Below are 57,671 nucleotides of genomic sequence, written 5' to 3' on the forward strand. Positions count from 1 at the left end.
TTCAGCAGGTAACAGTGTAGGGTTTACGTTGGATAATTATGTACATGCCTATGATGCTCGGAATCACAGGTGGGTAGAGGGCTTTCAGAAGGAGCTTCAAGGACAGACAACGATCTCGTTGCTTAATGACCCGGAAGCTTTTGAGCAAGTACGGCGTTCCACTATTGTCCACAGCATTCAGGAGGATCTGGGCCGACTCATTAATCTCCATAACGAAAAGGCAGCACATAATGGTGTATCCTATACATTCACGCTACCGCTCATCTCACAAGAGGAATGGTATAACACGGTAGATGATGTGGGACTGATGGCGTTTATCCAGGGAATCCCGGTTGGAGACAGGTACTATAATAACTATGGGTTTGGCGGCGGAAGAGTCGTCAGGAAACAAGCCATGATCGGCGGCGTAGAGCCGAATACGGGAATTAAATATTTTTACAGAGATTCCTGCCCGGCCCCATTTAAAGCGACAGAGCGTTTTACGGATGAAAAATCTGCGGCGGCCGCAGGGTATTTTGAATATAAATGTTATAATGATTATAAATAAATCTTGAAACCATCTTTAAATAAATCACTCCCATGAGTGGTTTTTCTTTTTTTATAAGCAGACAATATCAAAATCCTTCAAATTCCCCCATTTTCAATATTCCGATAAGGCTGCTGAATGTGCTACAATAAGGCTTTGAAAGAAATGTATATGAAATAAGAACAGTCGGCATCGCCGATGACAATAAGGAGCCAAAAGCAGCTTATGAGTTTATTGACTGTAGAAAATGTATCCCATAACTTTGGGGACCGCGCATTGTTTAAAAATGTATCCTTTCGATTGCTCGGAGGGGAACGTGTAGGTTTGGTGGGAGCCAATGGTGTTGGTAAATCGACACTGATGAACATCTTGACCGGAAAATTGCTTAAGGATGAAGGCAAAGTAGAATGGACTCCACGTGTACGTTATGGGTATTTGGATCAGCACACCAAGCTGACACCTGGCAAAACAGTACGGGATGTACTGAAGGACGCCTTTCTCCCTTTGTTGGAATTGGAAAAGGAAATGATGCAGATCACTGACAAGATGGGGGAAGCTTCTCCCGAAGAACTGGAAGTGCTGCTGGAAGAGATGGGTGAAATTCAGGAACAACTGGATATGGGGGATTTTTACCTCATCGATGTGAAGGTTGAAGAAATGGCGAATGGACTGGGCCTGGCGGCGATAGGGCTGGATCGGGATGTATCCGCACTTAGCGGTGGACAACGGACGAAGGTGCTTCTTGCCAAGCTGCTGCTGGAAAAGCCGAATGTGTTGCTGTTGGATGAGCCTACCAACTATTTGGATGTAGAGCATATTGAATGGCTTACACGGTATCTGAAGGATTATCCATATGCGTTTATTCTTATTTCTCATGATACTGAGTTTATGAATCAGGTTGTGAATGTTATCTATCATCTTGAATTTGCCAAAATGACCCGTTATTCAGCCAACTATGAAAAGTTCCTTGAAATGGCGGACCTGAACAAAAACCAGCATATTGAAGCTTATGAGAAGCAGCAGGATTTTATTAAGAAACAGGAAGATTTCATTCAACGTAATAAGGCGCGCGCCTCTACGTCAGGTCGGGCGAAGAGCCGTGAGAAGCAACTTGATCGAATCGAGCGCATTGATAAACCGGAAGAAGCGGCTAAGCCAACATTCCAATTTAAAGAAGCACGTGCGAGTGGGAAAACGGTATTTGAGGGTATTGATTTTGAAATTGGCTACACTCATGCTCTGTTGCCTAAAATGTCCATGACGATTGAACGTGGCGATAAAATTGCGATTGTGGGCTACAATGGTGTTGGTAAATCGACATTGCTCAAAACCATTCTGGGAAAAATTCCGCCGATCAGCGGCAAGACTTATCAAGGGGATTTCTTGCAGCCAGCTTATTTTGAGCAAGAAGTACGAGCAGAGAAAGTTACACCGATTGAGGATGTGTGGAATGAATTCTCGCACTTGAACCAGCATGAAGTAAGAGCGCATTTGGCGCGTTGCGGTTTGAAAAATGAGCATATCACCCGTCCGCTATCCGCCCTCAGTGGTGGTGAGCAGGCCAAAGTCCGCTTATGCAAACTACTAATGCGGGAAAGCAACTGGGTGTTGTTCGATGAGCCTACCAATCACTTGGATATCAAAGCGAAGGATGAGCTGAAACGTGCCTTGAAGGAATACAAAGGAACGGTACTGCTCGTATCTCACGAACCGGACTTTTATGAGGATTGGGTAACCAAAACGTGGAATGTGGAAGAATGGTCAAGTAAAGTCAACTAAATATCCAGTTCTGTACCAAGATTCACAAGAATCGGGGTTTGCAGGATTAGGAAAATATGCTATGCTATCTTTAGCTGATACAATAAAATAGTTACACTAGGGGAGCCGCCAATGCGGCTGAGACGGAATAAACGGATTTCGGACCCTTTGCACCTGATCTGGGTTATGCCAGCGTAGGGAAGTGAGCGTCGTACAAACGAGGTTGCGAAATTATTACTTTGTTTGTACGTGGGACGATATACGTATACGGATATAATGATCCGTTCGGTTATTGGACGTACGTTAAACCACTTCCCTTGGGAAGTGGTTTTTTTGCGTTTTCGTTCGTGTTCATATGTTCGTATTCATATCTCGTACCCCTTCATTTTTTTGCTGGTAAACGTGGCTAGTCCATACCGTATAGCACGATATGAGACTGTAAAGATACAGGGTCAGCTTACAACCATTTAGTCCATTGTGAGGTGAGAGTGAAATCGAATTGCACGTAATTACGATGGAAGGCGATTCCGATGCACATGCACATACTGCCCAAGTGGCTGCTGCTATTCATCCGTATGTTCATTATGTACACGTGCGCTTGAAGCAGAAGGGCGCATCTGAACTCCTTGCATTGACCCGCAGTATGGCGAATCTGGGAGTTCCTTTACAGCAAATTGCAGTAAATGACCGAATGGATGTTGCTTTGCTTACCTCCGTTGGGGCTATCCAGCTACCAGCTAACGGATTACCTGCTGGGGATGTCAAAAGTTTACTTCCAGAGGGTACGCGCTGCGGGGTGTCGGTGCATTCTTTGGAGGAAGCACAGGCTGCCGAACGGGCAGGAGCGGATTATGTACTCTATGGTCATGTGTATGAGACTCACTGCAAGCCTGGTATTACTCCACGAGGTATAGCACAGCTTGAGCGCATAAGCAGGTTGTTGAGCATCCCTGTGATTGCTCTAGGCGGCATACAACCACGCCATATTCAGGAGCTGTATACTGCCGGTGCAAGCGGAGTTGCCGTAATGTCCGGCATCTGGGAGGCTGAGTCCCCCGTTGCGGCTGCAAGGGCGTACAGGCAAATGGTGGATCGGGTAGTTCACAGCCTGTAGTAGTGAAACGGAAGTAGGAGATCGCTGCAAGCAGAATCGTTAGTGGAGAGGAGAGATTTGAACATATGCCAGAGATAAAAACAGAGGCACAAGCTATTGGACACGCTGAATGCTTGGTGATTGGTGGAGGTGTCATCGGTAGCTCCATTGCTTATCATGTGGCCAAGGAGGGTCGCAGTACGATATTGGTGGAACGATTCATTCCGGGCGAGGGAGCCTCAGGGGCTGCGGTTGGGATGCTGGCAGCAGAGATTGAAGAATTCACCGACCCGGAGTTGGCACAGTTCGCTCGCACAAGCCGGGATGCATTTCCCGAACTGGTTCGTGATCTGGAGCGTTTGTCCGGTGTTGCGATGGAATTCCGGACAGAAGGATTTGTGACTCCCTTCCGTTCGGAAGCAGAGGGGCAAAAACGCTGGAATGCGGCTATTGCGCGAGAGGGTGATCATCCTGTGTGGTGGGATGCCAGAGAATTGGCCCGCCGAATTCCAGGTTTGGATGGTCAAGTGATCGGGGCTATATACCGATCAAAGGAGACACAGATTTCTCCTGTCCAGCTTTGTCGTGCTTATACGAGGGCAGCTGTCGTACTGGGAGCAACAATATGCTCTGGTACACAGGCGGAGCAACTCGTAGTACAGAATGGGCGAGTTTGTGGCGTACAAACAGACAGTGGTTTTTTTTCCTGCGAACAGGTCATTATTGCTGGCGGATTGGATAGTATGAGACTGCTGGAGCAGGTTGGTTTTAAATATCCGCTTAATCCGGTCAAGGGTGAGGCTGTTGCAGTCTCCTTGAAGGATCATCCATTGGAATATACCATGTACGCCGATGATATTTACCTGGTGCCCAAGCGGAATAACGAGCTTTGGATTGGGGCGACGAGTCTGCCACATCAGTATGACAAAGAGGTCACTATTGGAAGCCTGGAGGGGCTGCTGGCCCGTGCTTCTGCCTGGCTGCCTCGCGTCCGTGAAGCTTCTTTTATACGCACTTGGGCGGGCTTGCGTCCGCAGGCAGCGGCGGGGCGCCCTTGTATTGGATCTGTTCCCGGCGTGGAAGGAGTATATACTGCGGTCGGACACTACCGGAACGGTGTGTTGCTGAGCGAAGCTACCGGGCGTGCGATTGCAGCGCTGTTAAAAGGGGCTGATGTGACTGAGCTTGGAATAAGCAGTTTTTCTCCTGAACGTATAAAGGTGGCGAGCAAATGAAGCTGACGATTAACGGTCAGAACATGACCTTTTCTAATCCGATCATTCATGTGGATCAACTGCTGAAAGAGCTGGATTTGAAAGTGAAAACTGTAGTGGTGGAGCTGAATCGTCACATATTGACTCGTGAAGATCATGATGAAGCGGTACTGAAGGATGGAGATAGCTTGGAAATTGTACATTTTGTGGGAGGTGGTTAATTATGTTAACGATTGGAAAAGCATCTTTTACGTCAAGGCTGTTATTGGGTACAGGAAAATTCCCTGATATGGATATTCAATCCAAAGCTGTGGAGGCTGCGGAGACCGAAATATTGACGTTTGCCGTGCGAAGATTAAATTTGGAGGAACGGGATAAGCAACATTTTCTGGATACACTGGACTTGAGTCGTTATACGTTGCTACCTAATACGGCAGGAGCGACGACTGCGGATGAGGCAGTGCGCATCGCTAAGCTGGCGAAAGCTTCAGGTCTGTGCGATATGATTAAGGTGGAGGTCATTGGGGATAGCAAGACATTGCTGCCTGATCCTTTTGAAACGCTCAAGGCCAGCGAAAAACTACTGGAGGAAGGTTTTATCGTGCTGCCTTACATATCGGATGATGTGATTCTTGCCAAAAGGCTGCAAAAGCTGGGTGTACATGCTGTTATGCCTGGAGCTTCACCCATTGGTACCGGACGCGGCTTGCTAAACCCGTTCTCATTGGAGCTCATTATTGAACAAGCGGAGGTTCCAGTTATCGTCGATGCCGGTATTCGCTCACCTGGAGATGCGGCAATGGCGATGCAACTTGGGGCAGATGCCGTGCTGTTGAATACAGCTGTATCAGGAGCTCAGGACCCCGTAAAAATGGCTGAGGCGATGAAGCTGGCTGTTCGCGCGGGTAGATACGGTTTTGAGGCGGGCATGATTCCTGTAAAACGTTATGCCTCTGCAAGCAGCCCGACAGAAGGCTTGGTTCAGGCATGAAGGCGACTGAAAAAGCTGGTGTACAAGTACAACCAAGTGATCGTTATTCCAGACAGGAAAGATTCGCCCCTTTCGGGCCGGCAGGACAACGCCGTCTGGCTTCATCCCACGTACTGATTATAGGTGCTGGAGCGCTGGGTACCGGGATTGCGGAAACGCTCGTTCGCGGAGGCGTGGGCACTGTGACCATCGCAGACCGGGATTATGTGGAATGGAGTAACTTGCAGCGCCAGCAGCTTTTTCAGGAGAGTGACGCCGCAGAGAGGTGTCCCAAAGCAATAGCTGCCCAGCGAAGACTAAAGGAAATCAATTCGGAAACGATCATACATGCACATGTACTGGATGTTGGGGCAGAGGAATTGGAGGAACTGATTCAGGGAGTGGACCTCATTATGGATGCCACCGACAACTTTGATACCCGGCTACTTATGAACGATATGGCACAAAAGCATCGCATTCCTTGGGTTTATGGGGGATGTGTTGGCAGCTATGGTGTAACCTATACCATTTTACCAGGGAAAACGCCTTGTCTTCATTGTCTGCTTGGAACTGTACCGTTCGGCAGAGAAACCTGTGATACCGCGGGGATTATACCACAGGCGGTGCAGATGGTCACGGCTAACCAGACCACGGAAGCCTTCAAGCTACTTGGTGGATACCCGGACGATCTTAGGGGGAAGCTGCTTTCGTTTGATCTGTGGAAAAATGAGTATGTAGCGATAGCAGTAGACAGTGTCAAAAAAGCGGATTGTCCTTCTTGTGGCACACATCCGACCTACCCTTATTTGTCGACAGCCCATCGCCAGAAAACAGATGTACTGTGCGGCCGGGATACCGTTCAAATTAGACCAGCAGAGCCGATACAGGTGAATCTTAAAGAAACAGCGGACAGACTGGCTTCTTTGGGAGAGGGAAGAGTGGAGCGAAATCCGTTTCTGGTTTCTTTCAGTGAGGGAGCGCACCGTTTAGTTATTTTTTCAGATGGGAGAGCATTGATACACGGAACGAAGGATGTAACAGAAGCAAGGAACATCTATCACCGCTATTTAGGCTAAACCGTAAAAAGCAGGAAGTCTTCCCTTCGGGGAATGATTTCTCTGCTTTTTTGTTACAATATAATATGCTTGAATCGTTTGTATCAAATACGTCTGTATTCATATCGTAGTCCTATGTCTAAACACAGGTGGGTGAGAAGAATGAACCTGTTCATTTTACTCGTGGATGGGAATGAAGCATCTGCTATTACGTACGTGCGTCAGTTGGAGCAGGAAGGCTATCAGGTGGTTTATGCCCACAATATAGCGGAGGGAAAGTCTTATTTAGACGAGAATTCTGTGAATTTGCTGCTTCTGAATATGGATAATGAGCAGGCTGATACACACGGCATGATCCGTACTATGCAGCAAAATGATCCCACTGTTCCCATATTCGTAATGACCTCATCGGACGATGAGAATCATATTGTTTCCTGTTTTGAGCAAGGAGCACACGATGTGATTGTCCAACCCTTTTCCCCCAGAGTGTTTCAAGCCAGAGTGGCTAATTTATTGCGGATTTTTGGTACTGCACGTGATGTGAAAAGGCCGATACAGGCAGGTGATTTACATATTAATAGTGGGAGCAGAATGGTAAGCAGAGGCGGACAGAAGCTGGAACTAACTCTAAAAGAATTCGATCTTTTGTTTCATCTGGCTATTCATCTTAATCAGGTTTGCAGCAGGCAGCAAATTTTGAAGGATGTTTGGAAGCATGATTATATTGCAGATACGAACGTAGTGGACGTGTATATCAGGCATTTGAGAGTCAAGGTAGACAAAGGACAAAGATTCAAAATGATTCGCACGGAACGAGGCATCGGCTATTCACTCAGAACACCCCCGGAAGCAGAGTAGTATAGTAATGGAAAATATAAAGAAGCCGAGACCCTGAGTCCCGGCTTAAATACGTTAATTGAAATGAATGCTACAGCACGCGGCGTGCTTTAATGTATGTTCTTTTCCAGTTGCCGGAGTTCAAATTGGAGAAAGTAACCCCAGGTCCACCGTATGTGTGTAAAATTTTACCTCCGCCCACATAAACCGCTACATGTGTAATGTTGTGACCTGTAGCGCGGCTACCGCTCGAAAAGAACACGAGGTCACCCTTTTTCAGATTGGACTTGGATACGGCATGTCCAACTTTCGATTGTGCAACAGAAGTACGAGGCAGGTCGACGCCGTATTTCTGAAATATGTGCTTCATAAAGGAAGAGCAATCAAAATCGCGTGTAGTGCTTGTGGAAGCTCCAAATTTATAAGGAGTCCCCATATAGTTTTCACCGTAGTTAATTATTTTTTGACCCACAGAAGCAGTAGCGGTAGCAGCTTGAGCCGTATTTATTCCCTCTAATGCAAATGTTCCAAAGCCAATGGTCGCTGCCATGCCTGTGATAATTGCCTTTTTTATGATACTATGCATGTTCATGTTGTAAGTACCTCCAGAAATTGATTTATGCAACATTTAGCTGAGTTGCTAACTAACTGACAGCGTTGAGTATAACAGCTTTGAAGCCGCCTAATAGTTGGAAAAACACGCTCAAATGCTTGAGGGACAAGGCTTACACGCCAATTATTAAAAAATGATTAAAAATTACAATTTGTAAAAAATATCGAATTTCACAAATCGGGATAAATGATAAAACTCTTGATTAGCAAGGGTTTCAAGCAGAAAAAAACCTTTATAAAGTTTACAATAATGTCATAACTAATCTTTGCTTTGGATCACAAGCAGCAGTCCACTTTCGATGGAAATCGTCCCTTTTGGAGCGATCAGCTTGTTGCTGACACCGCGTGATTGTCCCATTTTAAGTGTGGCATTATGCAGTGGGTACATAAATCCATCCAGCTCTATACCGGTTACTTCGGCACTCATAGGAATCAGCGATGTATATGTATAACCCATAGGCTCAATCTCCAGCGTTGATCCAGTGAGTTCAATATAGTTATGGGCGTCCATAATGGCACAACCTATATGATGTTGCATCGCACGTACCAATATTTGAACATTAGCCAGAGTATGATCCATCCGTGTACCCGTAACGCCAAGCATGAGCACATGCTCTGCCTGTTCATCCATGGCAATTTCCAGAGCAAGCTCTGTATCTGTCAGGTCCTTGAGCACCGGATCACACGAAAGCATACGTTTACTTGCGGATTCAACCCGTGACTTTTCCTCAGGTGTTACTGAATCAAAGTCTCCTACAGAAACGTCTGGCGTAATACCGTGTTCAATCAGGAAAAGGGCACCTTTATCTGCACCAATAATATAATCGCCTGGTTGTATTTGTTGTAGATCTTCCTCGCCAAGACGGCCGCCGGAAAATACAATCGCACGCTTCTTCGTCATATTTAACATCCTTTCTGTCTGTCATACGCCTACATAGCTCATCAGCTTTTAAGTATAACGCGTTAAATATGGCTTGCGCAATTTTGGAGGGCATAGCTACAATGGAACAGAAAAAAGAAAATGTAACGTGCATTAGGAAGGAGAGCGAAATGATTAACGTTTTGTTTGTGTGTTGGTAATATTATTCCCCGATGGGAGAGGCGATACTGAGACATAAAGCGTAGGAACGGGGGCTGGGCGCGAAAATTCGGACAGACTCGGCAGGTACAGGAGACTGGCATATCGGAAATCCCCCGCATGAGGGAACGCTAAACCAGCTCAAGCTGCACGGAATTAGTGAACAAGGCTTACAGGCGCGGCAAATGAAAAACCATGATTTTGAAGCGTTTGATTATAACGTGTGTATGGATGATTCCAATGAGCGAAACATGCGCAAACTCGCAGGCGGAGCGGAGGCTGACATTATAAAATTCATGGACCTGCTGCCACAAGAAAAGCTGAGAGAGGTGCCGGACCCGTATTTTACTGGGAACTTTGAAGAGACATACCGATTCATGCACGCGGGGTGCAATGCCTTGCTGGACAAAATCATAGAAGAAAAGCTATAATGTGAACGACAGAAGACGGCAAAAACTTACGTTTTTCGTCATCCAATTTTTGAAAGCGTATCCACTACACAGAGAAAAAAGAGGAAAGAGCATAACGACCCACTCTGGTCGACAAATGCCCAATCCCCGGTAGTCTCTGTACTTTGGAAAAGCTTCACTCAGGCGCGATCTAAAAAATACATTAGCGCGTCGGGCAGCTCATTTTGCCAAAAGCCCCACAAATGCTTGCCGTCCTTTTCTCGATAGGAAACCTCGGCGTTCCGCTCGCGCAGCAAATCTGCGCATTGGCGGTTAAGCTCTACAAAATTGTAAATGCCGGTGTCGCTCTCAAAGGCATCTTCTTGAAGACCAACTGTCATCCACACTCGCAGATGGGACAGATCACTTTCACGAGTGATAATTTCTTGTGAAGCTTCATAGTAAGCACCGGACAGGCTGATAATACGATTGAACAATTGGGGATACAACAAGGCCAAATGCAAAGACACACTGCCTCCCAGTGAATCTCCAGCCAGAATTCGGGACGATGCATCTTTTCTTATAGGATACTTCTGTTCCACATAGGGAATAATCTCTTCTGCAAAACAGGCGGTGTACGCCTCAAAGCGATTGCCAAAGGGAGCATACTCCTGAGTTCTGATTTTCGTGTTGACTTCGACGCCGACGATGATGAAAGGCTCAACGCCTTCGTCCAGAATGAGACGATTTGCCTGTGTTGCAATACGGCCAAAATTGAAAAATTCCTCCCCGTCCTGACAATACACGACCGGGTAGCTCAAAATTTCATTATAGCCGGGCGGCAAATAAATACGGAGTGTTCTAGTCTCGCTAAGAAAACGGCTTTCTATTTCGTCTTTTAGGATGGTTCGTTTCAAATACCGGGAATCCGTCATTTTTCGTCACCTTTCTGGGTAGAATTTTGCATTCGGGATCACAATAAGTTAAGATTGTCCTGATTGCAATAGATGTTTAAAATTTCAATCATGTACTAAGCTGTTATAGTAAAAAACATTACCTGTTACACGCACAAAATTGTGGCGAACTCAAAAAAAATAACTAAATCTTTGACACAAGCGGTATAACAGGTATATTATAATCCTATAACAGCGGAACTTGATATTCAAATTTTTTTGTTGAGGTGAAGAAAATGAGCAAGGTTCCTTATGAAGTGTACACAGAGGAAGTTGAGGCTCTGTCCGTGCTTTCTCCGGATGGTGAAATTGTCAATACAGATAAATTGCCTGAACTTACAGATGATCAGTTGAAAGAAATTATGTATCGCATGGTATTTACACGTACTTGGGATGATCGTGCCGTTAACTTGGGTCGTCAAGGACGTCTCGGCTTCTACGCTCCGGTATCCGGACAAGAAGCAACAATGATTGGTAGTGAATATGCACTCCAAAAAGAAGACTTTATTGCCCCAGGCTACCGCGATATTCCGCAAATCGTTTGGCATGGCCTGCCATTATATCAAGCATTCCTGTATTCCCGTGGTCATCAACACGGCGGCCAAGTGCCGGACGGTGTTCATGTATTGATGCCGCAAATCATCATCGGCGCGCAAATTTTGCACGCTATGGGTATTGCAATGGGATACAAACTGAAAAAACAAAAACAAGTCGCCATTACATATACAGGTGACGGCGGTTCTTCCGAAGGTGACTTCTACGAAGGTCTTAACTATGCTGGTGTATACAAACTGCCAGTTATTTTCTTTGTGCAAAACAATGGTTACGCAATCACAACTCCATTTGCGAAGCAAACGGCCGCTCTTTCGATCGCTCACAAAGCGGTTGCTGCTGGTATCAAAGGCGTGAAAATCGACGGAATGGACGTACTCGCAGTTATCAAGGCTGTTCAAGAAGCTGCTGAACGCGGACGTAACGGCGAAGGCGCGACATTGATCGAAGCTGTAACTTACCGTTTCCGTCCACATTCCCTGTCTGACGATGCAAGTAAGTATCGTTCGAAAGAAGAAGAAGTCGAATGGAATGCGAAAGATCCGATTGCCCGTTTTGCGAAATATCTTGAGAAAAAAGGTCTTTGGACTGAAGAAGATACAGCTCGCGTAAAAGAAGAAGCTAAAGCGAAAGTGAACGAAGAGATCAAAAAAGCCGAGAAAACGGAAAAAATGACCATTTCCGGTCTGATCGACAGCATGTTCGAATCTACGCCTAAGCATCTGGAAGAACAAAAAGCTGATTTTAAATAATTGAGCTTGAAATAAATCAGAGAGACCGGGTGGCATCCCGATCCGGTCTGTTTTTCAATTGAACCTGAACTGAAACTGATCTGTCAATGTTTAAGGAGGAAATGAAGCAAATGGCACAAATGAACATGAAAGAAGCGATTCGTGACGCACTGCGTGTAGAGTTGAAACGCGACCCTAACGTCCTGCTTTTCGGTGAAGACGTAGGTCATGTAGGCGGTGTATTCCGCGCAACAGAAGGTCTGCAAAAAGAATTTGGCGAAGAACGTGTATTTGATACTCCGTTGGCGGAATCCGCAATAGGGGGTCTTGCTGTGGGTCTGGGTATCCAAGGATTCCGCCCTGTAGCTGAAATCCAGTTCGTAGGCTTTATCTTTGAAGCACTCGACCAAATGGCAATTCAAGCATCCCGTATGCGCTACCGTTCCGGTGGGCGTTACAACTCTCCAATCGTATTCCGTACTCCATTTGGCGGCGGAGTTAAAGCAGCTGAGCTGCATACAGATTCCTTAGAAGGACTTCTGGCTCAAACACCTGGTATCAAGGTTGTTGTTCCTTCCAATCCTTACGATGCCAAAGGTCTGATGATCGCGGCTATTCGCGATAACGATCCAGTATTTTTCATGGAGCATTTGAACTTGTACCATGCATTCCGCGCTGAGGTTCCTGAGGATGATTACACGGTTGAGCTGGGTAAAGCGAACGTAGTTCGTGAAGGTTCCGATGTTACAATCATCACTTATGGTTTGATGGTACACACTTCTGTCAAAGCTGCTGATGAATTGGAAAAAACAAAAGGTATTAAAGTCGAAATTATTGACCTGCGTACCGTTAGCCCAATTGACATTGATACCATCGTGGCTTCCATTCAAAAAACAAATCGTGCCATCGTTGTTCAAGAAGCGCAAAAGAGCTCCGGCGTAGCCGCAGAAGTCATCGCGCAAATCAACGAAAAAGCGATTCTGCACTTGGAAGCACCAGTTCTGCGTGTAGCAGGTCCGGATACTGTATATCCTTTTGCACAAATTGAAGATGCATGGCTTCCAACGCCAACACGTATCATTGATGCGGTTAATAAAGTATTGGAATTTTAATTAAAGCACACCGTAAATTTGGGAGGTTTTAAACGTGGCTAAATTTGAATACAAATTTCCGGAGCTGGGTGAAGGTCTTCACGAAGGCGAAATCATTAAAATGCACATCAAGCCCGGCGACAAAGTAACAGACGATGACATCATCATGGAAGTGCAAAACGACAAGGCTGTTGTAGAAGTTCCTTGTCCGGTAAATGGCACAATCCAAGAAGTATTTGCAAAAGACGGCGACATTTTTAATGTAGGCCAAGTTGTTGCTATTATTGATGCAGAAGGCGAGCTTCCTGAGCAAGAGGATGCACCTGCTGGCGAGCAAACAGAGCAAGAGCATGGTTCCGCAAAAGGTGGAGCAGACACAACTACTTCCCCGGCTGCAAGCAGCCCGTCCGACGCTAAAGAAGGCGGTCAAGGCGCAACTCCTGCCGCACCGAACAAAGATGTACTCGCTACACCTAGTGTACGCAAATTTGCTCGTGAGCAAGGCGTGGATATCGCTCAAGTGAACGGTTCCGGCAACAATGGTAAAGTAACCAAAGAAGACGTGGAAGCTTTCAAAAACGGTGGAGGTCAAACATCCGCACCAGTAGCACAAGCTTCTGCCAAAACAGAAGAAAAAGCAGTAGCGGCTCCAGCGGCATCCGCATCTGCATCAGACCAACGTGTCGAAGAAGATCGCGTACCATTTAAAGGTATCCGTAAAGCGATTTCCAACGCTATGGTTAAATCTGCTTACACAGCTCCACACGTTACAATTATGGACGAAGTGGACGTAACCGAGCTGGTTGCTTTCCGTACTCGTTTGAAACCAATCGCTGAGAAGAAAGGCACGAAAGTAACATACCTGCCATTCATTGTAAAAGCATTGGTTGCAGCTTCCCGTCAATTCCCGGCTCTGAATGCCTCGATCGACGAAGAAGCAAACGAAATCGTCTACAAAAAATACTACAACATCGGTATCGCTACAGATACAGACAGTGGTTTGATCGTTCCTGTAATTAAAGATGCTGATCGTAAGAGCATCTGGATGATCGCTGATTCCATCCGTGATCTGGCTGTACGTGGTCGTGATGGTAAACTGGCTGCCAATGAGATGAGAGGAAGCACAATTTCTATCTCTAACATCGGTTCCGCAGGCGGTATGTTCTTTACTCCAATCATCAACTTCCCTGAAGTTGCGATTTTGGGAACAGGCCGTATCAGTGAAAAAGCAGTCGTGAAAAACGGTGAAATTGTTGCCGCTCCTGTAATGGCTCTTTCCCTGAGCTTTGACCACCGTATTATTGACGGTGCAACTGCTCAAAACTTTATGAACTATATCAAACAGCTGCTCGCTAACCCTGAGTTGCTTGTTATGGAGGTGTAATTAATGGTAGTAGGAGACGCTTCTCTGGATATTGATACATTGGTTATTGGTGCGGGTCCTGGCGGCTATGTAGCTGCCATCCGTGCCGCACAATTGGGACAAAGCGTATTGATCGTTGACAAATCGGAGCTGGGCGGTGTCTGTCTGAACCGTGGATGTATTCCTTCCAAAGCTTTGATCTCTGCAGCTCATCAATACGAAGCTGCCCAACACGGCGAGTCTTTCGGTATTACGGCTGAGAACGTAAAAGTAGACTTTGCTAAAACACAAGAATTCAAAAACGGTGTTGTTAAAAAAATGACAGGCGGCGTAAGCGGTCTGCTCAAAGGCAACAAAGTTGAAGTTTTCAGTGGTGAGTGCATGTTCATCAACGAAAATGAAGCGCGTGTATTCAACGAGCATGAATCACCACGCTACCGTTTTAAAAATGCGATTATCGCAACAGGTTCACGTCCAATCGAATTGAAACCATTCCCATTTGGCGGACGTATTCTGTCTTCTACAGAAGCGTTGAACCTGCCTGAAATTCCAAAAAGCCTGATCGTAATCGGCGGTGGATATATTGGTGCAGAGCTTGGACAAATGTACTCCAAATTCGGTTCTAAAGTAACAATCATTGAAGGTATGGATACCGTTCTTCCTGGCTTTGACAAGGATATGACTTCGATCGTTGCGAAGAGCATGAAGAAAACCGGTATTGAAATCTTTACTGGTGCTAAAGCGGAAAGTGCAGAACAAACAGATAAAGACGTAACGGTGAAATTCTCCGTTAACGGCGAAAGCAAAGAAGTAACTGCTGATTACCTGCTTGTAACCGTCGGACGTCGTCCCAACACAGACGGCGAACTGGGTCTGGATCTGATCGGTTTAGAAATGGATGAGCGCGGAATGGTGAAAGTTGATCACCAAGGACGCACCAGCATTCCTCACATCTTTGCAATCGGCGATATCGTAGCTGGTCTTGCTCTGGCTCACAAAGCTTCTTACGAAGGTAAAGTGGCTGCTGAAGCGATTGCAGGCGAACCGTCTGTAGTAGACTACAAATGTATGCCGGCTGTTGTTTTCACAGATCCAGAATGCTCCAGCGTAGGCTACACGGAGACACAAGCCAAAGAAAAAGGCCACAATGTCAAAGTTGGCAAGTTCTCTTATGGAGCAAACGGCCGTGCCGTTTCCCTGAACGCTGCTGAAGGCTTTGTTAAAATCGTAGCTGATGCAGACACAGGTCTGGTACTGGGTACGCAAATCGTAGGTCTGGAAGCTTCCAACCTTATTGCTGAGCTGGGTCTGGCGATTGAAATGGGTGCTACACTCGAAGATATCTCCTTGACTATTCATGCTCACCCTACACTGGGCGAAATCGTGATGGAAGCAGCGGAAGTCGTGCTGGGTCATCCGATCCATGCATTGGCACCACGTCGCTAATCCCACTTCATTATCTCGTTTTTGGTTTTCATACATGGAAAGAGAGGCAAGGAGCGCTATATCTGCGTTCTTTGCCTCTTTTTTTCATATTTTAGGATTTTCAGGACGACGATGAAAATTCACACAGTAGATAGTCAATAATGAGTAGTCCATGATAAACTAAATATAGTTGTGGGCGCAGAATAGCAGGTCTTTTCTAGATTAGAATTTGATGCTGCGGGCTTTGAAATACTGGATGCTGTATGTGATACGGTTTTAACGTTCAGATACGTCCATATTTTATGAATGTCGGTGTTTATTCATACTTAAAGGAGAGAAAATAAAGTGCGCAATTACTTGGAACTGTTGGAGGATATATTGGAGAATGGAGTGAAAAAAGAGGACCGTACAGGGACGGGAACACTTTCTGTCTTCGGAAGACAGCTCCGCTTTGATCTGGCCAAGGGTTTTCCCTTGATGACAACTAAAAGAGTACATTTAAAATCCGTCATCCATGAGTTGTTGTGGTTTTTACGGGGAGATACCAACATTTCTTACCTCAAAGAGAACGGGGTTACCATATGGGACGAATGGGCAGACGAGCAGGGGAATCTGGGACCTGTGTATGGCTCACAATGGCGTGCGTGGGAAACAACAGACGGACAACATATCGATCAGATTGCGAATGTCATTGAAGCGATTAAAAATAACCCGGATTCCCGCCGACATATCGTCAGTGCCTGGAATGTGGCTGAAATCGATTCAATGAAGCTTCCACCATGCCATTTTGTATTTCAGTTTTATGTGGCTGGAGGGAAGCTTTCCTGCATGCTGACCATGCGTTCAGTTGATACTTTCCTTGGCCTTCCTTTCAATATCGCCAGTTATGCATTGCTAACGCATATGGTTGCACAGCAGTGTGGTTTGGAGCCGGGCGAATTCATTTGGTCAGGCGGCGATGTGCATATTTATTCAAATCATATGCAACAAGTGCATACGCAACTGGAGCGTGCCCCTTATCCATTGCCTCAGCTCAAAATCCTTCGTAAACCGGATTCGATATTTGATTATACGTACGAGGACTTTGCTTTTGAGAACTACGAATATCATCCGGGTATCAAGGCGCCAGTCGCTATCTGATTTGGGGGAGCTGTGAGTTATGAGCATTTCGATGATATGGGCTATGGCACAAAACGGCATCATTGGCCGGGATAACAACCTTCCTTGGCGCCTGCCGAGAGATATGGCATTTTTCAAGGAGCAGACGATCGGTAAAACCGTACTCATGGGGCGCAAGACATGGGAATCCTTTGGCGGAAAAAGCCTGCCAAAACGGCGTAACATTATTTTGACCCGTGACCAGAGCTATCTGGCGGAAGGCGCAGAAGTGATCCATTCTTTGGAAGAAGGACTCCAATTGGCGGCGCAGGAAGAACTGATGATCATCGGCGGCTCGGAGATTTATTCGCTGTTCTGGACACATGCTGATCGGCTAATTGTCACCAGAATTGAAGAGAACTTCGAGGGGGATACGACTTTTCCCGAGCTGGATTGGAACGGCTGGAATGTAGTCAGTGAGACTCCCGGTGTCAAGGATGAAAGAAATCCGTACGACTACCGTTTTGTCGTTTACGAGAAGGCGAAGTAAGATTGGGATACATTTGACCTCGCTCATTTGAAAAATTAATGAATCATATAAAAAATCCTTTTGGCTGTTGATGCAGAAAGTTGCATAAGTTTTCATTACTTTTTCGCTGTATTGTGATACAATAAATCAAATTCAACGAGAGTAGACCCTTTCATGATACTAACAGACAAATTCGAATTTGACTCAAATTCCGAATGGATGAACGGGGTTCATAAGCGAAGAGATGGGGGAACGTAACATGTCTACACCAACTGGATTTATGGAATACACACGACAGCTTCCTATAGACCGGGATCCGGTAGAGCGTATCAAGGATTGGGAAGAATTCCATAAGCATATGTCCGAAGAAGAGCTGCGTACCCAAGGGGCACGTTGTATGGACTGCGGAACTCCTTATTGTCATACGGGAATGGACATCATGGGGGCAACTTTGGGCTGTCCGGTTCATAATCTTATTCCAGAATGGAACAATCTCGTATATCGCGGTTTGTGGAAGGAAGCACTGGATCGGCTGCACAAAACGAATAACTTTCCAGAATTTACTGGGCGTGTCTGTCCTGCGCCATGTGAAGGTTCCTGTACGGTCGGTCTGATCGGGCAATCTGTTACGATTAAGACGATTGAGGAAGCTATTATCGAAAAAGGCTTTGAGGAAGGCTGGGTTGTCCCTAATCCGCCGGAGAAGCGTACAGGCAGACGGGTGGCTATTGTCGGCTCGGGTCCGGCTGGACTGGCTGCTGCTGCGCAGCTTAACAAAGCAGGGCATAGCGTAACTGTTTACGAGCGTGCGGATCGTGTTGGCGGGCTGCTGATGTATGGTATTCCTTCCATGAAGCTGGACAAAAAGGTTGTTCAACGTCGTGTGGATTTGCTGGAGGCGGAAGGCATTCAGTTCATTACGAATACAGAGATTGGAAAGGATATTCCTACCGATCAGCTGATTGCTGAGTATGATGCGGTTGTACTGTGCGGTGGTTCTACGAAGCCGAGAGAATTCAATATTGAAGGTAGCGATTTGAATGGTGTTCATTATGCGATGGATTATTTGAACGGTACCATCAAGAGTTACATGGATTCCAATCTGGAAGATGGCAACTATTTGTCCTCCCAGGGTAAGGATGTTATTGTGATCGGTGGCGGTGATACAGGTTCGGACTGTGTAGCTACTTCATTGCGCCATGGATGTCGAAGCGTCACTCAATTTGGTACACATGCTAAAGCTCCTGTAGAACGTGACCCAATTGCTAATCCTTGGCCACAATTTCCAAATGTGTACACTCTCGATTATGCACAGCAGGAAGCGAAGGCGATATTCGGGGAAGATCCGCGTGAGTTCTCCATCATGACAACAAAGTTTGTAGGTGATGAGAACGATAATTTGAAAGAACTGCACACGATTCAAATTCAGCGTATTGTCGATGAAACGGGCCGGAAGATCTATCAGCCAATTCCGGGTACGGAGCGCGTATTCCCGGCACAGATTGCTCTTATTGCCATTGGATTCGACGGCCCTGAGCAAACGATTGTGGAGCAAATGGGTGTGGAAACCGATCGTCGTTCTAACGTTAAAGCACGTTACGGGAAATATGTTACGAATGTAGATAAGGTTTTTGCTGCTGGTGATATGCGTCGCGGGCAAAGCCTTGTTGTGTGGGCCATTAATGAAGGTCGGGAAGCCGCACGTGAGGTCGATAAATACCTGATGGGCGCTACCGTTTTGGTGTAAATATTGTTCTGTATTAGTTACCAGTCAAAGCTCCATCCTCGGATGGGGCTTTGTTGCGTTTAAAGGGCTAGCGTGCTCAGGTTTGTAAAATGCGAATGGATAACTATTGTGTTACAAATTTTTTTGAAACAGAATTTGTTATCATTGTAAGTAAAGGAACATGAATTGGATGTTATATAATATGACTTATGAAATATTTTCAAAATATATAAGTTTGTTTTCTACAGCGATCAGAGCATAAAACCAGAAGTGAAGTGTAACTTTTTTATTGAAAAGCGAAATTATTTTACGTGAATAATCAAAATTTTTTATGTGTAATATAAAACAACATTTATATTACTTTAAAAGTCAAGTGTGTTTTGATTTTAGGTTGAGCTTCATTTAATCATCCTTTATAGCTCTTTTACATTGGCCTTATAGATAATGAAAGTGACTACTATCGTTTCATGGCTTCGTAAATCATCACCTGAGAGAATGATGATATCTATGGTATAATACGCGTATATTGTTGAAGCGCTAGACCAAGTGAATGGACAAAGGAGCTTTCGCCGGGAGAAGGCTCCTTTTGCATGAGGCTGTGCGGCCTGTGTTTCATTTATATCCCATGTATTACGTATGAGTCAGGGAAGGAAACAGAAGGCTGTCAGGAAGGAATGGAATACGAATGAAGACGTTGATTGTTGCTGAAAAACCGGATATGGGGCGCACCATTGCAGCTGTTATGGAGCCGAGGGCCAAAAATAACCGTACCTATCTGGAGGGGGAGAAATACATTGTAACTTGGGCGATCGGCCATTTGCTGGGTCTTGCTGAGCCGGATGCATACGATGCCAAGTACAAACGCTGGAATATTAAAGATCTTCCGATTATCCCCGAGCAGTTTAAAATTGTGCCGAATCCGAAAACAAAAGATCAGCTGAAAATAATTGGTGAGTTGGCCAAACGCTGCAATGCCATCGTGAATGCTTGTGATGCGGGGCGCGAGGGGCAATATATTTTTGCGTTAATTCAACAGCAGTTGAAGTTGCGCCAGCCAGTCAAGCGGCTGTGGATCTCAGATTTAACGGCGGAGAGTATTGCGGCAGGCTTCGAGCGTTTGCGAGATGCTTCGGAGTTTGAATTTCTAACTCAGGCTGCGCGGGCACGAAGTGAAGCAGACTGGTTGATTGGTATGAATGCCTCCAGAGCCTTTACAACACGGCATAACGCGTTGCTGTCGGTCGGACGGGTGCAAACTCCTGTACTGGCATTGATTCATGACCGGGAAAAGGAAATTGAGGCGTTTCAGTCTCAAACCTTTTATGACGTATGGGCAGAGTTTAAGCAAGACCAGATCAAGTACAAAGGGGCGTGGCAGGGAGAACGGCTGACCAAGCCAGAAGAAGCTGAGGCGATAGCAGCGGCAGTTCGCGGAAAAACAGGTAAAATCACAAAATATGATACGAAGCAGACGAAGGAATATCCGTTCAAGCTGTATGATTTGACGCTGCTTCAACGTGAGGCGAATGCCAAATATAGTTATTCAGCCAAAAAAACGCTGGATGTGGCACAAGCGCTCTATGAGCGGCATAAGGTCATTTCCTATCCGCGTACCAATTCCAACTATGTAACGGAGCAAAATATTGACGGCATGCACAAGACGCTTCGTATGCTAGGCACAGGTCCTTATGCAGATCTGGTACAGCAAGCGAACCCCAATTTGGTCCATAAACAGAATAAAGCTGTCTGCAATCCATCCCGTGTTGAGGATCACCATGCTATATTGCCGACGCTTAAAAGACCAGGAACGCTCAGCAAGGAGGAGCAAAATGTATATGACCTGATTATTCGCAGGTTTTTGTCACATTTCTTCCCGCCTGCCGAATATAAAATGCATACCGTGATGACCCAGGTGGACAAGCATCTGTTCAAAACAAGCATCAAGGAGCTTCTGTCCTTGGGCTGGAAAGTAGTTTTGAGCAAGGCTGACCAGGATAAAGGAAAAAAGAGCAAATCACCCAAGAAAGAAGAAGAAGAGGAAACAGACGAATGGACGGACAAGAAGTTTGAGATTGATGCAGGCCGTCCTGTGGATTGTATTCGTGCCGAGATGAAAGAGAAGGCGACACAGCCGCCTAAAAGCTACACTGAGGGCACGCTGCTTAAAGCCATGGAAAGCGCAGGCAAGCAGATGGAGAATGAGGAACTGCGCGAAGTGATGAAGGATGCGGGACTGGGTACGCCAGCGACACGTGCTGCCACGATTGAACGGTTGAAGAAGGTTGGCTACATTGAAATGAAGGGTAAAAAGATCCTCATTACGGATAAGGGGAAAATGGCTATTGATCTGATTCGTCATGCGGGGGTTGACCTGCTTGCCTCGCCAGAAATGACAGGCCAATGGGAACGCCGTCTGCATCAAATTTCCAAGGGAGAAGCTGCCCAGGAAAAGTTTATGGATAACGTTAAAAAGTTTACGTTATCCATCATTGACAAGGTAAGGCAGCAACCACCGGCACCAGCAAACGCTTTTGGCGAGGAAGCAAGAGGCAAACGCTCGGGTAGTAAGGGAGCCACCCGTAGTGGAGGAGCAAGCGAAAGTACCACCACCCAAGGGGCTGCACGCGCTCCGTCACGGCGTACTGCGGCTGCATCGGGTTCAGTTGGAAGCAGCTCTGGCGTGAGGGCAGTGCGAGCTTCGTCCGTCGAGCCGTCGGGCACTTCGCCGGGCCAAAGACAGGCTTTAGGCAGCTGCCCGCGGTCGAATTGCGGCGGGAGCATTATCGAAGGCCGCAAAGGGTATGGATGCAGCCACTACAAGCAGGGCTGTGGCTTCGTCGTCTGGAAGGAATATGCTGGCAAGCAGATTACGGAGACAATGCTCAATTCCCTGCTGACAAAGGGACAAACGCAGTTGTTGTCTTTTAAGCGCAAAGATGGAACCACTGTCAAAGCGCGAATTGCTCTGAATGAACCGGGTACAGGACAGCTAAGTGTACGCGAGGAAACCTGACATGGAGAAATCTAAACTGAAAAAAGGACCCTATCCAAGGGTCCTTTTTTGTTGATGTAATTGTATGCTTTCATGGATGACTCGCGGTACTTCCGTTAGCTTCTGTATAGTATACATCACGGAGTTAACGTTTTTTTGCAACTCAACCATATTGTAAATCCATTCCTTGGGCTGCTTGAGATACACGGCATGAATGCCTGCCGCAAGGGCGGGAGATACATCGGTGCGCAGGGAGTTTCCAATCATCCAGGTGATGCTTCGTTCAAAGCGGTTCATCTGGATAATTTCCTCCAGTGCCTCGACATTTTTATGCTGGCGAATATAGATGCGATCATCAAAATAGTTAGCCAGCTTCATTTGTTCAATCTTCTTTTCCTGAATGACCTGCTCACCGCCGGTGTAGAGATGCAGGGAATGTCCGGCTTTTTGGAGCGAGTTTAACGTTTCGACCATCCCGGGATACGGCTCGATTTCCTGCTCGTACACACTTCGGCCAAGCGAGCGAAGCTCCTGCTCTTCCCGAGGCTCTGTACGGCGTCCGAATTGCTCCGAGAAAAAGTGGTACGTATCAATTAAGGATTGTGGAAAATGCTCGCTGGCAAAGCCCACCTGATGAACCCCAGCCACATCAATTTCGATTTGTTTTTCACGAATTGTATTTTTCGTCAGGTTATGGGCTGCAAACCATTCCTGAAGCAAATCGAAAAAGTGGTTGAGAATAAGGTTGAAATACTTGTTGCAGTGGACCAAAGTGTCATCAAGATCAAATAAAATGTGCTGCTTCGGATACGACATGTTACATACTCCTTCCAAGCCAACGCTTTAACGATGTTCGGTTATAACTGAGGGTACATTTCAAATTACAGTCCGATATAGGATTCCAAAAATACCTGTAAATCAGCCGCTCCGTCGGGGCGAATGCTGAATTTTTCCTTGTGATAACGTCCAATGTGGATACGGAGCAGGCCAGCTACTCGCAAAATCATCATATCAGACATGAGCGTGTCTTCCAATCGGCTCAAATCATGACGCATATCTTCGAGAGATTTAGGGCCTTGAGCCACGTAACGCAGAATCCGCAGACGTTGCGGGTCATTTACTGCCCGGGTCAGCCGAAGCAGAAGTGTAGGCGGTTCTTCCTCGCTTTTTTCGGGAACGTCTACCGGATACTGGATCAGCAGCATACGGGTATAAAAACAATACGAATTGATCGGGCGGTTGTGGACGACTGGAAACAGAACAACTGTATCCAAATCTTCCATATGAGGCACGATCAGTCCGGCTGTGGCGTATTCAACCAGTGCTTCCGGCTCCATTTTGCTCAGAAGCATGCATTTTTCTGCAGCGTCTTCCTCTGCCAGCACACGCAGTTCGCTTTCCATTGCCCGGAAATAGTCACGATCCCATAATTTGAGGAGAGGGGTATACACCTTGCGGATGCGCAAAGATTCTTCAAAGGTAAAAAAAGGAATATGCGGAACAATCAGCTCGAACATATCTTCATCCGGTCCGTGGTCCAAATAAGCGATATAATCGGATATTTCATCCGATTCCGGTCGAAGCAAAGCCCAAACATAAAGCGCGTCATAATCGCTAAAAGGGCAATCCTGTGCCGTAGCAAGCTCGGTGCGAACTTCGTTTTGTAGCCGTGCATCCACCTTGTCGATCCACTCATGGCCCAAGTCCATGTCGTGTACCCACTTTTTGGTTACATAGGCCATAAAGCTGCCGAGTAATTCGTAAATTGGAGAAGTGTCTATTTTAATTTGATAACTCATGGAATCAAATGCCTCCTATTCTGTCTTCGAGCCCAGCGGTAAACGTAATTAAGTCCGTCCATAAGCACAACATGAGCATTTTGAAATTGCTCACTTATTTATTATGGCTTGTTCTGCTGGACATTGTCCACTATAATATAAAATAGCGCGCTGTGACGTGATTGGGTTCGGATTGAACATACAAGGCTTCCTAAATGATGCGGAGTCGAATACATATCAGAAAGGCTTTCCGTAAAATCGTCAACTCAGATGGCGATTTTACGGAAAGCCTTTCTTTTATACACTAAAAATATGAGAATTTGCAGTCTGGGAAGTGTGATTGGACCTAACATTAGCGGGCGCTACTGGACTATGGAACCCAAGGCAGCATGTTTCTAGTTCTCGGGGGCAGCTACGTCGTTTTTTTGGGGTGTTGGGATTGTTATTCCGAAAAAGAATCTCGACGACATAAAACTACGGTTTGCATGGTATTTGTTTCACATTTACTATAAACTATAGACAGTATTCATGGCGGATAAAGGGGAATCACAAAGATGATCAGAATACAGAAACTGACCAAGCAAGTGGGGCCTGAACGGACTCCGTTACTCCGGGGAATTGATGCTGAAATTCATCCGGGCGAACTGATTGCCGTAGTGGGACCGAGCGGAAGCGGCAAAACGACGCTGCTGCGCTGTCTTGCTTTGCAGGAGTCATGGGAGAAAGGCAGTCTGATGGTGGACGGCCATGATGTGCTGAAATCCGGATGGATGGGCAAAATGAAAATAAAGCGGGAATGGGCATATCTGGAGCAAAATCCGCATTTAAATATGAATCGGACCGCTCTCAAAAATGTGCTGATCGGCAGATCGGATCAGACTCCGTTATGGAGAATGGTGACCGGGATGGTGCGTTCTGACGATTATATGGGAGCAATGGACGTATTGGAGGAACTGGGCTTGCTGGATAAGGCGCATGACAAATGCGACAAGCTTAGCGGCGGTGAGCGGCAACGGGTAGCGACTGCGCGTGCGCTTGTTCACGGAGCCAAGGTCATTTTGGCTGATGAGCCTGTAAATGGACTTGACCCGACTTCAGCAGCTCACGTGATGGATACCTTTCGCAAGCTTTGCTCTGACGAACGGGTGACGGTAATCACCGTACTGCCGCTGGAGATGGCTGAACGCTTTGCTTCCCGTATATGGGGATTGAACGGCGGCGAACTCGTATTTGATATTCAGGGCAGACGACTGACACAGGTGGAAAAGAACAAATTGTGAAGGGGACGACAAGAGAAGTGAAAATGATGTTGTTGAGAATGTTAACTGGCTGCTTCGCATCACTGCTTCTTGTTGGATTTTTAAGTGGCTGTAATGTCATTAGCGATCCGATTTCGCTTATGCAGGCACCGATGATGTCTGACGAGAAACAGCAGTTGAATGGTGCAGTGGTTACGCAGCTTGGAATGGTACAGCCTCTGCGGCCAAATGATCCTGATGACCCGACGCCGATTCGGACGGGGGATCTGAACAATGATGGTACAGACGAAGCGGTACTTTTTTATGAAACGCCAGACGAAAGTGTAAAAATACATGGAGCCTTGTTCGAGGATCAGAACGGAACGTGGGTAAAGAAGCTGACGTTTGACGGAGAAGGTACTGTGCTGGAATCGTTCAAGCTGGTCGATGTAACGAATGATGGCACGCTCGATATTGTAGCAGGCTTTTCCAGCGGGGATAGCGGTGATGGAAACGATCAGAAGGGACTCATCGTGTATTCTTATACCGGAGGAACTCTGGAGAAAATATATGCTACAGGTTATACGGACTTCGTCGTAGACGATTTTAATCATAACAAGATGGACCTGAACGGGGACAATTTGAATGACTTGACGATTATCACGCTGCGCCGTAATGAATTTTTCACGGTCAAAACATTTCAATTCAGCGGGGGAACCTTTAAGGAAATCGGATCGCTGGATTTGGACAGTCAGGCTATTAGTATCTACAATGTCGTCGCTGGTAAGTTAGCCGAGGGCAGGCAGGGGGTCATTATAGATACCAAGATCGCCCAGACAACTACGGTGTCCAACGTCATTGTGATGGACCATAGCAAGCTCAAAAAACTTGATCTCATGGATGTTACCTTTAAGGATGCTACCATTACTAGCGGTGATGTGGATGGTGATGGCATTCTGGAATTTGGAAATCTGGAGAAGCCGAAAGGCTGGTCCAACAGGCCGCTGGATGAAGTACCGTATTTTGTATCGTTCTACCAGTGGGATGGGGCAAAGGGAACGATTTTCAAGCAGCAACAGTATCGCGACTCCAATGATCAGATCTATTTCAGACTGCCAAAGGAACTGCACGGCAAGGTGACCATTGATCCGAAAGTATCAAAGAAGGACAGCTATTTGCGGTTCATTCTGGACAATACAGACAAAACGATTGCAGAAATTAAATATTTCTCGTTGTCGCAATGGGAGCGAAATAATGAAGGATATAGCCAGTTATGGCGAACCAATGCGCAGGTGATTGGTATCAAGAGATCCAGTGAGCTGGAACCGCGTAAAACCATTAAAAACAAGTTGGAGGAAAGGCAGGTAGAATAGAGTGAGTAAAGTTTTAATCATGGAAGACGAGGAATCTATTCGCAGCTTTATCGTCATAAATTTGAAACGAAACGGTTTTGAGGTGTTGGAGGCGTCGGATGGGCATGAGGCTCTTAATATCTTGAACACGGTGCGGGATATTGATATCGCGTTGCTTGACGTAATGGTGCCCGGTATGGACGGTTTCGAGGTCTGTCGAAGAATTAGAGAAACGAATGAGCGAATTGGTATTATTTTCCTAACAGCGAAGGTTCAGGAGCAAGATAAAGTATATGCTCTGTCGGTAGGGGCTGATGATCATGTGAGCAAGCCCTTCAGCCCGACGGAGCTCATTGCCCGTATTCAATCGCTGCTGCGCAGGGTAAATGTACACCGCGAGACGGCGGCCAAAGTATCCTTTCAGTCCGGTCCGTTCACGCTGGATCTGATTGCCAAGCAATTTAAGAAAAACGGGCAGCTGATTGAGCTGACGCCAACAGAGTTTTCCCTGATTCAATTTTTTCTGGAAAAAGAAAATACACCGCTCAGCCGGGATGTTTTGCTTGACCACGTGTGGGGCAAGGAATATATGGGCGATCCAAAAATCGTGGATGTAAACATCCGGCGGCTACGACAAAAAATTGAGAACAATCCTTCCGAGCCTGTCTTTTTGCAAACGGTTTGGGGTCATGGATATAAATGGAAAGGTCAGGCCCAATGATCAAAAAAGGGATTGGCAGACAGATTGTGCTTCACTATTTTTTTGTGGTGTTCTTGGCGCTTCTGTTGGTAGAAGCTATTTTCATGTTTGCAATCCGGGCGTACTATTACGACACGATTTATAAGCACGTGGAAAGTCGCATCCAATCGGTAAGTGAGTTTGCGCCCAAATTCAAGGAGCCGGGACAATCTTTGCAGTCGTATCTGCTTAATACGTTTTCACTAGGGGATACGGAACTGCAATTGCTCGACGAGAAGGGGAATGTAATAGATAATTCCACGAACTTTGCGGCAGAAACAAGTGTACAAACTAGCGATGTGACGCAAGCGTTAGCGGGGGATACGGGGAGCTGGATTGGGAAGCAACCCGGCACGGGTCAGCAAGTGATGGCGGTATCCAAAAAACTGGATAATATCGTCGGAGATCAGGTGTATATTGTTCGATATACGACCTCGCTGGAAATGGTCAACGACAAGCTATTTACCATTACGCTTTTCTCCGTGGGCATCATGGTAGCTGTACTGGTTATTGTATTCGTGGTCAGTACAGGGCTCGCTAATTCCATCGTTAGGCCGATTAACAATATCCGTGATGTATCAGCTCAGATGGCGCAAGGACGATTTGATGCACGAATTAAAGGCGATTATCGCTTTGAGTTGGGCGAACTGGCTTCGACACTAAATTACATGGCACAGGAAATTGTCAGAACGAATCAAATCAAGGATGATTTTATCTCGTCCATTTCCCATGAGCTGCGTACGCCGTTGACTTCTATTAAGGGATGGAGTGAAACGCTGAATTCCGGTGGCTATGATCCTGAGGAGACGAAGATCGGGATGCAGATTATTTCCAAGGAGACGGACCGACTGATCGGTCTGGTAGAGGAGATTCTTGATTTTTCCAAGCTGGAACAAGACGCAATGAAGCTTGTCATGGGAACAGTCGATCTGCGCGAGCTTTTGCAGGAGATTATGCTGAACGTATGGGCCAAGGCGGAAATGAAGCAAATTAAACTCCAACTGGACTCGGAGGAAACGGCATTTCTGGTTCATGGAGATGGCAACCGTCTAAAACAGGTGTTTTTAAACATTGTGGATAATGCCATCAAGTTTTCGCATGAAAGCTCTATTATTTTTCTATCTCTGCAACGGGTCGGAGACAACATCGAGATGTCTGTGCAAGACACAGGAATCGGGATTAGCACGGAGAATCTTGCCAGAGTAAGAGACCGCTTTTTCCAGGTAGACCATCAGAATGGTGGTACGGGATTGGGATTGGCAATCTCACAGCAGTTTGTGGAGCGTCATCAAGGACAAATGCTCATCAAGAGTGAATTGGGAGCAGGCACCACCATTACAGTTTCATTGCCTGCTTTGCAAGACGAGCAACCCCTAGAGCCACCGCAATTCACTGAAGGCTAGTAATATAACCCGAAATTTAGTTAAACATATTTAAATTGGAAAAACAGCCAATCCTCCTATAGTGGAGGGCTGGCTGTTTGACGTTTTTTGTTCCATTATGAAGTAAAACCTTCAGCGCGCAGGTGTGTGTTGCGCTCATAAGCTTCTTTCAGCATGCGGGCCGTTTGTGGACGTACCGCCATTTTGCCGAACACTGTTTCATTCGGTCCGATAACCCTAATTCCACTGGGGTCACCCTTGATGACTGCACCGTCACGAATCACAGCACCTTCACCGATGATCGCGTACTCAATATTCACATTACGACCGATGCGGGTGTTAGGCATAACGATACTTTCCTTAATAGTTGAGCCTTTACCTACCTCGACGCCGCTAAATACGACGGAACGTTCGATTTGACCTTCTACTTGGCAAGAATCATGCAGGAGACTGTCCAATGACTCCGTTTTGCGGTTAGACAGCTTGTGTGCGCTCAATCTTGTACGGCGTTCACGCGTATACATAGGCCAGTCCTTACGTTGAAGGTCAATGGCGCAATCCTCTTGCAAAAGATCCATATGGGAATCCCACAGGCTTTTAACCGTACCTACGTCCTTCCAGTAGCCTTGGAATTCATAAACGTATAGGGATTCTTGCTCCGCCAGCATTTTAGGAATGATGTCTTTACCAAAATCATGGCTGGATTGGGTATTTTCTGCGTCCTCAAGTAGATATTTTCTCAGATAATCCCACTTAAACAGGTAAATGCCCATGGAGGCCAGGTTACTTTCCGGTTTCTCTGGCTTCTCGGCAAATTCTGTGACACGCAAATCCTCATCGGTACTCATGACACCGAAGCGGTGCGCTTCATCCCAAGGTACTTCCATAACGGAAATCGTAGCCGCAGTATCTTTTTCCTTATGGTAGTTCAGCATTTCACGATAATTCATATAGTAAATATGATCACCGGATAAAATAAGCACGTGTTCCGGGTTTTGGCTGTCTATATATTCGATATTTTTATGAATGGCGTCTGCCGTTCCCAAATATTCAGCGTTATTTGTATTATAAGATGGAAGTAAGGTAACTCCCTTGTCGTTCGTCTTGGTAAGACCCCAAGGGGTTCCATCTCCAATATGCTCGTGTAAGGATTCCGCCTCATATTGCGTCAGCACACCTACAGTATTAATGTCTGAATTAACACAGTTGCTGAGAGGAAAATCGATAATTCGGTAATGACCGCCAAAGGGTACGGCGGGTTTTGCAATTGTTGAAGTAAGGGGAGCAAGACGGCGTCCCTCTCCGCCTGCCAGCAGCATGGCAATGCATTCTTTATTGAACATTTCGTTTCCCTCCCGGTTTAGTTGTCTGTTGTAGTACATACATAAACGGTATGGGGTTCTCTTGAAACCATTAGGTGTGTAAGATCCCCCAAAATTAAGGTTTATTTTCTTCATAGTCATTTTTCTGTTCATTGTGGCTAGAATGGGGTAATAATTCAGGTCAGCTTTGACCGGAAAGCAAATGTATTTCCGAATCATAGATTTTGTACTAAAAAACATATAAAGGTGGTGGCGTGATGACAGACCAAACTCTCCCGCAACAGGCTGTATCGCCGGAAGATATTTATTTGTTTCACGAAGGAACGCTTTATCACAGCTACCGATCTTTGGGTTCCCGCCTTACTATGGAGAACGGAGAACAGGGCGTCCGTTTTACGGTCTGGGCTCCTCATGCTCTCCATGTCGGGCTTGCTACAGATCGTAACAACTGGAATGGGGAACAGGATTCCTTATATAGAGTTCCCGAATCCGGCTTTTGGAGTCGTTTTTTTTCGGGTATATCCCAAGGAACTTTTTACAAATATGATATTACGGGTGCAAATGGTGAACGTTTTCTAAAAGCAGACCCTTACGCGATACGCGCAGAATTAAGACCGGCAACGGCTTCCGTGGTCGCTTCACTGGAGGGCTATGTTTGGAACGACACGGCTTGGCGGCGCAAACGGAGAGAGCCTTATGGAAAACCTCTTCATATATACGAGCTGCATTTGGGCACCTGGAAACAAAAAGAAGACGGTACGTTTTATACATACAGGGAAATGGCTGAGCTTCTTGTGCCCTATGTAACGGAAATGGGCTATACGCATATTGAGCTTATGCCGCTCAGTGAGCATCCCTATGATCTTTCCTGGGGATACCAGCTCACCGGATATTTTGCGCTGACAAGCCGCTACGGTGAACCCCATGATTTTATGTATTTGGTGGATCGGTGTCATCAGGCGGGCATCGGGGTGCTTATGGATTGGGTTCCGGCTCATTTTGCCAAGGATGCTCATGGTTTGAGACTGTTTGATGGATCGCCGTTGTTCGAATACGCGGACCCGCTGATCGCGGAAAAGCCCGGCTGGGGAACGCTGACGTTCGATTACAGCAAGCCGGAGGTGCGTTCTTTCCTGATATCCAATGCGTTGTTCTGGATGGACGTGTACCACATTGACGGCCTGCGCGTAGATGCTGTGACGAGTATGCTGCGGCTGGATTTTGAAAAGCAGGGTGGACAATATCGTTTTAACTCCAAGGGAGGCATTGAAAATGAGGAGGCTATTGCCTTCCTGCAACAACTGAATGAAACGGTATTCCGCTATTATCCATATGCGCTGATGATGGCAGAGGAGTCCAGTGCCTGGCCGATGGTGACTTCCCCGGTAAGCGATGGAGGACTCGGCTTTAATTACAAATGGAATATGGGCTGGATGAACGACACACTTGATTATATCGAAACGGATTTCGATCAGAAGCCTGAGCGCCATAATTTGCTGACGTTCCCCATAGCCTATGCATACAGCGAGAATTTTACACTGCCGTTGTCACACGATGAGGTCGTTCATGGTAAAAAGTCGCTGCTTGACAAAATGCCGGGTAGCTATGAGCAAAAATTTGCCGGGCTTCGAGCGCTTCTCGGTTACCAAATCACCTCACCGGGCAAAAAGCTGTTATTTATGGGAGGGGAATTTGGACAATTCATCGAATGGAAGGATGAGGAGCAGCTTGACTGGTTTCTGCTGGATTATGACAGTCACCGTTCGCTGCACGCTTTTACGAAAGCGCTGAATCATTTATATATACAGGAAAAAGCATTATGGGAGCTGGATCATTCGTGGGATGGATATCAGTGGATTGAGGCGGAGGACCGTGGGCAGAGCGTAATTACGTATTTACGTAAAGGTAAAAGACCGGGAGATACACTGGTCGTGCTGATTAACTTTCAGCCGGTGCCAAGAGAGAACTACCGCATTGGGCTGGAAAAGGCAGGGAGCTATATCGAACTGTTGAACAGTGACCATTCGGACTTCGGTGGTAGTGGCCAGTTGAACACTGAAGTGTTGCGCACGACCAAGACCCCTTGCCATGGACAACTGCACAGCCTGGGGGTGACCATCCCGCCGCTGAGCGTCGTTATATTGAAGAAAGCGCCCCGGAGGGCTAAAAAAGAAGATTAATCCATGTTACAAATGGTTTAAAATAGGGTTGAGGTCATTAAGGAGGAAGCATATATGAAGATTCTATTTGCAGCAGCAGAAGCACATCCATTTATTAAAACAGGCGGGTTGGCTGATGTCATTGGTGCACTGCCGAAGGCCCTTCTTCAGGCAGGGTGCGATGTCCGAATCATGTTGCCTAAATATGCGGGGATTCCCGATACTTATAAGAAGTCACTGCGTCCGGTAACGGTCAAGCATGTCGCTGTAGGCTGGCGTAATCAGTATTGTGGAGTAGAGGAACTGACGCTGGACGGAATTAAGGTTTATTTTATAGATAATGAATATTACTTCGACCGTGACGGGATTTACGGTTATATGGATGATGGCGAGCGCTTCTCCTTTTTCAACCGGGCGATTTTGGAAGTGCTACCTGATCTGAATTTTAAGCCGGATATTTTGCATTGTCATGACTGGCATACCGCGATGGTGCCGTTGCTATTGAATGCCAATTACCGTCATTTACCCTTTTACAGTGATATTCGCACCGTGTTTACGATACATAACCTGCTGTATCAGGGGGACTTTCCATATGAGGTCTTAACGGAACTACTGAATCTTGACGGTAGCTATTTTACCCCTGAGGGTGTGGAGTATCATGGCAGACTGAGTTTTATGAAGGGTGGGCTAACCTACTCGGATCATGTCACCACAGTAAGTCCTACCTACGCAAAGGAGATTCAGACGGAATTTTACGGATATGGACTGGAAGGGTTGCTGCGTAAGCTGGGTGAGCAGGGACGTTTGTCGGGTATTGTGAACGGAATTGATACCAAAAGCTACAATCCTGCTACGGACAATCGTATTTATACGAAGTACCGCACCAGTCTGGCGAAGAAAAAGGAAAACAAAATCGGTCTGCAAAAGGAGCTGGGTCTGCCGGTACGACCGGATGTGCCTTTGATTGCGATGGTAACCCGACTTGTGGATATGAAGGGACTGGATCTAGTAACGAGGGTGCTTGATGAGATCATGTATTATGATGATATTCAGTTTGTCGTGCTGGGCACGGGAGATCCGGCCTTTGAGCACTGGTTCCGGGAAGCGGCGGGACGTTATCCCCTGAAAATGTCGGTGCAGCTCGCTTTCAGTGAACCTTTGTCCCGCAAAATATATGCCGCAAGCAATATGTATCTTATGCCGTCGAAGTTTGAGCCTTGCGGGATCAGCCAGCTGTTGGCGCTTCGCTATGGAAGCATCCCGATTGTGCGGGAAACGGGCGGTCTGAACGATACCGTACATGCTTACAACGAGTCTACAGGTGAAGGGAACGGCTTTAGCTTCAAAAATTACAATGCGCATGACATGCTGCATACGATTCGTTGTGCGGTTGATTTTTATCACCAGCCTGAGCATTGGTCCAAGCTTACGAATACCGCTTTTACAGAAGAGTACAGCTGGGATGTGTCGGCGGGGGCGTATCTGGATATTTACCGTTCACTGATTGGAAACGAATGAACTAAATCGACCGGGCAGGAGTGACTGAACAAAGCAGAATTGACATAGTAAGATGGAAAAGGACATTCCTCATGAAGCCAATAGTGGCTGAGGAATGCCCTTTTTTGCTGTGATCAATTGCCTATGACGTCCCTGGGAAAGGGAAGAAGGAGACGGAATCTTAGGAAAAATGCATTACGGCGACGTGTCCGTCGATTTCCTCGGTTCCTTCGGTATAATGCGCGGAATAAAAACCAAAAATGAAGATGTCGACTACAATAAACCATGCCAAAAAGCTGCTCATATCCTGTAAGGCCGCTCCTGGCAATTTGAATGTCTTTTAGACCGGTATAGGCCAAAAATTCCTCATTTCCCAGCTCCGGGTTTGCGACAATATATAAAGAAATGTCCTTGAAATGTGCTGCATGCATTGCATATTCATGCATATTCATTTATAATGACACAATCTTATTATTATAAAGAATTTAAGGAGAGAAAAAAGATTGAAAAAGCTATATCGTTTTACCGCCCTAGTTTTGACGGCGGTTATCTTGCTGTTGGCTGGTCTTCCCATGCTCACCGCATACGGAACGGAAGCAAAGACTAAACAGAAGCTTGTACTTGGCACAAGCGCAGACTTTGCGCCGTATGAGTTTCATAAAGTCATCAATGATAAGGATACCATTGTCGGCTTTGACATTGAAATTGCCAAGGAAATTGCCAAGGATCGTGGGATGGAACTGGATACTCAGGAAATGAGCTTTGATTCACTGCTGGCCGCGCTGCAAAGTGGTCGTGTTGACATCGTACTTTCAGGTATGACACCCACAGATGAACGCAGAAAGAGCATTGATTTTTCCGATGTATATTATCACTCCAAACAGGTTATTTTGGTACGTCCGGAGGATAAGGATAAATATCCGACAATGGCTGCCCTGAGAGGTGAGAAGGTAGGTGCGCAAAAAGGGACTATTCAAGAGGAAATTGCGCAAAAAATACCAAATGCTTCTGTAACTTCACTGGATAAAATATCTGATTTGGTGCTTCAACTTGAAACCCGGCGTGTAAATGCGGTTGTTATTGAAGATACGGTTGCCAAAGGATATCTAATGGGTGGGACTGTAGCACTCGCCAAGGCCGTTCCTGAAAATGGCGGAGCACAAACTGCTGTAGGTATTCGCAAGGGTAACACAGAGTTACTCGCTTCTGTCAATAAAACGCTAGCTCGTTTAAAAGCAGAAGGAGCCATCGAAAAGTTTTCTTCAGAAGCAAGTTTACTTAGTATCGATCGAAAAGTCTCGTCCGATAACATTGTAGATATTTTTTGGAAGTATCGCAGTTTTTATGCTACAGGTGTCGGCAACACGCTGTTGCTGTCCGCGCTTGGGGTGCTGTTCGGATTTATCATTGGTCTGATTATATCCTTGATTCGGATGAGCGGTGTACGTATTATTGAGTGGTTGGGTACTACTTACGTAGAGGTACTGCGTGGCACACCTATGCTGGTGCAGCTCATGATCATCCACTACGGCGTTGCTTTGACGCTAGGCGTCAATTTTTCCCCACTCCAGTCCGGTATACTTACATTGTCACTGAATAGCTCGGCATATCTGGCTGAAATTTTCCGTGCAGGTATTCAAGGAGTAGACCGTGGTCAGATGGAAGCAGCCCGTTCACTCGGTATGGGACGAGGCAAAGCTATGCGTCACGTCATTTTACCGCAAGCGTTTAAGTCCGTACTGCCTGCCATCGGTAATGAATTTATTACGATTATTAAAGAATCTTCCATCATTTCTACCATCGGTATGGTGGATCTTATGTATCAGGCTCAAACGATTAAGAATATCACTTATCAAGGGTTAAGTCCGTTCGTAATCGCAGCCGCTATTTATTTTGTAATGACATTCAGCTTGTCGAAGCTGTTGGGTTTATGGGAAAGGAAGTTGAGAGCCAGTGATCACCGTTAAACAACTGCGTAAATCGTTCGGCAAAAATGAAATTTTAAAAGGCATAAATGTAGATATTGCCAAAGGCGAGGTTGTTGTCGTCATTGGACCGAGTGGCTCGGGAAAAAGTACATTTTTGCGTTGTATGAATCTGCTGGAGCAGCCGACTGACGGGGAGATTCTGTTTGAGGGCGAGCCGATTACGGCACGCGGTCACAACATTAATGCAACTCGTGAGAAAATGGGCATGGTGTTCCAGCACTTCAATCTGTTCCCACACAAAACAGTACTGCAAAATCTTACACTTGCGCCAACTCAGGTTAGAGGCCAGTCGGCAAAGGAAGCAGAGAAAATTGCGTTGGAGTTGCTGCGTACCGTTGGACTTGAAGACAAAAAAGACACCTATCCAAATCAGTTGTCCGGTGGACAGAAACAGCGGATTGCAATTGCGCGCGCCTTGGCGATGCAGCCGCATGTGATGCTCTTCGATGAGCCGACCTCCGCCTTGGACCCTGAAATGGTTGGGGAGGTGCTGGACGTGATGAAGAAGCTGGCTGAGGGTGGCATGACGATGGTCATCGTAACGCATGAGATGGGCTTTGCCCGCGAGGTAGGAGACCGCATTATCTTTATGGATCACGGTCAAATTGTGGAGCAAGGTACACCGGAGCAGGTTTTTGGTACTCCAAGCCATGATCGTACTCGGGATTTTCTTGCCAAGGTTTTGTAAGAAATAAGCTTCTTTAAGGTTATGAAGTAAGCCCTCCGCGGTGGAAGTTTGACGGGAGGGCTTTTTCTTTTTTTGTCATTCTCGTTCATATTTTTGTAACTTTTTTCGATTTTTTGATGACAAAATTGCAACAGGTATAGTATGATGTTCAAGGTTCCCAACATTTTCATGCGGATAAGGTTACAAAATTGTGATATTATACAGTGAGCCAAAACTTACCGGGGCAGCAGACAGCTACGACAGACGCTGGATGTGGGACCCAAAACCATGGGAAGTGCGGAGGACGTAACAACGGCAGTAACTTCTGATCCTTCTTCATACGAATGGATGGAAGGTTGCCTAGGGGTGAATTGCACAAGCATAGGGCTTCTCCTGAGTCCGAATCCGACAGCTAACTTCGCAGGCATAACAGAGGAGGTACATATTTTTTGAAACATCTGAAACGTATTGGAAAAACAATGAAATTTGCGGTGCTGGCTACAGCCATTGCAGGATTGGCGCAGACAGCCGGAGTAGCCAACGCCGCTTCGCTTCATACCGCCAAGGAAGGGGATACCTTCTTTTTACTTGCTCAACGTTACGGGGTATCTGTAGCAGATCTGCAAAAAGAGAACCCGGATGTTGCCGCCAGCAATATATATGCAGGAGTGCAAATTAAGGTGCCGGACGAGAACAAGGTAGAGACCACTTCGGATTCGAAGCCTCAGCTTCTTTCCGAGAAAGCGCCAGCAGGTGACGATCAACAGGTTGAAGCATGGGGCAAAACATTTAATTACAGCAAAGTAGTTGACGTGAAGGCCACAGCGTATTCCGCAGCCGCCAGTGAAAATGGAAAATGGGGAGCGGTGGACTATTTCGGAAATCCGCTTAAGCTCGGTACGATTGCAGTAGATCCAAGCGTAATTCCCTTGGGTACGAAAGTGCTGGTTACAGGCTATTCCCATCCAGGGCTGCCGGATCAATCTTTTGTAGCGGTAGCACGCGATAAGGGCAGCGCCATTATAGGGAAACGGATTGATATTTTCATTCCAGGCAGCCCTTCTTTTGTGAATGACTTTGGTTTCCAAAATGTGAAGCTGTATGTCATTGATAAATAGACTGTATAAGCAAATGAATTTATAAACATAATATTTTATGTAAAACATAATATTTTATGTAAAACATAATATCTTATGTAAACTAATATCAAATAACTTAATCGCGGGTCCTGATTCATATATGGGACTTGTCAATAAAAAAAGGGCTGTCTTCACGAGCAGAATGCATCTGCTGGTAAGACAGCCCTTTTATTGTTATTTTCGCTCCGAGGTGTGAAGTAGCCGGGGAACCGTGACAAATTTGTAGCCCTTGGCTTTCAGCGATTGAATGAGACCCGGCAGGGATTGAACAGTGCCTTTCAGATTGGAGCTTTGACCTCCACCTGCGTGCATTAAAATGATGGAGCCTGGTCCGGTAGCCGGGATTACATTACGCTGAATTTGTGTTTTACTCAGTCCCTTCCAATCGAGGGAGTCTACGTTCCAATTTACAATCATGTAGCCGTGACGACGTGCCCACTGGATCTGAGGCTCCGTAATTTCACCATAGGGCGGACGAATCAGCTTAGGTCGAAAGCCGACGGTAGCCTCCAAAATATGCTCTGTTTTCTTAATCTGGTTGCGAAAGCGTTCCAGTGAAGCCTTCCTAAAATCCGGGTGGGTATAGGAGTGGTTGCCTATGGCATGGCCTTCACGTATGATACGGCGAATCATGCCTGGGTGTTTTTCCGCACGGTGACCGACGATAAAGAAGGTGGCTTTGATACCATTCGCGTGCAAAATGTCCAGAACCTGTGGCGTATACCGGGAATCGGGCACGTCATCAAAAGTCAGGGCAATTTGCTGAGTATGCGGGCCGCACATTTTAAAAATATCAGCATGTTTTTTTCGAAGCATGGCTAATATGGGAGTGGCACGTTCTCTGCTCTTATGTGCTGAAGAAACCACAACCGCTTCTTTGGGATGGATCGCTCCGGTATCGGGAGGCGCATCCGCGTGAACGGGAAAACTCGAAAATGCTAGTAACAGAGCCATGATTGTAAATATTTCCCTGTACGGCATATGTGTCCCCCTTTCCGTGCAGTGGTACCTTATGTCGCTTTCATTTATTATGTACCTGCCATGTTGAAATTATGCCGCTGAACAGGTTAGACTATTGAATGGCTGAGTGGAAATGCACCACAATACGGATGTAAGTACAGATCACGAAGCTAAACGCACATAACCTATTAACCTGACCGAAAACAGCAGCATTTTCGCAAGTTTTAGCCTTTTAATGGATTCGGTATCCGGTGATAGCTGGTGTATAATAAGGTTGCAATTCATATTGTATAGAGATGGAATTAAAGGAAGGATGGATAAAAGTGACCGACTTGTTTACTCCTTATCAATTAAAGGGACTCTCTTTAAAAAATCGGATTGTAATGCCCCCCATGTGCCAATATAGCGTGGAGGCCAAAGATGGAAATCCAAATGATTGGCATCATGTCCATTACGTTAGCCGGGCAGTAGGTGGCACCGGGCTGATTATTGTGGAAATGACAGCGGTCCACCCGGATGGACGCATTACAGATCATGATCTGGGCATTTGGAGTGACGAGCATATTCCTGCATACCGCAAAATAGTGGAGGAAGTCCACAAATACGGTGCCAAAATCGGAATTCAATTAGGTCATGCCGGACGCAAGGCTGAAGATGCTGAGTTGCCTGTTGCACCGTCCTCGATCGCTTTTAGCGAACGTTTTAAGGAGCCGCACGCTTTGACGACAGCCGAAGCCAGGGAACTGGTTCAGGCTTATAGGGAAGGCGCGCGTCGCGCAGTGGAAGCCGGTTTTGATACAGTAGAAATTCACGGCGCTCACGGTTATCTGATCCATCAATTTCATTCCCCCTTAACGAACACCAGAGAAGATGAGTATGGACAGGACTTATCGCTGTTCGGTGTTGAAGTAATTCAGGCTGTTAAAGAGGTGCTCCCGTCTGATATGCCTGTGTTGATGCGGATATCCGCCAAAGAGTATGTTGAAAACGGATATAATGTGGAATACATAACGGGCATAGGGGAACGATATCGTGATGTAGGTGTGGATATTTTTCACATCTCCTCTGGTGGCGAAGGGCCGATTGGTTCCAACGGTGGCCCATCTGCGCGTGCGGGATATCAAGTGGATTTGGCACGTGATATACGGGAAAAGCTGAATGTACCTGTAATCGCTGTTGGTCTGCTGGACGATTATGAGGATGCGCGGCGGGTGATTCAGCAAAAAGAAGCTGATCTGGTAGCGATAGGACGCGCCATGCTGCGCGATCCGTATTGGGCGCTGCATGCGTCGCGGGATCTGAAAGTACAGGCGGATATCCCGGAGCCTTACTTGCGTGGTTTTTAGAATGTACTTTAAATGTACTTTATCGGATAATATTTTTGAAACTCTATTTTCAATGCTTGCGTAAACATGTGTACAGAGCTTAAAATTTAAGCATTCAACTCTAGGAGGAACTTCACATGTCTATTTTCAAACGTTTAAGAGATCTTACGATGTCCAATATCAACTCCATTATTGACAAGGCCGAAGATCCAATTAAAATGACGGATCAATACATTCGTGATATGCAAGAGGACTTGGAAGATGCAGAGAAAGCTGTAGCCGCTCAGATTGCCATTGAGAAGAGATTTAAACAGCAATACGAAGAGCAGGCCGCTCTGGTGAAAAAACGTGAAGAGCAGGCTCATACGGCAGCAAAAGCGCAAAATGTGGATCTGGCTCGCCGCGCATTGGAAGAAAAGAAATCTGCTGAGCAAAAAATGACCGAGTTCAAGGCGGGCTACGAGCAGAATAAAGCGGCAGCCGATAACCTGCGTGGTAAGCTGGATGAAATGCGCAGACAACTGACGGAAATGAAGAACAAGCGTGAAACGCTGGTTGCCCGTTATCATGCAGCTAAAGCGCAAACGGAAATTAACAAAGCGATGAACGGCTTTAGCTCCGATACGGCAACTGCCGGGTTGAAACGTATGGAAGAAAAAATGTTGCAAGCAGAAGCACGTGCTGAAGCAAGCAACGAAATGTCCTCTAAGGGAAAATCGCTGGATGAGGAGTTCAAGGAGCTTGATAAGAAAAGCGCAGTGGACGATGAGCTTGCCGCTTTGTTGAAGCAATACGACAATAAATAAGGTTATAAGCACTGCCGCCTGCGTGGCTGCTAAGAAAGCGAAGGGGGAACCGTTTTCTCCTTCGCTTTTCCCTGCCCGGAGGCGTAAATCAACATATATGAAGGTCAAGAAGATGTGGAGGATGGTATGAAATGCATTTTTTAGAAACGATGAAAGCGATGCTTGTATGGACTGGCGCGGGTGCCGTTTTGTTGTTCGTATTGATGTACATTGATTCTTTATTTACAAAGTATAAGGATTTTGCAGAAGTGAAAGCCGGTAATATGGCCGTAACGGTCCGGTTAATTATGAAGCTGTTTGCACAAGGGTATATTTTGTCAAGCTCCATTGCTACAGCTAACAATTTGCTGGAGGCGCTTGTGTATTCTGTGATCGCCTTTGTCATTCTGTTTGTTTTGGAAATTATCGTACGTCTGTTGCTTCGGTACGGGGCACAGCTTGATCTGGATAAAGGCACGCAGGAAGGCAAAATTGGCTTTGGTCTGTTTTCAGGTACGCTGCATCTGGTCGGTGCTTTGATCATTGCGGCATGTTTCTAAGCTAAAGAAAGGCAGGGGGAATCATTCATGGGTGTATGGAAACGAATTTCGAATCTGTTTGCCAAGCCGGAGCCGCCGAAAGCGGAAAAAAGTATGCTTCATTTAAATCCGGGCGATATCTGTGAAGTGTCACTTGTCACATATGAAGTGGTAGGCCGAGTACATAATCGTGCTCGGAATGCTGTTGTTTTGACGCTTCAGGATGGTAATCAAGTCAGCTACCTTCACATTGAGGAACGGGAAACGCTGCAATTTGGACTGTACCAGGCTATCGACGGCAGACTGGACAATCCGGAGGAAGTGCCAACGATTCTGGAACTGGATGATACAACATATCATTTGGAAGAGCAGTATTTCGGGCATGTTACGGTTATGGGCCGTGCTCCTTTTCGACAGGGTGGAGAGCAGCATGTTTGGCAGTATCAGTCGGATGATTATCATCTGCTGCGTGTAGAGTGGCAGGACGGCCGCTTTATGTTATATGAAGGAGAAGAAGTGATTATCGGAGACGTCAAGGTTATTCGGGCAAGCTAGGAGAGGGTGACACATGGGCAAACGCACCTGGCAATATGCATTAAAGGTCATTGTGGCGCTGAGCTTGTTCGTATCCGTACTAAGCGGCTGCGGTGCGCCAAATGTGAAAGATACGTACCCACTGGAATCGGTCAGTGGCAGCGGCAACTCCACCTCGTACGTGTACCGGGCCGCAGGCAAAACGGTTCCGGAAGTGGCGGAGGAACTGAAAGAACAGCGTGAACCGGAACAAATGTCGCCGCAGAGCCATGAGCGGATGTTTCTGGTGTACAGCGATGAATGGTACCATTTACAGCAAGATCCAGCCAAGAAGGAAGACACATTAATTGAAATCGACAGTAAAAAGTATGTCGAGCAAAATTACAGTTCCAGCTTTCTAAAAGGATACTTAACGGCAACCGTACTGGATGCTCTGTTTGATTCGTTGCGCGGATCAGGTTCTTACCGGGGGTATTCAAGCAGAGATGTATATCGGCCTTCTCAGGGCCAGTACCGTGCACCTACGGTGCAGGAGAAGAAAGCGATCCCGCCAATTACGGTGGAGCGGAAAGGTTCCGTTACCCGCAGGGGTAAGGGGTCTGATTCCAGTGTCGGTTCCAGCGGAAGTCTGTTCGACAGAGGCTCCAGCAGCAGTTCACCGAGCAGGGGCTCAATTTCACGTGACCAGGGCAGCAGCGGCGGTTCCAGCATTTTTGATTCGCCGCGGAAATCCTACAGCAACCCTAAAACACGAAGCGGATCAGGCAAAATCAGCCGACGAAGTCGACGATGATGGAGTTAAGGTGTGTAATGACGAGCAAAATTTTAAAATAGAATCTGCCAAAACAGCCCCGGAATGAGATTCCGGGCTGTTTTTTTGCGGATAGAGACTTGCCACTACAAAATAAGTATCCTCCGGATTTGCCAGATAACAGTTTTAGCGTTATAACAGAAAGAGAGCATTTTCAGAAGAACGGAGTGAAGATATGAATCAGGCACAATTAAATTCGGACAAATTTCAGCGCAAAGCGGTTCAAGTGGAAGAAGCACAAAGCAGAATAGCTGCTCATGTTAAACAGGGAGAGCGGGAGGACGTAGGGCTAGAGCAGGCGCATGGACGTTATTTGGCGATGGATTTGACCGCATCACACCCGTATCCCAGCTTCCGTCGTTCAGGCATGGATGGATACGCCATCCTTGGTTCGGACACTGAAGTCTGTTCGTCCGGTCAGGAAATCTGGCTACGCGTGATTGATGAAATCCCATGCGGCACCGTATCGGACAAGCGGGTGGAGACGGGATTGGCGGCCCGCATCATGACAGGAGCACAATTACCTGAAGGGGCCGATACGGTTGCTATGCTGGAAGCGACACAGCTACGTGAGGAAGATGGACAGGTATATGTCGGCTTGAAGAAGCGCATGGAAATCGGCAAAAATGTGACATCAATCGGTCATGAGATTCAAGAAGGTCAGCTTTTACTTAGTAAAGGAACCTGTCTGGGGGCAGGGCACATCTCGGTGCTGGCTACCTTTGGTGTACATCGGGTACCCGTTTACAGGAAGCCACGGGTGGCCGTTTTTTCCACAGGTTCGGAATTGCTTGCCGTGGATGAGCCGTTGCAGCCGGGGAAAATTCGGAACAGCAATACATATATGCTGGCTTCACAAATCAGGGAGGCAGGGGGAGAGCCGTTCATCCTGCAAGCCATTCATGATGATTTGGCTCTCGCATGTGCTTCTGTACGTGAAGCGATAGCTGCCTACGATATCGTCGTCACGAGTGGCGGAGTATCGGTGGGGGATTTTGATATTATGGGCGATCTGGTACGACAGGAGGATGTGGACATGCTGTTCAACAAGGTCACAATGCGTCCGGGCAGTGTGACCACAGCCGCGGTGATTGACGGCAAGCTGTTATTTGCGCTTTCTGGCAATCCCGGTGCGTGCTTTGTAGGGTGTGAGTTGTTTGTGCGACCCACCATCCAAATGATGCTGTCTTCAGAGCAGCCGTATTTGCAAACCTGGACGGCGCGGTTGGGGGCAGATTATACGAAGGTGAATAATTTTACCCGTTTTGTACGCAGCTCCTTGGAAATACGCAATGGGCAAGTATATGCGATTCCTGCGCGAGCAGATGAATCCAGCGTCATGGTGACGATTAAGGACACCGACTGTCTGATCGTGGTTCCTCCAACAACAGAAGTTTTGCGTGCAGGGGAAGAGGTGCGTGTGCTGGTGCTTCAAGGCGGTCAGGTGACGTGAATACGATGAATCCGTATGTATGTCAGGTCGTCGGTTTCAAAAATACGGGGAAAACGACCTTCCTCGGAGAGTTGATTCGTTATCTGCGGGAGTCCGGGCTACGCGTAGCTGTGATCAAGCATGATGGACATGAGTTTGAGATGGATCATGAGGGAACAGATACGTACAAGCACCGACAAGCGGGAGCCGAAGGCGTAGCCATTGTTTCAGGTGGAAGAACAGCCATTTTAGAGGAGCGTAGTCGGCCTGTCACCGTACTGATCCGGCATTTTCAGGCATACGACTGTGTGCTGTTGGAAGGTTTCAAGCAGGAGAATTATCCGAAGCTGGTCATGGTGCGGGAACAATCGGATGCCCAGCTTACCACTGAGCTGACAAATGTACAGGGAGTAGCGGTTTGGGAGGATCAAACGGGTTGGGCACAGAGCCATTTTTCGGATAAAACGATACAGATATTTCCCGCCGATGCCAACGGCCCGGCAGGCCGCTGGTTACTTGGACAGATTCAGAAGCAGAGAGAAGGAGTCCGGGATGAGCAGGGCTGAGACATCAATCGGCTGAGTCGGTTTGAGTCTCCACCCGTCGTTCAATCGCTTGGGACATGGTCTTGTCGGTCAGATGGGCATAGACTTCTGTCGTTTCCGTGGAAGCGTGACCGAGCTGTTCCTTTGTTTTGTAAATATCGTTTTGCAAATAGTAGTCGGTGGCAAAGGAATGACGGAGCTTGTGAACGGTCAGATAAGGCTTGCCGAACCGTTTGGCGTACTTGATAATCATCGCCTGAATCGCTCTTTTAGTCATCCGTTTGCCTTCTGTACTGCCGTTGGGACGTGCGACGAAGAGTGCTTTTTCCTTTTTGGGCGCGCGATAACGGGTATGCCGCAAGGATAAATAGAGTGCCAGATCATCTTTGGACTGCTCGCGGAAATATACGGGCGTTTTAAAGGTCTCGTCGTTGTTGCCTTTACGGTACACATATAGTAATTTATTATTTACATCCAGATCGTCCAGATTCAAATTTACGATTTCAGATACGCGCAGGCCCGAGTTCAGAATGAGACTGGCAATGCAGGCGTCCCGTTCCTTGTTTAGTTCATAGGAGTACAGTGCCTGCTTGTTATCGGCCAAATCTTGTCCATAGCCTTCATAAATATAGCCGATAAATTCAAGCAGCTCTTCCTCCTCCAGTATTTTTCCTTTGAGCTTGGCGGCCGTATCCTTGGGTTTATGTATGCGCTTGATTTCGACCTTAGCCATAATGTTGCGTTTGAGCAAAGGATAAAAGTTTTCATCCTCAGCGATCTGGCTCAGATAATGAAAGAGGGAACGCAGGGAGGATAGCTTACGTGAAATCGTAATGCGGGAGTTGGAGCCTTCACGCTTAGTCGATAGGAACAAACGATAGCCCGTAATACTATCCATATGGAGCGTCTCCAATTCTTCCAGCGTAACTTGGGCGTTCGTCTCTCCGGCAGACAAGCCTTCTGAGCGAAGCCATGTAAAAAAAGCTTCATAATCTCGTACATATTCCAGCAATGTGGAGGGGGACAGGTCGGGCAGCTTGTAATCCATAAATTGCTGCACGTACCACGGTAATCCTGGCATTTTTTCGTCCAGTTTGCGCCGGTCGATAATCTTTTGTATATTCATTGGGTTCCACCTCGTCCGGTCATAATATATGTATTTTAGCATATTTTGAACAGCATCGGATGGAAGGGAAGATGGAATGCAAATCAAATTAAAGAACGAACTGATCCGCCTAGAGAGGTGAAAATATGGGGTATGACATCCAATCGGAATTGAAGCTGTCCATAAAAAGTGCACCGGAGTCGCAGAAGGGCATTATTGTGCAGTTCATGCAATTTTATTTATATGATTTTACAGCCTATCTTCGAATTGATGTTACTGAAAATGGCACATTCCCGGCTTACCCGGATTTGTATCAATACTGGACCAGCGGTGAACAGAAGCTGCCTTTTCTGATCTGGAGGCAGGACGTTCCCGTAGGTTTTGCGCTGGTTGACCGAATGTCCAGCAATCGGGAGGCTGACTACTACATGGCTGAGTTTTTTGTGCTGCGTCCTTATCGGCATAATGGGGTTGGTACGTGGGCGGCTCATGAGCTGTTTGGACGTTTTGCCGGGCGCTGGAAGGTGACGCAGATGAGCACGAACAGGCCAGCGCAGTCCTTTTGGCGTAAGGTGATTGGCAGTTATACGGATGGGGATTACAGGGAGCAGACTCATCCGGCACGAGGGAATATAAGCCAGTTTTTCAATACCTGAAAAATTCAAAACTGTAATTAGCAATGAAAAAGAGTCGCTGAAAAAAGGTGAAGATTATAGCGATCAATGGCGAAATGGTCACCTTCTCCAATAGTTATTTGTCCAAACTCACTAAAGGAGACACAACGTTAACGTTTCATTTTAATGCAGGTAGCGGTGTGCTGTTCACGGTGACAGTAAAGGTAAATACACCAAGCGAGCCGGGAACAGAAAAGGGTGTTCTCAAGGTACAGACCTTTAACAGTAATGTATCTAAAATAAGTAACACGACCAGCTCCAAGTTTAAAATTACGAATACGGGAACCTCGTCCGTTTCCCTTGCGGATGTGACGCTGCGCACTATAAATGGGGATAAACCCCAAAACTTCTTCGCGGATTGGTCAAGCAATGGGGGATAGAGCTTTAAATCCTGATAAGGTAAGGGCAATCGGAACGAAAAGGGCACCATTACCAAAATGGCTGCTAAACTTCGTTGCAGCATTTAGCATGAAATAACCCTAAAGTCAGCCACTCTTGATTGAGTGAGCTGGCTTTATTTTTGTTGGCCTTGTGGACTCTCAGTCCATTTTCGGGAACAGACCATCGACAAATTGGAAAACAGCAAACCAATAAATTGCCAAAAACATATTTATATAATTATTTCACCATATGAAAAATTCACAATAATTGAATAATTCTTTCTCGCACACGATCTCCATAAAACATACATACCACTTTAATCAGGAAAAAGGTGAGTATTTACAAACGTACGTTCTTTTTTTAAAAAAGAAATACTCTCACCCTTAGACAAAAGCGTTTATATATAAGCCAAACTCGAAATGAACGTTAAAAACGGAGGTACTGTACAAGCGAAGCGGTGGGGATAGGAAACACTATCCGGCTGCGCAGTGGCACGATAGGTAACTTTTAAATTCGGCTTGTATAATCCAGTCAATCAAACAAGATACCGGGATGCTGAAATCAACAGTGTCATCGTAATGACATTCACAATGGTTGAGAGCAGTACTGTTTGAGCTGCAAAATCGGGTTATTTTTATATTCCCCGCCAAAATACTTGTATTAACACCGGTAGACATACCGTATGCAATCAGCAGGGCTGAGCTGGAATCCCTTTAAGACCAAGCAGAAATACGAGCAGAAAACCGACCGCAGGACCGGCAATCAGACGCAGCACCATACTGATATACACGGCTGTACGCCGCAGACGAAAGGGATATTGCAGAATTTGCGCTCCCAAGGTAAGCAGAGCAACGGCAACCATCGACTGGCTAGTATAATTCAAGGGCTCAGCCAGTACATTGGGCAATGGACTGTGCAACAGATTCATCAGCAAGCCCAGCACGAGGGCGTAAGGAACTGGCATTTTCAGAAAATTAATTAAATTTTTTGAGTATTGGCCTTGCCGTTTTGCACAACAAAAGTACCGTATGTAAATGTGACAAAGCTTTGAAAGGTCATAATCAGTGCTTGAACGGACGTAGCCAGCGGATCACCTTTGAATACTAACTAACTGATTAATCGGCAGGCCGCAATTTCCCGAATTATCAAGCATAACACTGATTGTAAAAGCTCCACGCATTCCGGGGCTGTATTTCAGAGATCTGGCAACAGTCGTACTGATGACGTACAGAATGGCTATGTACAAGGCATAAAAAAGTGAAACCTCACCCACTAGCTAAAAATGGGGTTCATATTCACCTTATAGAAGCCGTTAATATATGTAGGGACATTTAATCCCGGTCTTTACTTTAAGGAGGAATCGCATCATGAGAAACACATGGACAGCTTTATTAGCGTGTATACTGGTCTTGGGATTGGCAGCGGGAACCGCTGAAGCCAAGCAGGGACGCCGAAATGATCAGGAGAACAAACAGGAAACAAAGACGTCTGTTAAAGACGGGAATGAAAAGAGCGGGGAAGAGTTAATCAATTCCCATGACTCAGACAATGATCAGTCCGAAAAACAAGAGGAAAAAGCATCCGGCAAAAAGGATGAAAACAGTAAAAAAGACAAACACGCAGAAATCAGAAAAACCGAACCTATTGCAGTAACGGATGATACATACGGGGAGTCCAAAGATCATAATGGTCACAAGGGACGCAACGGATACAAGGGTCTGCTTCACGCGGTAGAAAATACGAAGGATAAGCCGGCAGGAGCGGTTATTGCGAATCTGCTGCTTACGAAATACCCGAACCGTTTGACTCCGAAGCAGGTTACTGAACTTGAATTGATCCGGAATTCCGGTAAAGCACTGACTGAGGCAGCTGTGCTACTGGCTGAAAACGGAAATGTAACAGATGCCGTTTACATGCAGGAGGAGGCGGTACTGGCTGATGTGTCCGATCTGGACAGCTACAAAAAGCTGGGTGAATTCTCGAAGAAGGCCGGACGGCCGTCGGGTATGAAGCTGTTCGTGAATGGTAAAGAATACGATGCCAAACCGATTAACCGCAATGGGACCACACTTGTTCCGTTTAGAACAGCTTCCGAAGCTTTGGATGCAAAAGTTTCCTGGGATCCGAAAGAAAAGGCTGTTACTGTCACCCGTAACGGCGTGTCCGTCAAATTATTTGTTAACAGTCCCAAAGCATATATTAACGGCCAGCCGTATTCTATCGAGCAGCCAGCATCCATAGTGGATGGGACGACAATGGTACCTGTAAGGGTAATCGGAGAAGCCTTGGGAACAAATGTTAAATGGGAGCCTGTGAGCCAGTCCGTTGTTGTATACGAGCAGCCAACAACAACGCCTGCATCAACATCATAACTGTAAACACAAAATTGTGTAAACAAAAAAGGCTCCTGACTAATTAGGAGGCCACTGAAAGACTGTTGATTTCCGAAAATACAAAGATTTTTGGGGTACAAATATGTCTCCTTGAACGCGAAACGAGCCTTAGAAGCGATTCTAGAGGCTCGTTTTTCTTTAGATATTCTCTTATGCTCAACAATGGGGGCTTTTTCAGTGGCCCCGACTAAATGTCAGGCCTTTTTTGTTTTGCCTTGCAATTAATGACTTCGTATTCTTTTTACTGGTGAGAAGATAGATAGCCTTCATGATACTACCGAGCTATTCGCATTATGTGCTGGTCATATGTAGAATTAAATAGAGAACACTGAAAAAAGGGAGTGGCATAGATGGATTTAGGTTTAACGGGAAAAGCTGCCTTTGTTGCAGGTTCCAGCAAAGGACTTGGCAAGGCAAGCGCAAGGGAGCTAGCACGTGAAGGTGCGAATGTCGTGATTTCGGGACGGAACGAAGCGGAGCTTCAACGTACACAGACGGAACTACAGGAAACGGCTAACGGGCAAGTCGAATATGTGGTTTGCGATGTAACGAAACCTGAGCATATTTCCGAGGCCATTCGCCGTACGGCAGATTTGTTCGGCACCGTCGATATTTTAGTTAACAATGCGGGCGGGCCTCCTGCGGGAACGTTTGATGATTTTACGGATGAAGTATGGCTGCAAGCCTTTGAGCAGAATTTGCTTAGTCATATCCGGTTAATTCGCGAAGCTCTTCCTTATATGAAAAAACAACAAAGCGGCCGAATTTTAAATATTGCATCCTCCTCGGTTAAGCAGCCGATTCCGGGTCTTATTATTTCGAATACACTACGTACGGGTGTCGCTGGACTGGCGAAAACATTATCTCTGGAATTAGCTCCTTACAATATCCTGGTACATACCGTAGCGCCGGGAAGAATCGCAACCGATCGTGTGCAAAGCTTGGACGAGCATCGGGCCGAGAAGACCGGGCAAACATTGGATCAGGTTCGCAAACAAGCAGAAGAGGGTATTCCGTTGGGACGATACGGGGAGCCGGAAGAGTTCGGCAGAGTGGTTGCTTTTCTGGCATCCGAAGCCTCGTCCTATTTGACAGGTAGCACCATTCTTGTCGATGGCGGGATGATCAAATCGTTGTAGCAAATATAAAAAAAGCGCGCCAGCATACGGTATAATCCGATGTCGGCACGCTTTTTTAATGAAAATTCGTTAAGAGGTTGTGAATCGCTGCTCACTGACCGATCAGTTCTCGCGGCGTGGAAGCTCACAACCGTCGTCTGTGCATATACCACCTGCATCGTCTGCGGAGGAGCTTGCGCTTACCATCGTGAACGGAGAACGTTCGTCCCATGCTTTTTGCAGGGCATCATGGAATACCTCATCCGGCTGAGCGCCTGAAACAGCAAATTTTCGATCAAACACAAAGAAAGGCACACCCCGAACACCCAATTGGGCACCTTCGGCTTCATCAGCTCTAACTTCGTCCATAAAGCGGTCACTGGCCAGCACGGCAGAGGCTTCGTCTCGATCCAAACCAACCTCGTCAGCCAGTGTCGTCAGCACTTCATGATCGCCCGTATGTTTTCCTTCTATAAAAACAGCCTGGAATAAGCGCTCGCTCAGCTCCAGCATTTTGCCTTGTGTTTGGGCCCAAAGCGTTAAGCGGTGAGCATCCAGAGAATTGGTTGGCACCATAGCATGAATATTGTACTCCAGACCCGCCGAGCGTGCGTTTTCGTTCATACGGTCATTCATGGCCTGAGCCTCTTGCAGACTGACGCCATATTTGGCCGACAGCTCTTCATTGATCGTTTTACCACTATCTTTTACAGCATCCGGGTTCAGCTCAAAGCTCTTAAATGTCAATTGCACCTCATCGTGGTGCGGGAATTGCTGTAATACTTGTTCCAAACGGCGTTTGCCGATATAACAGAACGGACACATATAATCAGACCAAACTTCGATATTCATAAGGAAAAGCCTCCATATATACGTATTTTATCGAGTAACCGGGAGTGAGTTAGATCACGATTAGAATGTTAAAGGTGAAACTTCATCAGTTACAATAATAATTATAAGGCCAAAACCTAATGTATGCAAATATTTAATGCTTGTCAAAAAATAAATGCTGTGATATTTTATATGTGTAACCGGTTACACATTGGAGCTGAAACTAACAATGACAACAATTAAACAGGTCGCCGGCTATGCAGGCGTTTCCGTAGCAACCGTATCCAGAGTTATTAATGAAACCGGATATGTGCATGAGGATACACGCCGCAAGGTTGAGGCCGCTGTTAAACAACTAAATTACAAACCCAACGAAGTTGCTCGTTCTCTGTATAAAAAGAAATCCAAATTAATCGGTCTGCTTCTGCCGGATATTACGAATCCTTACTTTCCCTTGCTAGCTCGTGGAGTGGAGGATCGAATGCAGGAAAATGATTTTCGAATTATTTTTGGCAATAGTGATGAGGATCGGCAAAAAGAACTGGATTACATGGATACCTTTGTTCAAAATAATGTCGTTGGCGTCATTTCATCTACAAATGATCCCAATGCTGATTGTTACGCCAAGCTGAAAATCCCTGTCGTTTTTCTTGATCGAACTTCCAATGACAGCCCTTCCGTATATGCGGATGGTGCTCATGGTGGTCGACTTGCAGCCCAGGAAATCGTGGCCCGTGGTAGCAAACAAATTACGGTCATGCAGGGTCCGGCGCAAATTCGCCCGGCACAGGATCGTTTTCGCGGGGCAGTTGAAGAACTTCAGCAATCGAATATTGCTTATCATGTCGTCAAGACGACGTCCTTTTCGTTCAAGGAAGCCGAGCTGTGGGCCAAAGAGCTGTTCAGCAAGCATCCGGATACGGACGGAGTCATTGCGAGTAACGATATTGTGGCTACGGCGGTGATGCATGTGGCACATCGATTAGGAAAGAAAATCCCGGATGATGTTCAGATTATCGGGTTTGATGATATACCGTTAAGCAGCTTGTTATTCCCGCCATTGTCAACGATCCGGCAGCCCGCTTATGAAATGGGGTGGGAAGCAGCAGGATTGCTGATTCAACTGATTGAGCAGTCACAAGCTACAAAGTCAAGCGTACCTAATCTTCATTCGAGCATACTTACCCATTCAAGCATACAATTGCCCGTTAAATTCATTGAACGGGAAACGACCAGAAAGGTGGATCATTATGGCTAAAATCACGATTGTCGGAAGCAGCTCTATGGATCTTGTAGTGACTTCATCCAAGCGCCCCGGCGCAGGAGAAACCGTACTGGGTGAAAGCTTTACAACCGTGCCCGGAGGAAAAGGAGCCAATCAGGCAGTAGCCGCAGCCCGTCTCGGAGCGGACGTTACGATGATTGGGCGCGTAGGGGGTGATCATTTTGGTCAACAGATTTTACGGAATTTTGAAGAAAATCATGTTCAGGTTGGCTATGTGAAACCGGTTACACATATGGAAAGCGGCACAGCACATATTGTACTGGCTGAGGGTGATAACAGTATTGTCGTTGTAAAAGCAGCGAATAATGAAATAACTCCAGCCTATGTGGAGGAAGCACTCGATGTAATACGGAACTCGGATATAGTGCTCATCCAACAGGAAATACCGGAGGAGACGGTCGTATACGTGAGCAAAATTTGCGCCAAGTATGAGGTGCCGCTGCTGCTGAATCCCGCTCCGGCTCGTGAGGTGGGAGCAAATGTGATTGAGAACGCGACATATATTACGCCAAATGAGCATGAAGCTGCTATTATGTTCAAGGGTCAAAGCCTTCAAGAGGCTCTACGTCAATATCCGAACAAGTTGTTTGTTACAGAAGGCAGCAACGGTGTACGGTATTTCGACGGAGAACAGGAGGTCGTTGTCCCTACTTATAAAGTAGAAACCGTGGATACGACAGGTGCAGGGGATACATTTAACGCTGCATTTGCGGTGGCACTGGCTGAGGGGAAATCCCTGGCTGACAGTGTGAAATTCGCTAATCGCGCCGCGTCGCTGTCCGTTACCAAATTTGGTGCACAGGGTGGTATGCCAACGCGGCATGAAGTGGAGGAACAATTATAATATGAAAAAACATGGAATCCTGAACAGTCATATATCCAAAGTACTGTCGGATCTCGGCCACACGGACTATATTGTCGTGGCCGATGCCGGCTTACCCATTCCTGAAGGCGTTACCAAAATTGATTTGGCTCTCAAATTGGGCGTACCGTCCTTTCAGGATGTCGTCGATGTAATCGCAGCAGACATGGTGATCGAGAAGATAACATTGGCTGAAGAGATTAAACAGGGGAATGAGGAAGCTTTACAGTATATTAGTCGCACATTTGAAGGGGAACAGTCAGAAAATTCGCAGACCACGGGGCAAACCGCCGTCATTGAGTTTTGTTCGCATGAGCAATTCAAGGAGTTGATCCGTCATGCCAAGGTGGTCATTCGCACAGGAGAAAATAAGCCGTTCGCCAATTGTATTTTGCAGGCCGGAGTTTATTTTGGATAAGTCAATTTTGTATAAAAAGGAGGGGGCAGCATGCAGATTCAAATGAAGGGAATTCACAAAGCCTTTGGAACCAATCAGGTATTGAGTGGTGTAGATTTTGATCTCCGTGAAGGAGAGGTTCATGCCCTCATGGGCGAAAATGGTGCAGGTAAATCAACGCTGATGAATATTTTAATTGGGCTGTATCGCCGTGATGAAGGAACAATCATTATTGACGGTCAGGAAACCTATTTTGTTAACCCTAAAGAGGCGGAACAAAAGGGAATCGCGTTTATCCACCAGGAGCTGAATGTGTGGCCGGAAATGACCGTGCTGGAAAACCTGTTTATCGGCAAGGAAATGACATCCAAGTGGGGATTGCTGGATAGCACCAAAATGAAAGCGTTAGCAAATGAACAATTCGCTAAGCTTGCAGTGAATCTGCCTTTGAATAGTGAGGCAGGCGAGTGTTCCGTGGGTCAACAGCAGATGATTGAAATAGCTAAAGCACTGATGACGGATGCCAAAGTGATCGTAATGGATGAACCGACAGCCGCGTTAACCGAACGGGAAATTCAAAAACTATTTAAGGTTATTAGCTCCTTGAAAAAAGAAGGCGTTTCCATTGTGTATATTTCACATCGGATGGAGGAAATATTCGCAATCTGCGACCGGATTACCGTCATGCGTGACGGAAAAACAGTGGATACACAAGCGATTCCCGATACCGATTTTGATGAGGTTGTGCGAAAAATGGTCGGCAGGGAGCTAACTGAGCGCTATCCGGCGAGAACACCTGCTTTTGGTGAAGTGGTGCTAGAGGTCAAAAATGCCTCGCACAAAGGGCTATTTTATAATGTGAATTTTACCGTGCGATCCGGGGAAATTGTGGGCTTTTCAGGTTTGATGGGTTCGGGACGAACAGAAATCATGCGATCGCTTTTTGGACTGGATGGTTTGGATAGTGGTGAAATCCACGTGCGTGGAAAAAAAGTGACTATCCGCAAGCCGGATGACGCAGTTAAGCTGGGAATTGGCTTTATTACAGAGGACCGCAAGGATGAGGGATTGGTGCTTGATTTTTCGATCCGGGAAAACATGGTCTTGCCCAATCTGTTCAGCTTTACGTCGAAAGGATTTATTTCAGGCAAACAAGAGATGGATTTTGTTAATACACTAATTAAGCGCTTACAAATCAAGACACAATCAGGTGAAACGCCGGTACGCAGTCTGTCAGGTGGCAATCAGCAAAAGGTGGTTATCGCCAAATGGGTGGGCATTGGCCCAAGCGTACTTATTCTTGACGAACCGACAAGAGGTGTGGATGTAGGTGCCAAACGGGAAATCTACCAGTTGATGAACGAACTGACCGAGCGCGGAGTAGCGATCATCATGGTATCCTCAGAACTTCCCGAGGTGCTCGGCATGAGCGATCGTATTATCGTTGTGCATGAGGGGAAAATCAGCGGGGAACTGAGTAGGGAAGAAGCCACGCAAGAACACATTATGATGTTAGCTACAGGAGGACAGTAATATGACTACTATGAAAGAAACTAAAGGTGGCAAAGGCTTTCAAATGTCGCAAATTACACAAAAGCTCGGCCCGTTGCTGGGACTTATTATTTTGGCCATCATCGTATCGGTCTTGAATCCCAGCTTTTTGGAACCGCTTAATATTCTGAATTTGTTGCGCCAAGTATCTATTAATGCGCTGATTGCGTTTGGTATGACCTTCGTCATTCTCACAGGCGGGATTGATTTGTCTGTTGGCTCGATCCTAGCTCTATCCAGTGCATTTGTTGCGAATATGATGCTGGCCGGGTTCGATCCGATTTTGGCAATTATCATTGGCTGTGCGCTGGGTGGCGTCATGGGGATGATTAATGGCTTGATGATCACCAAAGGTAAAATGGCTCCGTTTATTGCCACATTGGCGACGATGACTATTTTCAGAGGATTGACGCTGGTCTATACCGATGGTAATCCGATTACTGGACTCGGGGATAGTCTGGTATTTCAGTTGTTCGGCCGCGGTTACCAGTTCGGCATTCCGGTTCCGGCGATTACAATGCTCATTACCTTTGCTGTTTTGTGGATCATTTTGCATAAAACGCCGTTTGGACGCAAAACGTATGCCATCGGTGGTAACGAGAAGGCTTCGATTGTATCCGGTATTAAAGTACCGCGCGTGAAAATTTGGATTTACTCTCTGGCTGGAATGCTCTCTGCTTTGGCGGGTGCTATTTTGACCTCACGTTTGAACTCGGCGCAGCCGACAGCAGGTACTTCTTATGAACTAGATGCCATTGCGGCTGTCGTACTGGGCGGAACCAGCCTGTCAGGCGGACGGGGGCGAATCGTAGGTACGTTGATCGGTGTACTTATTATCGGAACGCTGAACAATGGCTTGAATTTGCTGGGTGTGAACTCTTTTTATCAAATGGTGGTCAAAGGGATTGTAATCGCCATTGCTGTATTGATTGACCGCAAGAAATCTGCATAAACCACCTAATCTGTATACAAGGAGACCCTATATATGAAAAAGCTTACATTAATTATGACAGCCCTGCTCCTCCTACTCATGACAGGCTGTTCTCTGGAACCGCCGGAATGGGCGAAACCTAAAGCAGCCGCGAACTTGAAGGACATTAAAATAGGCTTGTCCATCTCTACACTGAATAATCCATTTTTCGTCTCTCTCAAAGACGGAGTCGTTGCAGAAGCCAAAAAACAAGGATTGCAAGTCATTGTCGTCGATGCGCAAAATGATTCGGCGAAGCAAAGCAATGATGTGGACGATCTGATCCAGCAAGGCGTAAATGCATTGTTAATTAATCCGACAGATTCGTCGGCTATCTCTACGGTAGTTCAATCTGCGAACACTTTGAACATCCCGGTCATTACGCTGGATCGTTCGGCAGACAAAGGAGATGTAAAAGCGCTTGTCGCTTCGGACAATGTAGAGGGTGGACGTATGGCTGCCAGATACGTGATTGATCAAGTCGGAAAAGGTGCCAAGGTCATTGAGCTGGAAGGCGTACCAGGTGCATCGGCCACCCGTGAACGGGGCAAAGGCTTCCACGAAGTAGCGGATAAGGAACTGAACGTTATTGCTAAACAGTCGGCCGATTTTGACCGGACCAAAGGTTTGAATGTCATGGAAAACCTGCTGCAAGGCAACCCGGATGTTCAGGCGGTATTTGCCCATAATGATGAAATGGCGCTTGGGGCAATTGAAGCCATTCAAAGCTCGGGTAAAAATATTCCGGTGATCGGCTTTGACGGCAACGAGGATGCACTTAAATCGATTAAGGAGGGAAAACTCACGGCGACCGTGGCTCAGCAGCCCGAACTGATTGGACAATTGGCGGTTCGGGCGGCACAGGATGTGCTCCAAGGTAAAACTGTGAAAAAATCAATTCCTGCCAAGCTGGAGTTAGTGGATCAAAAGAAATAAAACGGGCGTATACCCCCATATATTTAAGATTTCGGGCTGATGCGAGAATGCGATCAGCCCGTTTTTTTATTTTCCTGATTTATTTAAATGAAAGGTTCTATGTAACAATCCTCTATTTTGAGTGCGATTCTGCAGAGAGCTGAATTATTCGCTTCGTAATAATATGGAAGTTTTTATTTTTTGTGTTTCTACTGGTGGTTGCACTGAGTGCTTGTGGAAATGCAGATACCGATAATCAGACCAATGGAAAGACCAGCACAAAGACTCTTTCTGGCAGTCCCAAACGGTTTCCATGCGAGAATATACAGATGCCGCTGGCAACAAGATCAACATCCCTGTAAATCGGCAACGGTAAGATTGACGGAATTGCGGAATGTGCTCAAGCAATTTCGCGATGTTGACGCTGTGCTGGGTAAGGACAAAGAAGCTGAGCAGTGGATTGCCAATCTGGATCAAAAGGCTGCCGCTGGCTGGAAAATTTAAGGAAAATGAAACAGTCACGATTTACATGACCTACGGCAAGGATGTGCTAAGAGTGTATGGGGCGCGGAATGTAGGTCATGTCATTTACCGTTCACTGGAATTGAATCCTTCTGAGTACATACGCCAAAAGCTGGCGAAGGAACCGAACTTTAATTTCGTTTATGATAGCATTTCGATGGAAAAGCTGCCTGAACTGTCGGAGGACCGAATTATTATGCTGGTTTATGATGAAGAGACCAAGGATGAAATCCTCAAGGAAATCGAGCAAAGCGCACTGTGGAGAAATATCCCTGCAGTTAAAAACCACAAAGTATATTTCATTAAAGCTGACCCGTGGTTTACATATTCACCGCTTGCTATCGACCAATCGCTGGATGAAGCCGTTACCATGCTTTCCACCGATCCTAAATAATCACTTGAAATAAGAAAGGAGAAGTCATATATATGCTAAGACGATTTTTTGAATTAGGGCTGATTATTCCTCATATGACCCGCAAGCTG

51 protein-coding genes, 4 pseudogenes and 2 riboswitches (2 of these 57 running past the window's edge) are annotated in these 57,671 nt (G+C 46.4%); of the genes and pseudogenes, 45 read left to right on the top strand and 10 right to left on the bottom strand.

Annotated elements, in window-relative coordinates; genetic code table 11:
- From ACWGOO_RS11000 to ACWGOO_RS11035, 8 genes are all read left to right on the top strand, one after another.
- Positions 1 to 547, top strand: the 3' portion of a protein-coding gene (locus ACWGOO_RS11000; protein ID WP_452483273.1) for a hypothetical protein. The gene continues 443 nt to the left of window position 1, outside the view; 547 of the gene's 990 nt are visible here — the last part of the coding sequence; its start codon lies off the left edge, out of view; the stop codon is at positions 545 to 547.
- Positions 548 to 751: 204 nt separating this feature from the next.
- The gene (gene abc-f / locus ACWGOO_RS11005; protein WP_452483275.1) at positions 752 to 2,305 is read left to right on the top strand and encodes a ribosomal protection-like ABC-F family protein; all 1,554 of its coding nucleotides are present in this window, start codon (positions 752 to 754) and stop codon (positions 2,303 to 2,305) included.
- 88 nt (positions 2,306 to 2,393) lie between these two features.
- Positions 2,394 to 2,502: riboswitch (TPP riboswitch) on the top strand.
- A gap of 281 nt (positions 2,503 to 2,783) precedes the next feature.
- On the top strand, positions 2,784 to 3,398 hold the full coding sequence (locus ACWGOO_RS11010) for a thiamine phosphate synthase (RefSeq protein ID WP_452483277.1): 615 nt from the start codon (positions 2,784 to 2,786) through the stop codon (positions 3,396 to 3,398).
- Between the two features lie 65 nt (positions 3,399 to 3,463).
- Positions 3,464 to 4,612 carry a glycine oxidase ThiO gene (gene thiO / locus ACWGOO_RS11015; protein WP_452483279.1) on the top strand — a complete coding sequence of 383 codons (1,149 nt, stop codon included), beginning with the start codon at positions 3,464 to 3,466 and terminating at the stop codon, positions 4,610 to 4,612.
- The gene (gene thiS / locus ACWGOO_RS11020) at positions 4,609 to 4,812 is read left to right on the top strand and encodes a sulfur carrier protein ThiS (protein WP_452483281.1); all 204 of its coding nucleotides are present in this window, start codon (positions 4,609 to 4,611) and stop codon (positions 4,810 to 4,812) included. Before thiO ends, thiS begins: the two co-directional genes overlap by 4 nt.
- A 2-nt stretch (positions 4,813 to 4,814) precedes the next feature.
- Positions 4,815 to 5,582: a thiazole synthase gene (locus ACWGOO_RS11025; RefSeq protein ID WP_452483283.1), complete on the top strand. Its 768-nt coding sequence runs from the start codon at positions 4,815 to 4,817 to the stop codon at positions 5,580 to 5,582.
- On the top strand, positions 5,579 to 6,637 hold the full coding sequence (locus ACWGOO_RS11030) for a ThiF family adenylyltransferase (protein ID WP_452483285.1): 1,059 nt from the start codon (positions 5,579 to 5,581) through the stop codon (positions 6,635 to 6,637). The genes ACWGOO_RS11025 and ACWGOO_RS11030 overlap by 4 nt, the downstream gene beginning before the upstream one ends.
- Positions 6,638 to 6,778: 141 nt before the next feature.
- The gene (locus tag ACWGOO_RS11035; protein WP_452483287.1) at positions 6,779 to 7,474 is read left to right on the top strand and encodes a response regulator transcription factor; all 696 of its coding nucleotides are present in this window, start codon (positions 6,779 to 6,781) and stop codon (positions 7,472 to 7,474) included.
- A 70-nt stretch (positions 7,475 to 7,544) separates the two neighbouring features.
- On the opposite strand, the gene ACWGOO_RS11040 is transcribed toward ACWGOO_RS11035, so the two are convergent.
- Entirely contained in the window at positions 7,545 to 8,045 is a 501-nt protein-coding gene (locus ACWGOO_RS11040) for a C40 family peptidase (RefSeq protein ID WP_452483289.1), read from the bottom strand.
- A gap of 279 nt (positions 8,046 to 8,324) precedes the next feature.
- Positions 8,325 to 8,966, bottom strand: coding sequence for a thiamine diphosphokinase (locus ACWGOO_RS11045; protein ID WP_452483291.1), 642 nt, complete (start codon positions 8,964 to 8,966; stop codon positions 8,325 to 8,327).
- Positions 8,967 to 9,115: 149 nt separating this feature from the next.
- Between ACWGOO_RS11045 and ACWGOO_RS11050 the strand changes: the two are divergent.
- Positions 9,116 to 9,574 (top strand): annotated as a pseudogene (locus ACWGOO_RS11050) (low molecular weight protein-tyrosine-phosphatase).
- Between the two features lie 158 nt (positions 9,575 to 9,732).
- Here the strand turns inward: ACWGOO_RS11050 and ACWGOO_RS11055 are convergent.
- Entirely contained in the window at positions 9,733 to 10,467 is a 735-nt protein-coding gene (locus ACWGOO_RS11055; RefSeq protein WP_452483293.1) for an alpha/beta hydrolase, read from the bottom strand.
- Between the two features lie 254 nt (positions 10,468 to 10,721).
- Between ACWGOO_RS11055 and pdhA the strand changes: the two genes are divergently transcribed.
- From pdhA to ACWGOO_RS11095, 8 genes are all read left to right on the top strand, one after another.
- Positions 10,722 to 11,789, top strand: a complete 1,068-nt coding sequence (pdhA, locus tag ACWGOO_RS11060; RefSeq protein WP_452483295.1) for a pyruvate dehydrogenase (acetyl-transferring) E1 component subunit alpha — start codon at positions 10,722 to 10,724, stop codon at positions 11,787 to 11,789.
- Positions 11,790 to 11,899: 110 nt separating this feature from the next.
- Positions 11,900 to 12,880 carry an alpha-ketoacid dehydrogenase subunit beta gene (locus ACWGOO_RS11065; RefSeq protein WP_354452884.1) on the top strand — a complete coding sequence of 327 codons (981 nt, stop codon included), beginning with the start codon at positions 11,900 to 11,902 and terminating at the stop codon, positions 12,878 to 12,880.
- Positions 12,881 to 12,914: 34 nt separating this feature from the next.
- Entirely contained in the window at positions 12,915 to 14,243 is a 1,329-nt protein-coding gene (locus tag ACWGOO_RS11070; protein ID WP_452483297.1) for a dihydrolipoamide acetyltransferase family protein, read from the top strand.
- Between the two features lie 3 nt (positions 14,244 to 14,246).
- Positions 14,247 to 15,668, top strand: a complete 1,422-nt coding sequence (gene lpdA / locus ACWGOO_RS11075) for a dihydrolipoyl dehydrogenase (protein ID WP_452483299.1) — start codon at positions 14,247 to 14,249, stop codon at positions 15,666 to 15,668.
- Between the two features lie 324 nt (positions 15,669 to 15,992).
- Positions 15,993 to 16,787, top strand: a complete 795-nt coding sequence (thyA, locus tag ACWGOO_RS11080) for a thymidylate synthase (RefSeq protein WP_452483301.1) — start codon at positions 15,993 to 15,995, stop codon at positions 16,785 to 16,787.
- Positions 16,788 to 16,806: 19 nt separating this feature from the next.
- A complete protein-coding gene (locus ACWGOO_RS11085) occupies positions 16,807 to 17,295 on the top strand; it encodes a dihydrofolate reductase (RefSeq protein ID WP_452483303.1) in 489 nt (162 codons plus the stop codon).
- A 238-nt stretch (positions 17,296 to 17,533) separates the two neighbouring features.
- Positions 17,534 to 19,021, top strand: coding sequence for a glutamate synthase subunit beta (locus ACWGOO_RS11090; protein WP_452483305.1), 1,488 nt, complete (start codon positions 17,534 to 17,536; stop codon positions 19,019 to 19,021).
- Between the two features lie 664 nt (positions 19,022 to 19,685).
- Positions 19,686 to 22,013 (top strand): DNA topoisomerase 3, encoded by a 2,328-nt coding sequence (locus ACWGOO_RS11095; RefSeq protein WP_452483307.1) that lies wholly within the window; start codon positions 19,686 to 19,688, stop codon positions 22,011 to 22,013.
- A 30-nt stretch (positions 22,014 to 22,043) separates the two neighbouring features.
- Here the strand turns inward: ACWGOO_RS11095 and ACWGOO_RS11100 are convergent, their stop codons facing one another.
- Positions 22,044 to 22,808 (bottom strand): HAD family hydrolase, encoded by a 765-nt coding sequence (locus tag ACWGOO_RS11100; protein ID WP_452483309.1) that lies wholly within the window; start codon positions 22,806 to 22,808, stop codon positions 22,044 to 22,046.
- Between the two features lie 65 nt (positions 22,809 to 22,873).
- The gene (locus ACWGOO_RS11105) at positions 22,874 to 23,791 is read right to left on the bottom strand and encodes an ArsR family transcriptional regulator (protein WP_452483311.1); all 918 of its coding nucleotides are present in this window, start codon (positions 23,789 to 23,791) and stop codon (positions 22,874 to 22,876) included.
- Between the two features lie 533 nt (positions 23,792 to 24,324).
- On the opposite strand from ACWGOO_RS11105, the gene ACWGOO_RS11110 reads away from it, so the two are divergent.
- Genes ACWGOO_RS11110 through ACWGOO_RS11125 form a run of 4 tightly spaced genes read left to right on the top strand, consistent with a single transcriptional unit; the run spans position 24,325 to position 28,502 of the window.
- Positions 24,325 to 25,050: a phosphonate ABC transporter ATP-binding protein gene (locus tag ACWGOO_RS11110; protein WP_452483313.1), complete on the top strand. Its 726-nt coding sequence runs from the start codon at positions 24,325 to 24,327 to the stop codon at positions 25,048 to 25,050.
- Positions 25,047 to 26,381: a hypothetical protein gene (locus ACWGOO_RS11115; protein WP_452483315.1), complete on the top strand. Its 1,335-nt coding sequence runs from the start codon at positions 25,047 to 25,049 to the stop codon at positions 26,379 to 26,381. Before ACWGOO_RS11110 ends, ACWGOO_RS11115 begins: the two co-directional genes overlap by 4 nt.
- A 1-nt stretch (position 26,382) precedes the next feature.
- On the top strand, positions 26,383 to 27,081 hold the full coding sequence (locus ACWGOO_RS11120) for a response regulator transcription factor (protein ID WP_452483317.1): 699 nt from the start codon (positions 26,383 to 26,385) through the stop codon (positions 27,079 to 27,081).
- On the top strand, positions 27,078 to 28,502 hold the full coding sequence (locus ACWGOO_RS11125; protein WP_452483517.1) for a sensor histidine kinase: 1,425 nt from the start codon (positions 27,078 to 27,080) through the stop codon (positions 28,500 to 28,502). Before ACWGOO_RS11120 ends, ACWGOO_RS11125 begins: the two co-directional genes overlap by 4 nt.
- Before the next feature lie 95 nt (positions 28,503 to 28,597).
- On the opposite strand, the gene ACWGOO_RS11130 is transcribed toward ACWGOO_RS11125, so the two are convergent.
- Positions 28,598 to 29,824 (bottom strand): glucose-1-phosphate adenylyltransferase, encoded by a 1,227-nt coding sequence (locus ACWGOO_RS11130; protein ID WP_452483319.1) that lies wholly within the window; start codon positions 29,822 to 29,824, stop codon positions 28,598 to 28,600.
- A gap of 236 nt (positions 29,825 to 30,060) precedes the next feature.
- Between ACWGOO_RS11130 and glgB the strand changes: the two genes are divergently transcribed.
- The 5 genes from glgB to ACWGOO_RS11155 all read left to right on the top strand — a co-directional run bounded on the left by glgB (position 30,061) and on the right by ACWGOO_RS11155 (position 37,232).
- Positions 30,061 to 31,983, top strand: coding sequence for a 1,4-alpha-glucan branching protein GlgB (glgB, locus tag ACWGOO_RS11135; protein WP_452483321.1), 1,923 nt, complete (start codon positions 30,061 to 30,063; stop codon positions 31,981 to 31,983).
- A gap of 54 nt (positions 31,984 to 32,037) precedes the next feature.
- The gene (gene glgA / locus ACWGOO_RS11140; protein ID WP_452483323.1) at positions 32,038 to 33,480 is read left to right on the top strand and encodes a glycogen synthase GlgA; all 1,443 of its coding nucleotides are present in this window, start codon (positions 32,038 to 32,040) and stop codon (positions 33,478 to 33,480) included.
- A gap of 482 nt (positions 33,481 to 33,962) precedes the next feature.
- A complete protein-coding gene (locus tag ACWGOO_RS11145; RefSeq protein WP_452483325.1) occupies positions 33,963 to 35,426 on the top strand; it encodes an ABC transporter substrate-binding protein/permease in 1,464 nt (487 codons plus the stop codon).
- Positions 35,413 to 36,135 carry an amino acid ABC transporter ATP-binding protein gene (locus ACWGOO_RS11150; protein ID WP_452483327.1) on the top strand — a complete coding sequence of 241 codons (723 nt, stop codon included), beginning with the start codon at positions 35,413 to 35,415 and terminating at the stop codon, positions 36,133 to 36,135. The genes ACWGOO_RS11145 and ACWGOO_RS11150 overlap by 14 nt, the downstream gene beginning before the upstream one ends.
- 247 nt (positions 36,136 to 36,382) lie before the next feature.
- Positions 36,383 to 36,556: riboswitch (cyclic di-AMP (ydaO/yuaA leader) on the top strand.
- A gap of 7 nt (positions 36,557 to 36,563) precedes the next feature.
- Positions 36,564 to 37,232, top strand: coding sequence for a 3D domain-containing protein (locus ACWGOO_RS11155; protein WP_452483329.1), 669 nt, complete (start codon positions 36,564 to 36,566; stop codon positions 37,230 to 37,232).
- A 195-nt stretch (positions 37,233 to 37,427) separates the two neighbouring features.
- On the opposite strand, the gene ACWGOO_RS11160 is transcribed toward ACWGOO_RS11155, so the two are convergent.
- Positions 37,428 to 38,234 carry a polysaccharide deacetylase family protein gene (locus ACWGOO_RS11160; RefSeq protein ID WP_452483331.1) on the bottom strand — a complete coding sequence of 269 codons (807 nt, stop codon included), beginning with the start codon at positions 38,232 to 38,234 and terminating at the stop codon, positions 37,428 to 37,430.
- A 302-nt stretch (positions 38,235 to 38,536) separates the two neighbouring features.
- On the opposite strand from ACWGOO_RS11160, the gene ACWGOO_RS11165 reads away from it, so the two are divergent.
- The 7 genes from ACWGOO_RS11165 (at position 38,537) to mobB (ending at position 44,205) form a co-directional block, all read left to right on the top strand.
- A complete protein-coding gene (locus ACWGOO_RS11165) occupies positions 38,537 to 39,559 on the top strand; it encodes an NADH:flavin oxidoreductase/NADH oxidase (protein WP_452483519.1) in 1,023 nt (340 codons plus the stop codon).
- 116 nt (positions 39,560 to 39,675) lie between these two features.
- Complete coding sequence (locus ACWGOO_RS11170) at positions 39,676 to 40,344, top strand: PspA/IM30 family protein (protein ID WP_452483333.1); 669 nt, start codon at positions 39,676 to 39,678, stop codon at positions 40,342 to 40,344.
- Between the two features lie 131 nt (positions 40,345 to 40,475).
- Entirely contained in the window at positions 40,476 to 40,883 is a 408-nt protein-coding gene (locus tag ACWGOO_RS11175; RefSeq protein ID WP_452483334.1) for a DUF350 domain-containing protein, read from the top strand.
- 27 nt (positions 40,884 to 40,910) lie between these two features.
- Entirely contained in the window at positions 40,911 to 41,417 is a 507-nt protein-coding gene (locus tag ACWGOO_RS11180; RefSeq protein WP_452483336.1) for a DUF4178 domain-containing protein, read from the top strand.
- Between the two features lie 13 nt (positions 41,418 to 41,430).
- Entirely contained in the window at positions 41,431 to 42,189 is a 759-nt protein-coding gene (locus tag ACWGOO_RS11185; protein WP_452483337.1) for a DUF4247 domain-containing protein, read from the top strand.
- Positions 42,190 to 42,382: 193 nt separating this feature from the next.
- The gene (locus ACWGOO_RS11190; RefSeq protein WP_452483339.1) at positions 42,383 to 43,660 is read left to right on the top strand and encodes a molybdopterin molybdotransferase MoeA; all 1,278 of its coding nucleotides are present in this window, start codon (positions 42,383 to 42,385) and stop codon (positions 43,658 to 43,660) included.
- Positions 43,657 to 44,205 carry a molybdopterin-guanine dinucleotide biosynthesis protein B gene (gene mobB, locus ACWGOO_RS11195; protein ID WP_452483341.1) on the top strand — a complete coding sequence of 183 codons (549 nt, stop codon included), beginning with the start codon at positions 43,657 to 43,659 and terminating at the stop codon, positions 44,203 to 44,205. The genes ACWGOO_RS11190 and mobB overlap by 4 nt, the downstream gene beginning before the upstream one ends.
- Positions 44,206 to 44,209: 4 nt before the next feature.
- Here mobB and xerS read toward each other — a convergent pair whose 3' ends face one another.
- Positions 44,210 to 45,310 carry a tyrosine recombinase XerS gene (gene xerS / locus ACWGOO_RS11200; protein WP_452483343.1) on the bottom strand — a complete coding sequence of 367 codons (1,101 nt, stop codon included), beginning with the start codon at positions 45,308 to 45,310 and terminating at the stop codon, positions 44,210 to 44,212.
- A 125-nt stretch (positions 45,311 to 45,435) separates the two neighbouring features.
- Here xerS and ACWGOO_RS11205 point away from each other — a divergent pair, with 125 nt between their 5' ends.
- Both ACWGOO_RS11205 and ACWGOO_RS11210 read left to right on the top strand, forming a co-directional pair.
- Positions 45,436 to 45,945: a GNAT family N-acetyltransferase gene (locus ACWGOO_RS11205; protein WP_452483345.1), complete on the top strand. Its 510-nt coding sequence runs from the start codon at positions 45,436 to 45,438 to the stop codon at positions 45,943 to 45,945.
- 47 nt (positions 45,946 to 45,992) lie between these two features.
- Positions 45,993 to 46,343, top strand: a complete 351-nt coding sequence (locus tag ACWGOO_RS11210) for a X2-like carbohydrate binding domain-containing protein (RefSeq protein ID WP_452483347.1) — start codon at positions 45,993 to 45,995, stop codon at positions 46,341 to 46,343.
- 536 nt (positions 46,344 to 46,879) lie between these two features.
- On the opposite strand, the pseudogene ACWGOO_RS11215 reads toward ACWGOO_RS11210, so the two are convergent.
- Positions 46,880 to 47,620 (bottom strand): annotated as a pseudogene (locus ACWGOO_RS11215) (AEC family transporter); the annotation flags it as partial.
- Between the two features lie 91 nt (positions 47,621 to 47,711).
- Between ACWGOO_RS11215 and ACWGOO_RS11220 the strand changes: the two are divergent.
- Positions 47,712 to 48,716 (top strand): stalk domain-containing protein, encoded by a 1,005-nt coding sequence (locus ACWGOO_RS11220; protein WP_452483349.1) that lies wholly within the window; start codon positions 47,712 to 47,714, stop codon positions 48,714 to 48,716.
- A gap of 371 nt (positions 48,717 to 49,087) precedes the next feature.
- Complete coding sequence (locus ACWGOO_RS11225; protein ID WP_452483351.1) at positions 49,088 to 49,876, top strand: SDR family oxidoreductase; 789 nt, start codon at positions 49,088 to 49,090, stop codon at positions 49,874 to 49,876.
- Positions 49,877 to 49,978: 102 nt separating this feature from the next.
- Here ACWGOO_RS11225 and ACWGOO_RS11230 read toward each other — a convergent pair whose 3' ends face one another.
- A complete protein-coding gene (locus ACWGOO_RS11230) occupies positions 49,979 to 50,707 on the bottom strand; it encodes a DsbA family oxidoreductase (protein WP_452483353.1) in 729 nt (242 codons plus the stop codon).
- Between the two features lie 208 nt (positions 50,708 to 50,915).
- Between ACWGOO_RS11230 and ACWGOO_RS11235 the strand changes: the two genes are divergently transcribed.
- The 8 genes and pseudogenes from ACWGOO_RS11235 to ACWGOO_RS11270 all read left to right on the top strand — a co-directional run.
- Positions 50,916 to 51,944, top strand: coding sequence for a LacI family DNA-binding transcriptional regulator (locus ACWGOO_RS11235; RefSeq protein ID WP_452483355.1), 1,029 nt, complete (start codon positions 50,916 to 50,918; stop codon positions 51,942 to 51,944).
- Positions 51,937 to 52,815 carry a ribokinase gene (gene rbsK / locus ACWGOO_RS11240; RefSeq protein ID WP_452483357.1) on the top strand — a complete coding sequence of 293 codons (879 nt, stop codon included), beginning with the start codon at positions 51,937 to 51,939 and terminating at the stop codon, positions 52,813 to 52,815. Before ACWGOO_RS11235 ends, rbsK begins: the two co-directional genes overlap by 8 nt.
- A 1-nt stretch (position 52,816) precedes the next feature.
- Positions 52,817 to 53,251 carry a D-ribose pyranase gene (gene rbsD, locus ACWGOO_RS11245; RefSeq protein WP_452483359.1) on the top strand — a complete coding sequence of 145 codons (435 nt, stop codon included), beginning with the start codon at positions 52,817 to 52,819 and terminating at the stop codon, positions 53,249 to 53,251.
- A 30-nt stretch (positions 53,252 to 53,281) separates the two neighbouring features.
- Positions 53,282 to 54,763: a sugar ABC transporter ATP-binding protein gene (locus ACWGOO_RS11250; RefSeq protein ID WP_452483361.1), complete on the top strand. Its 1,482-nt coding sequence runs from the start codon at positions 53,282 to 53,284 to the stop codon at positions 54,761 to 54,763.
- A gap of 1 nt (position 54,764) precedes the next feature.
- Positions 54,765 to 55,733, top strand: coding sequence for a ribose ABC transporter permease RbsC (gene rbsC, locus ACWGOO_RS11255; RefSeq protein WP_452483363.1), 969 nt, complete (start codon positions 54,765 to 54,767; stop codon positions 55,731 to 55,733).
- A 33-nt stretch (positions 55,734 to 55,766) separates the two neighbouring features.
- Complete coding sequence (gene rbsB, locus ACWGOO_RS11260; protein ID WP_452483365.1) at positions 55,767 to 56,687, top strand: ribose ABC transporter substrate-binding protein RbsB; 921 nt, start codon at positions 55,767 to 55,769, stop codon at positions 56,685 to 56,687.
- A gap of 143 nt (positions 56,688 to 56,830) precedes the next feature.
- A pseudogene (locus ACWGOO_RS11265) lies at positions 56,831 to 57,582 on the top strand (ABC transporter substrate-binding protein).
- Between the two features lie 53 nt (positions 57,583 to 57,635).
- Positions 57,636 to 57,671, top strand: a pseudogene (locus tag ACWGOO_RS11270) (iron chelate uptake ABC transporter family permease subunit); its annotated part runs 237 nt beyond the window's last position; the annotation flags it as partial.

This window comes from Paenibacillus sp. NPDC055715 (genome assembly GCF_053617595.1).

Coding starts and splice junctions, on each gene's coding strand:
- abc-f (WP_452483275.1), top strand. CDS start 752: ATGAGTTTATTGACTGTAGAAAATGTATCCCATAACTTTGGGGACCGC.
- thiO (WP_452483279.1), top strand. CDS start 3,464: ATGCCAGAGATAAAAACAGAGGCACAAGCTATTGGACACGCTGAATGC.
- thiS (WP_452483281.1), top strand. CDS start 4,609: ATGAAGCTGACGATTAACGGTCAGAACATGACCTTTTCTAATCCGATC.
- ACWGOO_RS11025 (WP_452483283.1), top strand. CDS start 4,815: ATGTTAACGATTGGAAAAGCATCTTTTACGTCAAGGCTGTTATTGGGT.
- ACWGOO_RS11030 (WP_452483285.1), top strand. CDS start 5,579: ATGAAGGCGACTGAAAAAGCTGGTGTACAAGTACAACCAAGTGATCGT.
- ACWGOO_RS11035 (WP_452483287.1), top strand. CDS start 6,779: ATGAACCTGTTCATTTTACTCGTGGATGGGAATGAAGCATCTGCTATT.
- ACWGOO_RS11040 (WP_452483289.1), bottom strand. CDS start 8,045: ATGAACATGCATAGTATCATAAAAAAGGCAATTATCACAGGCATGGCA.
- ACWGOO_RS11045 (WP_452483291.1), bottom strand. CDS start 8,966: ATGACGAAGAAGCGTGCGATTGTATTTTCCGGCGGCCGTCTTGGCGAG.
- ACWGOO_RS11055 (WP_452483293.1), bottom strand. CDS start 10,467: ATGACGGATTCCCGGTATTTGAAACGAACCATCCTAAAAGACGAAATA.
- pdhA (WP_452483295.1), top strand. CDS start 10,722: ATGAGCAAGGTTCCTTATGAAGTGTACACAGAGGAAGTTGAGGCTCTG.
- ACWGOO_RS11065 (WP_354452884.1), top strand. CDS start 11,900: ATGGCACAAATGAACATGAAAGAAGCGATTCGTGACGCACTGCGTGTA.
- lpdA (WP_452483299.1), top strand. CDS start 14,247: ATGGTAGTAGGAGACGCTTCTCTGGATATTGATACATTGGTTATTGGT.
- ACWGOO_RS11085 (WP_452483303.1), top strand. CDS start 16,807: ATGAGCATTTCGATGATATGGGCTATGGCACAAAACGGCATCATTGGC.
- ACWGOO_RS11090 (WP_452483305.1), top strand. CDS start 17,534: ATGTCTACACCAACTGGATTTATGGAATACACACGACAGCTTCCTATA.
- ACWGOO_RS11095 (WP_452483307.1), top strand. CDS start 19,686: ATGAAGACGTTGATTGTTGCTGAAAAACCGGATATGGGGCGCACCATT.
- ACWGOO_RS11100 (WP_452483309.1), bottom strand. CDS start 22,808: ATGTCGTATCCGAAGCAGCACATTTTATTTGATCTTGATGACACTTTG.
- ACWGOO_RS11105 (WP_452483311.1), bottom strand. CDS start 23,791: ATGAGTTATCAAATTAAAATAGACACTTCTCCAATTTACGAATTACTC.
- ACWGOO_RS11110 (WP_452483313.1), top strand. CDS start 24,325: ATGATCAGAATACAGAAACTGACCAAGCAAGTGGGGCCTGAACGGACT.
- ACWGOO_RS11125 (WP_452483517.1), top strand. CDS start 27,078: ATGATCAAAAAAGGGATTGGCAGACAGATTGTGCTTCACTATTTTTTT.
- ACWGOO_RS11130 (WP_452483319.1), bottom strand. CDS start 29,824: ATGTTCAATAAAGAATGCATTGCCATGCTGCTGGCAGGCGGAGAGGGA.
- glgB (WP_452483321.1), top strand. CDS start 30,061: ATGACAGACCAAACTCTCCCGCAACAGGCTGTATCGCCGGAAGATATT.
- glgA (WP_452483323.1), top strand. CDS start 32,038: ATGAAGATTCTATTTGCAGCAGCAGAAGCACATCCATTTATTAAAACA.
- ACWGOO_RS11160 (WP_452483331.1), bottom strand. CDS start 38,234: ATGCCGTACAGGGAAATATTTACAATCATGGCTCTGTTACTAGCATTT.
- ACWGOO_RS11170 (WP_452483333.1), top strand. CDS start 39,676: ATGTCTATTTTCAAACGTTTAAGAGATCTTACGATGTCCAATATCAAC.
- ACWGOO_RS11175 (WP_452483334.1), top strand. CDS start 40,476: ATGCATTTTTTAGAAACGATGAAAGCGATGCTTGTATGGACTGGCGCG.
- ACWGOO_RS11180 (WP_452483336.1), top strand. CDS start 40,911: ATGGGTGTATGGAAACGAATTTCGAATCTGTTTGCCAAGCCGGAGCCG.
- ACWGOO_RS11185 (WP_452483337.1), top strand. CDS start 41,431: ATGGGCAAACGCACCTGGCAATATGCATTAAAGGTCATTGTGGCGCTG.
- ACWGOO_RS11190 (WP_452483339.1), top strand. CDS start 42,383: ATGAATCAGGCACAATTAAATTCGGACAAATTTCAGCGCAAAGCGGTT.
- xerS (WP_452483343.1), bottom strand. CDS start 45,310: ATGAATATACAAAAGATTATCGACCGGCGCAAACTGGACGAAAAAATG.
- ACWGOO_RS11205 (WP_452483345.1), top strand. CDS start 45,436: ATGGGGTATGACATCCAATCGGAATTGAAGCTGTCCATAAAAAGTGCA.
- ACWGOO_RS11220 (WP_452483349.1), top strand. CDS start 47,712: ATGAGAAACACATGGACAGCTTTATTAGCGTGTATACTGGTCTTGGGA.
- ACWGOO_RS11225 (WP_452483351.1), top strand. CDS start 49,088: ATGGATTTAGGTTTAACGGGAAAAGCTGCCTTTGTTGCAGGTTCCAGC.
- ACWGOO_RS11230 (WP_452483353.1), bottom strand. CDS start 50,707: ATGAATATCGAAGTTTGGTCTGATTATATGTGTCCGTTCTGTTATATC.
- ACWGOO_RS11235 (WP_452483355.1), top strand. CDS start 50,916: ATGACAACAATTAAACAGGTCGCCGGCTATGCAGGCGTTTCCGTAGCA.
- rbsK (WP_452483357.1), top strand. CDS start 51,937: ATGGCTAAAATCACGATTGTCGGAAGCAGCTCTATGGATCTTGTAGTG.
- rbsD (WP_452483359.1), top strand. CDS start 52,817: ATGAAAAAACATGGAATCCTGAACAGTCATATATCCAAAGTACTGTCG.
- ACWGOO_RS11250 (WP_452483361.1), top strand. CDS start 53,282: ATGCAGATTCAAATGAAGGGAATTCACAAAGCCTTTGGAACCAATCAG.
- rbsC (WP_452483363.1), top strand. CDS start 54,765: ATGACTACTATGAAAGAAACTAAAGGTGGCAAAGGCTTTCAAATGTCG.
- rbsB (WP_452483365.1), top strand. CDS start 55,767: ATGAAAAAGCTTACATTAATTATGACAGCCCTGCTCCTCCTACTCATG.